Origin of the sequence: Geodermatophilus sp. CPCC 205506, from assembly GCF_051383635.1 — a bacterium.
Taxonomy (GTDB): Bacteria; Actinomycetota; Actinomycetes; order Mycobacteriales; family Geodermatophilaceae; genus Geodermatophilus.
The window spans coordinates 1-57671 of the sequence record NZ_JALPKP010000008.1 but is presented as its reverse complement, the minus strand read 5'-3'; the positions used below and the strand labels follow the sequence as shown (position 1 = coordinate 57671).

The following is a 57671-nucleotide window of genomic DNA, read 5'->3' as shown; positions in this document are numbered from 1 at the left end:
GACGCGTCACCGCATACCAGGAGGTCTTGTAGTCACTGCGGGGCACACGTATCGCGGTCCCCCGAGGCCGGCCCGCAAGCGTGCAGGGGCCGCCCTTGAGGCCTAGACGCGACGTCCCGTACAAGTTGGGCAGGCGCGCTTTCCTCACACTGGCGCCCAATGCCACCGGCCCGGCCCCGTGCGGGGACCGGGCCGGTAAGCAGGCCGATCACGTGAGGAAATGTCCGGTTGGCCAAGTCCGGGACATTGCTGTCCGAACTCAGGACATTGCTGTCCAGGCCAACGCGGACATTTCCTGGCCGACTACATCAGCTGCACCCGCTGGTCGAGCCGCAGCCCTCGCAGACGTAGCAGCTGCCGGCCGGACGCATCTTCGTGCCGCAGGTCATGCAGAGCGGCGCGTCGGTCGCCGTGCCGGTGACCAGCTCGAGGAGCTCGGCCGAGGAGTGCGCCTCCTTGAGCGGCTTCTCGGCCTTGACCGCCGGCTTGGTCGGGGCCTCCGTCGGCGCCGAGCCGCGCAGCGCCTCGAGGTCGACCTCCTCCTCCTCGGCCACCGTGGCGGTCGACGCGGAGGTGCCGTACCCGGAGACCTGCGCGGCGCGCTCCTCGGCGCTGAAGATGCCGAGGTTGGCGCGCTTGTCCACCGACAGGTGGTCCAGCGCGAGGCGACGGAAGATGTAGTCCATCACCGACTGGGCGATCCGGATGTCCGGGTCGTCGGTCATGCCGGCCGGCTCGAAGCGCATGTTGGTGAACTTCTGGATGTAGGTCTCCAGCGGCACACCGTGCTGCAGCGCGATCGACAGCGAGATGGAGAAGGCGTCCATGACACCGGCGAGGGTCGAGCCCTGCTTGCCCAGCTTGAGGAACACCTCACCCAGGCTGCCGTCCTCGTACATGCCCGCGGTCATGTAGCCCTCGGCACCGGCAACGCTGAACGACGTCGTCACGCTGGTCCGCTTCTTCGGCAGCCGCTTGCGCACCGGATGCGAGAGCGCGGCCGGAGCCGCGGCCTCGACGGGCGCCTCGGCCTTGGTGCCGTCGTTCTTGCCCTTGCCGTCGGAGAGCGGCTGCCCGACCTTGCAGTTGTCGCGGTAGATCGCCAGCGCCTTGAGGCCGAGCTTCCAGCCCTCGAAGTAGATCTTCTCGACCTCTTCGACGGTCGCCGACTCCGGCATGTTGACCGTCTTGCTGATGGCGCCGGAGATGAACGGCTGCACTGCGGCCATCATGCGGACGTGGCCCATGGGGGAGATGGCCCGCTCACCCATGGCGCAGTCGAACACCTCGTAGTGCTCGGGACGCAGGGTGGGCGCGTTGACCACGTGGCCGTGCTCGGCGATGTACTCGACGATCGCCTCGACCTGCTCCTCCTGGTATCCCAGGCTCTTGAGCGCGCGCGGCACCGTCTGGTTGACGATCTGCATGGAGCCGCCGCCGACCAGCTTCTTGAACTTGACCAGCGAGAAGTCCGGCTCGATGCCGGTCGTGTCGCAGTCCATCATGAAGCCGATGGTGCCGGTGGGGGCCAGCACGGAGGCCTGCGCGTTGCGCCAGCCGAAGTCCCCACCGATCTCCAGGCACTCCTGCCACTGCGCGGTGGCGGCCCGCAGCACGTCGGCGTCGTCGGCGCCGACCGGGCGGATCGCGTCGTTGGCCGCGGCGTGCTTGCGCATGACGCGGGCGTGCGCGTCGGCGTTGCGGGCGTAGCCCTCGTAGGCGCCGACGATGCCGGCCAACTCGGCCGAGCGACGGTAGGCCGTACCGGTCATCAGCGAGGTGATGGCCGCCGCCAGGGTCTGGCCGCCGCGCGAGTCGTAGGCGTGACCGGTGGCCATGAGCAGCGCGCCGAGGTTGGCGTACCCGATGCCCAGCTGCCGGTAGGCGCGGGTGGTCTCCGCGATCGGCTCGGTCGGGAAGTCGGCGAAGCAGATGGAGATGTCCATCGCCGTGATCACCAGCTCGACGGCCTTCACGAAGCTCTTGGAGTCGAAGGTGCCGTCGTCCTTCAGGAACTTCATGAGGTTCAGCGACGCCAGGTTGCACGAGCTGTTGTCCAGGCTCATGTACTCCGAGCACGGGTTGGACGCGTTGATGCGGCCGGTCTCGGGGTTGGTGTGCCAGTCGTTGATCGTGTCGTCGTACTGGATGCCCGGGTCGGCGCACTCCCACGCGGCACGGGTGACCTTGCGGAACAGCGTCTTGGCGTCGACGGTCTCGATGACGGCGCCGTCCAGGCGCGCGCGGAGACCGAAGTCGGTGCCGTCCTCGACGGCGCGCATGAACTCGTCCGAGACGCGGACCGAGTTGTTCGCGTTCTGGTACTGGACGCTGGTGATGTCCTTGCCGCCGAGGTCCATGTCGTACCCGGCGTCGCGCAGCGCGCGGATCTTGTCCTCCTCGCGCGCCTTGGTCTCGATGAACTCCTCGATGTCGGGGTGGTCGATGTCGAGGACGACCATCTTGGCCGCGCGGCGGGTGGCACCACCGGACTTGATGGTGCCGGCCGAGGCGTCGGCGCCGCGCATGAAGCTGACCGGGCCGGAGGCGGTGCCGCCGGAGGAGAGCAGCTCCTTGGACGAGCGGATGCGGGAGAGGTTGAGGCCGGCACCGGAGCCGCCCTTGAAGATGAGCCCCTCCTCGCGGTACCAGTTCAGGATCGAGTCCATCTCGTCGTCGACGGCGAGGATGAAGCAGGCACTGACCTGCTGCGGGGCGCTGGTGCCGACGTTGAACCACACGGGGCTGTTGAAGCTGAAGTACTGGTGCAGCAGCATCCAGGTCAGCTCGTGCTCGAAGATCTCCGCGTCGCCCTCGGTGGCGAAGTACCCGTGCTCCCGGCCCGCCTGGCCGTAGGTGAGCACCACGCGGTCGATGAGCTGACGGAGGCTGCTCTCCCGTTGCGGGGTGCCGACGGCACCGCGGAAGTACTTCGTCGTGACGATGTTGGTGGCGTTGATGCTCCACTCGGCGGGGAACTCCACACCGCGCTGCTCGAAGTTGATCGAACCATCCCGCCAGTTCGTCATGACGACGTCACGACGCTCCCAGGTCACCTCGTCGTACGGGTGCACCCCGGCGGTGGTGAAGACCCGCTTGATCTTCAGGCCCTTCCCCCGGGTCGGCGCCTTGGCGGCGCGACGCGTGCGGCCCGACAGGCGGTCCTCGGTCTCGGTCACGGAGCTCTCCCTCATCTGGTGGTCCGGCGGCTGGGGAAGAGCCGCAGTCCGGTGCTGCTGATTGGTGTGTAGCGGGTGGTGCTGACAGTTCTCACGTTCCGGCGACGCTGCCGTCGGAGGCGGCCTGGGTCCGCCCCCCACCCCGCCGGCGCACGACCGGCGGGTCGTTCTGCATCCCAGGGAGCGGCAGGGTCCCGGCGGCGATGTGCCGGGCCCGCAGCTCGGTGATCTCCTTCTCGAAGTCCTCGAGCGAGGTGAACGCGCGGTAGACGCTGGCGAAGCGGAGGTAGGCCACCTCGTCCAGCTCACGCAGCGGTCGCAGGATGGCCAGCCCGACCTCGTGGCTGGGCACCTCGGCCGCGCCGGTGGCCCGGATCGCATCCTCGACCTGCTGGGCCAGCTTCTGCAGCTGGTCCTCGTCGACCGGCCGGCCCTGGCAGGCCCGCCGCACGCCGGCGACGACCTTCGTGCGGTTGAACGGCTCGCTGACGCCGCTGCGCTTCACCACGGCGAGGACGGCCTCCTCGACGGTGGTGAACCGCCGCCCGCACGCGGGGCACGAGCGCCGACGGCGGGTCGTGGCCCCCTCGTCTGCCTCGCGCGAGTCGATGACGCGGCTGTCGGGGTTGTGGCAGAAGGGGCAGCGCACGGCGTCTCCCCTCCCCTCGTGGAGTGTGCGGCGGCGTCCGCCCGGCCAGAGGTCACGGCCGGTGGTCGACCGGACCCCTGGAGGCCGGTCTGTGGACCCTCCTGGGGACATCCGGTGGACGTTCCGGGGAGAACCTGGGGACTGGCCTGTGGACGGGCTTACAGCGGTGCAACTACTAGATGTAGGGGAACCCTAGGGCGGCCTCTACTAGATGTGCAAGCCGGGACACGCCGCCACTGTTCCGTCGAGACACTGCCGTGACCAACTGCGCGCAGCTCTCCCACCCGTCACGGCGACACGCGGCCGGAGGGTCGCGAAGGGCGACTCGGGGGTGTAGTGCGTGTCCGCCGCGCAGCGCGGGCGGCGCCTCCGGGGCGCCGCCCCAGGGGGTCCGTCGTGTTCGTCGACCTCAGGCCGCGGTGTGCGATCAGGGGCGAGCGGCGCCCGGCCGCGGGAGCCGGGGACGGGACACCCGGTCGGTCAACCGCATCGGCCGGGTCAGGCAGTCGGCGTCCGGCCGCGGCCGGGGCGCGACGGCGGCCGGAGAGGCGACGTCGTCGTCGGCGGCGCGGTGACGACCGGCCGGCGACGGCGCCCGGTGGCGGCCGGCGAGCAGGCCGCCCCGGATCGCGGGGAACTCGGCCGTGACGTCACCGCCGTGACGCCGACGGGGGGCGCCGGGCTCCACCGCGGGGAACTCGGGCGAGGTCAGCACGTCGGCCACGAGTTGCCTGCGGGCCGCTGCTGCGTCGACGGTGACCATGGGCGTCGCTCCGAGCGGCAGCCTCAGCAGAGTCGTCGCCGGAGCGGGGTCCGCAGTTGCCGGCTCGGCACCGGCAGCCCCGGGCAGCTCCGGCTCGGGCAGCCGCAGGTCACCCAGGTCGACCCAGCTCTCGCGCTCACGGCCGGCCACGACCGCACGCACCGACACCTCGCAGGCGCCACGCTGGTCGTGTCGCCACCCCAGGATCGCGCCGGGCCACCACGCGCCGTCCGAGTACACCTCGACATCCGGGGAGTGCTGGGTGAAGGCGGCCGAGCGCGGCTCCGAGGTGACTGACACCCGTCGACCGTAAGTCGCCGGACCGCCACTCACGGTTAGCAACTCGGTACGGACAGTTGACGAACATGGGAACCCGGCCTTGTGGCCAGTCGCCGGGTCGACGTGTCTCCGTGTCGACGACTCAGGGAAGCCGCAGCGCCTGACCGGGGACGACGACGGCGCGGTCGAGGTCGTTGAGCGCCTCGATCGCGTCGACGACGGCGCGGACGTCCTGCTCCGGCCCGGCGACCTCCGCCGCGATCGACCACACGGTGTCCCCCGCCTGGACGACGACCGTGCTCTCACCCACCAGCTGGAGGTCGCCGGGACCGCCGGTCACCAGCGGCCCGAGCCATGAGCCCAGGGCCACCCCCACGCCGAGCGCCAGGACCGCGGACAGCCGGCGCGCTCGCCGGGTCAGCCGCAGCCCCGACGTGGCCCGGCGCCCCGGCCGGCCACACCCGCCGCGCACGGTGCGGTCCACGGACGGCACGGCCGTCACGGGCCGCGCGGGCCCTGCTCCCGGCCGCGCGCCCGGCACACCCGGACGCGCACCGCGCGCCGCACCCGGACGGGCCGGACCGGTCGGCACGGGCGGTCGGGCGGCGCCGACGCGCGCCTCACCCGACCGTGTCACCGCAGGACGCGGGGCGTGCTCGCGGGGTGACCCGTCCGCCGCCGGGACCACCCGGAGACGGGGCCGCCAGGGCACCTGCACCGCGTCGTCGAACTCCAACACCGCCTGCTGCACCTGTGCCACGACCACTCCTCCCGAGGGAACTGCCGGACCATCGAACGCTTGTTCGATTCGAACGTCTGTGCGATGTCTACCGGACGGGTCCGACGAAAGCCACAGCGCCCCACCCGGACTTCGAACATGTGTTTGATCCAGCGCGTCCGGCGCGCTACGGTCCATCCCGACGGACGAGACGCGCTGCGCAGAGCAGCCGGCGAGGAGGCGACGGTGGCGGAGAAGAGCGGGACGTCAGGGAATCGCCGGGGGGCGGCTGGCGCGCCGGCGACCACCGAGACGGCATCCGTGCGCACCTTCCCCGACCGCGGCGAGGCCGGGGACGGCCTCACCCAGCGTCAGCGACGGGTGCTGGAGGTCATCCGCGACTCCATCGAGCGGCGTGGCTACCCCCCGTCGGTGCGCGAGATCGGCGAGGCGGTCGGGCTGTCCTCCGCCTCCTCGGTGGCGCACCAGCTGACGGTGCTGCAGAAGAAGGGCTGGTTGCGCCGCGACCCGAACCGGCCCCGGGCGCTCGACGTCCGGCTGCCCGGTGACACCGCGAGCGAGACGGTGCAGCCGGCGCCCCTCCCGGCCGTCGCCGGCGAGCAGGTCCCGGCCCCCACGTACGTGCCGCTGGTCGGCCGGATCGCCGCCGGTGGTCCCGTGCTGGCCGAGCAGGCCGTGGAGGACGTCTTCCCGCTGCCCCGCGAGCTGGTCGGCGAGGGCACCCTGTTCATGCTCAAGGTCGCCGGCGACTCGATGGTGGAGGCGGCGATCTGCGACGGCGACTGGGTGGTCGTGCGCCAGCAGCCCAACGCCGAGAACGGCGAGATCGTCGCCGCGATGCTCGACGGCGAGGCGACGGTGAAGACCTACAAGCGGCGGGACGGCCATGTGTGGCTGATGCCGCACAACCCGGCGTACGAGCCCATCCCGGGCGACGAGGCGACGATCCTGGGCCGGGTCGTCACGGTGCTGCGCCGGGTCTGACGCGGCGCCGGCGCGCCCGTGCCGCCGCCGGAGGCACGGGCGAGGACCGCCGGCCTCGTCGGGCACCGGCGGCACGGGCGAGGACCGCCGCCCGTGCAGGTCACCGGCGGGACGAGGGAGGCCCGCAGCCGCGGGTCAGTCGCGGCGGCGCAGCCTCCCGCCGATCCAGACCACTGCCGCCGCGATCACGGCGGCGACCACCCCGGCGGCGATCGGCGACACGCCTCCGCCGACGAGTCCCTCCGAAGCGGCTGCCTCGTCGCCGGCCGGTGCCGGGCTGGGGGGCTCGGCCAACGGCACGACGGTGATGTCGCTCGGCAGGCCCTCGCTGGCCACCACCACGCCGCTGCCGTCGGCCGTGAAGCTGATCGCCTCCCCCTGCGGGGACTCGGGCAGTGCGATCCGGGTCGGCTCGGCAGCGAGCGCGCCCGCGACGTCGGACCCGGACAGCGGCCAGACGTAGGCGTCGGTGTAGGTCCGCAGGGCCAGGAGGCGCCCGTCCGCCGAGACCGCGCCACCGGTGACCATCAGCTGCCCGGCCCTCCCGACCGGGCCGCCGGGCGTGCCGGTCACGGTGAACTCCACCCCGGCGACCTCGGTCAGCCCGACGACGCCCGAGCCGACCAGCGCGGCCACGGGCCGGAACACCTTGCTGGCACCGAGGACCTCCTTGGACACGAGGAAGGGAGTGCCGTCCGGCGCGAGGAGCAGCGCCTCGACGTCCCGGGCTCCGTCGGGAAAGGCGAGCCGGTAGACCGCCGAGCCGCCGTCGGGCCGGAGCGCCAGCAGCGCCACCGTGTCGCGGACTCCGTTGTTGTCACCGGTGTCGGCCAGCCAGACGGTGCCGTCGGCGGCGACGGCGAGGTCCTCGGGGTCGTAGGGATCGATCGGCGCGGACTGCACGGTGAGCACCTGGCAGTTCCCGTCGAGCTCGTAGACGTCGACCTGGTCGCCGCCGTCGTTCATCGCCAGCATGCGGTCCCCGACGACGACCAGCCCCGAGACCTCCGGCAGCCGCGGATCGGTGATCTGGCAGCGGGTCACTGGGCCGGCAGGGGCCTCCGTCGACGCCGACGCGGGCAGGCCGGCACCGAGGACGACTGCCCCCGCCAGCGTGATCGCCGCGACCGGACGTCGCCCTCGGACGCCGCTACGCGGTCGGTCGGCCGGCTCGGGCACGAACCCAGCGTGACAGCACGACTGCATCCAGTGCGTGAACCACGCCCAACAGCAGGATGCCGACGGAGGCGCCGACGACGGCGTCGGTGACCCAGTGGAAGTCGAGGGAGACCATCGCCACGCCGGTCGCCACCGGGCCGACGATGCTCAGCAGCCGGAACGACCGCTGGACCGGGGGGACGAGACGGAACTCCACCGCCTGCCAGCGCGCGACGCCCCACATGAGCACGGCGTTGGCCACGTGCCCGGAGGGATAGGAGGCGCCGTCCCGGTAGAAGAACGACCCGGGGTAGGCCGGGGCGGTGCGGCCGGTCCCGTACTTGAAGCCGTAGACGACGACGGTGAGCAGCGCGAGCGCCACCATCACCCGGAGCAGGGGCACCACGCTGCGGCGTCGCCAGACCAGGTGCCCGACGAGCCCGGCGAGCACGATGAGGATGAACCCGCGACCGCCGAGCTGGGTCACCGCCCAGACCGGCCAGTAGGCGGCCGAGTCCTTGAGGTCCCAGGCGCTGACCGCCTCGGACACCCGCAGGTCCATCCGCTCCAGCGTGCCGCGGCTTAGCAGGTCGACGGTGGTGCCGACCGTGACCAGCAGGGCGACCACGAGCAGCCACCACGACGGACGACCACTGGAGACGACCCGCTCGTGACGGACGGGCACGACGGCGTCGTCCGGCGGCACCTGCTCGCCCGGACGCCGCCGCACCGCGCCGCTGGTCACCGCCTCACGGTACCGGCCGGGGCGTCGGTGCAGCCCCGGCCGGACCGGCCCCGCGGCCGGTACCGGTCAGGCAACCGGCGCGCTGAACTGCTCCAACGCCGCGGCGAGCCCGCCGTCGACACGCGCCGTGAGCCGCGTCCCTTCGGCCTCGTGGGCCTCGTTCAGCACCTCGCCGTCGCGGTGCACCCGGGCGACCAGGTCGCCCCGGTCGTAGGGGACGAGGACGTCGACGTCCACGTCCGGGTGCGGCAGCCGTCCGGCGACGATCTCCTGCAGCCGCTCGATCCCCTCACCGGTGCGGGCCGACACCCACACCGCGCCGGGCAGCGCCCGCCGCAGCGTGAGGACGTCGTCCTCGGTCATGGCGTCGACCTTGTTGACGACGATGAGCTCGGGCACCGCGGCCGCGTCGATCTCCCGGAGGACGATGCGGACGGCGTCGATCTGACCCAGCGGGTCGGGGTCGGAGCCGTCGACCACGTGCAGCAGCAGGTCGGCGGCGGCCACCTCCTCCAGCGTCGACCGGAAGGCGTCGACCAGCTGGTGCGGCAGGTGGCGGACGAAGCCGACGGTGTCGGTGAGCGTGTACTCGCGACCGTCCGGGGACTGCGCGCGGCGCACCGTCGGGTCGAGGGTGGCGAACAGGGCGTTCTCCACCAGCACGCCCGCGCCGGTCAGCCGGTTGAGCAGGCTGGACTTGCCCGCGTTGGTGTACCCGGCGATGGCCACGCTCGGGACGGCATTGCGCCCGCGACTGGCCCGCTGGGTGGCGCGCGCGGTGGCCATGCCGGCGATCTCCCGGCGCAGCTTGCTGACCCGCGCGCGGATCCGCCGCCGGTCGGTCTCGATCTTGGTCTCACCGGGACCGCGGGTACCGATGCCGCCACCGCCGGCGACGCGGCCACCGGCCTGACGGGACAGCGACTCACCCCAGCCGCGCAGCCGCGGCAGCATGTACTGCATCTGGGCGAGCTCGACCTGCGCCTTGCCCTCCCGGCTGCTCGCGTGCTGGGCGAAGATGTCCAGGATCAGCGCGGTCCGGTCGACCACCTTGACCTTGAGGATCTTCTCCAGCTGGTTGAGCTGGCCCGGCGTGAGCTCGCCGTCGCAGATCACCGTGTCGGCGCCGGTGGCCGCGACGATGTCGCGGATCTCGGCCGCCTTGCCCGATCCCACGTACGTGCCGGCGTCCGGCTTGTCGCGCCGCTGGCTGACCGCCTCGAGCACCTCCGAGCCGGCGGTCTCGGCCAGCGCGGCGAGCTCGGCGAGGGACCGGTCGGCGTCGGCCTGCGTCCCCTCGGTCCACACCCCGACCAGCACCACGCGCTCCAGGCGCAGCTGGCGGTACTCGACCTCGGTGACGTCGGCGAGCTCGGTGGACAGGCCGGCCACGCGACGGAGTGCGCCGCGCGCCTCGAGCTCGTAGGAGCCCGTGGTGTCGTCGGCCTCGTCCCACTGGCCGGCCGGCGCGGGGCGGGTCTCGTCGGGGGCCCGGTCCGCCGCCTCGTCGAACGCGGCGTCGTTCTGTGCTGTCGTCATCGTCTCCAGCGTTGCACGCCCCGCGAGAGGGGGCATCTGAGTTGTCATCGCCCGGTACAACACCGTGGTCCCCCGGGTCCATCCCGGTCAGGCGTGCCCGTGCGACAGCCGGGTAGGGGCGGACGACGACCGATCGCGAGGAGGCCACAGATGAGCGAGTCCGGCAGCAGCAGCCTGGGCGCGAACGAGGAGATCGACGACCCGGGCCGCGACCCGAAGGGGCTCAACCCGCCGCGCAACCCGCTGTCCGGCGGCCTGGGCAGCACGACCGGCGGGCCGGACCAGGACAGCGGCCGCGGCGAGCCCGAGGGCAGCCCGGGGACCGTCGGCGAGTCGATGGTGCCGGAGTCGCCGGAGGAGTCGGCGAACACCACGAACGGCGGCGCGCGGGACTGACCCTCGCCCCCGGGTCAGCTGCCGAGCCACTCCGGGGTGAGCTCGCCGGCGGCCACGACGACCGCCGGACCGGTGAGGACCGTCGTCCGCTCGTCCACGCGCACGGTGAGCCGGCCACCCGGGACGTCGACGACCACCGTCCCGCTGGCCGCGCCGGCGTCCTCGAGGGCGGCCCAGGCGGCGGCGCAGGCGCCGGTGCCGCAGGACCGCGTCTCCCCCACGCCGCGCTCGGACACCCGCAGCCGGATGTGCGCACCCGGGTCGAGCACGTTCACGAACTCGACGTTCACGCCGTCGGGGAACAGCTCCGCGTCCACCGACGGCGCCGTGGCGAGGTCGAGGCCGGCGACGTCGACGCCGGTCAGGCAGGCCAGGTGCGGGTTGCCCATGGAGACCGCGCGACCGGGGAACGCCGTCCCGCCCAGAGTGGCCTCACCGGTGCCGAAGGGCCGGGCCGGACCCATGTCGACCCAGTAGCCGCCGTCCGGCGCGGCGCCGACCCGGCGCGGCCCCCCGCGGGTGCCGATCCAGACGCCGTCGGCACAGGCGGCCCGGTCGAGCAGCCCCTCGGTGACGAGCACGTGCAGGAACAGCCGGATGCCGTTGCCGCACATCTCGGCGTGCGAGCCGTCGGCGTTGCGGTGGTCCATGAACCACTCGCAGTGGGCGAGCCCCTCCCCCAGGACGGCGGCGGCGTCGGGCACGTGCCTGCTGCGGACGACGCGGAGCACCCCGTCGCCGCCCAGCCCGGCACGCCGCTCGCACAGCCGTCGCACCATCGCCGCGTCCAGCCGGTCCTCGGGCCAGGACCGGCCGTCGGCGTCGGGCAGGACGACGAAGTCGTTCTCCGTGCCGTGGCCGACGAGGACCCGATCCGCGCTCACCGGACGATCGTAGGCGCGGGAATCAGCCCGGCCGCCGCGTCCACCAGGTCCGGCCGGGCGGCGTCGAGCCACGTCGTGGCGGCGTCGCGGCGGAACCAGGAGCGCTGCCGGCGGACGAACCGCCGGGTGGCCGTCACCGTGCGCTCCCGCGCCTCGTCCGCGGTCAGGTCGCCGTCCAGCTGGGCGAGCACCTGCGCGTAGCCGAGCGCCCGGGACGCGGTGGGGCCCTCCCGCAGCCCGTCGGCGGCCAGGGCGGCCACCTCCGCGACGAAGCCGGCCGCCCACATGCGCTGGACCCGCACCGCGACCCGCTCGTCGAGCTCGGCCGGGTCGCGGTCCAGCCCCACCACTACCGCGGGGTAGTGCGGGCGCGGCTCGGGCAGCGTCGCGCGGAACGGGCCGCCGGTGACCTCCACGACCTCGAGGGCCCGCACGATCCGCCGTCCGTTGCTGGGCAGCACCGCCGCGGCCGCGACCGGGTCGACGGCGGCCAGCCGGGCGTGCAGCTCGCCCGGCCCGACCTCGGCGAGCTCCGCCTCCAGCCGGGCCCGGACCGCGGGGTCGGTGCCGGGGAAGTCCAGCTCGTCGAGGACGGCGCGCACGTACAGCCCCGAGCCGCCGACGAGCAGCGGGACGAGGCCGGCCGCCCGCAGCCGGTCGATCTCGGTGCGCGCGAGCCGCCGGTACTCGGCCACCGACGCCGCCTCGCGCACGTGCCAGAGGTCGAGCAGGTGGTGCGGCACGCCGCCCCGCTCCTCGGGCGACGGCTTGGCGGTGCCGATGTCCATGCCGCGGTAGAGCTGCATCGAGTCAGCGTTGACCACCTCGCCGCCCAGCCGCTGCGCCAGGGCGACGCCCAGCGCGGTCTTGCCGGTGGCGGTTGGACCGACCAGGGCGACCACCGGAGGCGACGACCTCACGGGGCCAGCCAGTCGGCCACGAGGTAGCCGACACCGAAGGGCGCCTCGTCGGCGTGCAGCCGGGCGACGACCCGCCGGCCGCACAGCGCCGCCCCGACCGCCCGCCAGGTCGGCACGCCCGCGGCCAGGAGCCGCTCACCCTCCGCGGCGTCGAGCCCGGCCAGGGCTGCTGCATCCCCCGCCGCCAGCGCCGCGGCGACCGCGGCGTCGAACGGCGCCGCGGCCTCGTCCAGGTAGCCGGGGGCCTTGAGGGTGCGCCGCGCCGAGCCGTCACCGACGGCCAGCACCCCGACCGGTCCCGGGAGGGCGGTCAGCGCGCCGGCCAGGTCGCCGGGGACGACGCCGAGCCGGGCGCCGGTGTGCCCCGCCCGGTCCAGCAGCCAGGCCCCGACGGTGAGCGCGAGCGGGGTGCGCCGCCCGCCGGGCCGGACGGGGCCGCAGAACGGGACGTCGAGGTCGACCCCGAAGCCGCGCAGGTCGCCGCCGTCGCCGTCGCCGTACCACCCGGAGCCGCCCTCGCCCACGACGACGACCACGTCCGGGCCGACGCCGAGCATCGCGCCGACCGCCTCGGCGCAGGCGGCCCGAAGCGCCGCGGTGTCGGCCGCAGCCCGCCCCGCCACCTCGGGCAGCAGGAGCGGCGGGCCGGGACAGAAGGCGACCGACACCGGACGACCCGCGTCGGGGGCGGGGCGACTGGCGTGCGGGACGCGGTGGACGGGCGGAACTGGACTCACCGGAGCAGTGTCCCGGATGCGGCGTGGGACACTCCGGGACGTGTCGAGCACGGAGAACGCCGGAACCCCCTGGCAGCAGCAGCCCTCGTCGGAGACGGCAGGGTCCGAGGCGGTCACCCCCGAGGCCGGGACGGCCGCGGCGCCCACCCCCGGCGACGCCGCCCTCGCCGACCCGACGGTCGAGCCGTCGGCCGACCCGGCTCCGCCCGTTCCCGCGCCGGACGCCGCACCGCAGGACCCCACGGACACGGTGCGGCCGGAGGCCACCGCCCCCGAGGTCGTCGCCCCGGCAGGACCGACCACCCCGGCAGAGCCCACTGCCCCGGCAGAGCCCACCGCGCCGGCAGAGCTCACCGCGCCGGCCGAGGCCACCGACAGGACCGAGCCCGCCGCCCCGGCAGAGCCCACCGACAGGACCGAGCCCGCCGCCCCGGCAGAGCCCACCGACAGGACCGAGCCCGCCGCCCCGGCAGAGCCCACCGACAGGACCGAGCCCGCCGCCCCGGCAGAGCCCACCGACAGGACCGAGCCCGCCGCCCCGGCAGAGCCCACCGACAGGACCGAGCCCGCCGCCCCGGTCGAGCACAACGTGCCCGCACCGCCCCCGGGCGAGCACGCCGTCCCCACGCCCGCCGAGCCGTCGGTGCCGGCGTCCGACCCGGCCGAGTGGGGCCGGGTCGACGAGGAGGGCACCGTCTACGTCCGCACCGCCGAGGGGGAGCGGGTCGTGGGGTCCTGGCAGGCCGGTGACCCCGCCGCCGGGCTGGCCCACTACGCCCGCCGCTACGACGACCTCGCCACCGAGGTGTCGCTGCTGGAGGCGCGGCTGAAGGCGCACACCGGCAACCCGAGCGAGATCAAGGCCAAGGCGCAGGCCCTCGCCGACTCCATCCCGACCGCCACCGCGGTCGGCGACCTCGACGGCCTGGCCGCCCGTGCGCTGGCGATGGTCGACACCGCCGAATCGGCGGCCGCCGAGTCGCGGGCCGAGAAGGCCGCGGCGCGCGCCGCGCAGGTCGCCCGCAAGGAAGCGCTCGCCGCGGAGGCCGAGCAGATCGCCGCCGAGTCCACCTCCTGGAAGGCCGCCGGTGACCGGCTGAAGGCCATCGTCGAGGAGTGGAAGACCATCCGCGGCATCGACCGCAAGACCGACGAGGCGCTGTGGAGCCGGTTCGCCGCCGCCCGCGACGCCTTCGGCCGCCGCCGCGGCGCCCACTTCGCCGCGCTCGACCAGCAGCGCGGCGAGGCCCGGGCGGCCAAGCAGGAGCTCATCAAGGAGGCGGAGCGGCTGTCGAGCTCCACCGACTGGGGCGCCACCAGCGCGGCGATGCGGTCGTTGATGGACCGCTGGAAGGCCGTCCCCCGCACCGGCCGCGACGGTGACGACGACCTGTGGAAGCAGTTCCGCGCCGCCCAGGACGTCTTCTTCACCGCACGCTCGGAGTCGGACAAGCAGCGCACCAGCGAGCAGGTGGCCAACCAGCAGGCCAAGGAGGAGATCCTCGCCGAGGCCGAGAAGCTGGACGCCACGTCCGACCTGCGCGGGGCGCAGAACTCGCTGCGCAAACTGCAGGAGCGCTACGACGCGATCGGCCACGTGCCGCGCGGGGTCATGCGCCAGCTCGAGGACCGCATGCAAGCCGTGGAGCAGCGCATCCGCGGCGCCGTCGACTCCACGCGGGCCCGGGTGGCGCCGGAGAACCCGATGGTCACCTCGATGCGGCAGGCGGTCGCCAAGGCCGAGGAGCAGCTGGCCAAGGCCGAGGCGGCCGGCGACGCCCGGCGGATCGCCGACGCGCAGGCCAACCTCGCCACCCGCCGGGAGTGGCTGGCCGAGGCGGAGAAGGCCGCGTCCCGCCGCTGACCGGCCGACCGTGACGACCTACGTCCTCGTCCACGGCGCCTGGGGCGGGGCCCACGGGTTCCGCCACGTGCGCCGGCTGCTGTCCGCGGCGGGGCACGAGGTCTTCACCCCCGGCCTGACCGGGATCGGTGAGCGCTCGCACCTGGCCAGCCCGCAGGTGGACCTCACCACCCACGTCACCGACGTCGTGCACCAGTTCCTCTACGAGGACCTCGACGAGGTCGTCCTGCTCGGGTTCTCCTACGGCGGCATGGTGGTCACCGGCGCGCTCGACGCCGTCGGCGACCGGGTGCGGTCGCTGGTCTACCTCGACGCGTTCGTGCCGGGGGACGGCGACTCGCTGTACGGGCTGCTCGGTGTGCGCCCGGCCCCGGTCGGCCTGGCGACGGTCTGGCTGGTCGAGGGCCCCGAGCGCACCTACGAGGACCCCGCCGAGGCGGCGTTCTCCCGGCCCCGCCGCACGCTCCACCCGGTGGGCTGCTTCACCGAGCCGGTGCGGCTGTCCCGCCCGCTGCAGGAGTGGCCGTTCTCGCGCACCTACGTGCGGGCCACCGCCGACGAGCCAGGCGTGCCGCCGAACCCGGCGTTCGAGGCCGCCGCCGCCCGGGCGCGGGCGTCGGACGCCTGGGCCTACCGCGAGATCGCGACCACCCACCTGGTGCCGCAGAACCGGCCCCGGGAGCTCGCCGAGCTGCTGCTCGAGCTGGCGTAGCGCGGAGCCGGTCCCTCAGGCGGGGGCACCGATCCGGGGCATGCCCAGCAGGACGCCGGGGGTGGTCGGGCGGGTACCGGCCTCGGCGGCGTCCCCGGCCCGGGTGCGGCGGTGCGAGACCAGCGGGCCGTCGGCGACCAGATGGTGCGGCGCCGCGTGGGTGACCACCGTCTCGACCACGTCGCCGGACCGGACGCCGTCGGCCGCCGTGAAGTGCACCAGCCGCCCGTCGCGGGCCCGGCCGGACAGCCGGCCCGTGCGGGCGTCCTTGCTGCCCTCCCCCGCCGCGACCAGCAGCTCGACGGTCCGGCCGACCTGCGCCCGGTTCTCCGCCCAGCTGATCTCGTCCTGCAGCGCGGTCAGCCGCAGGTACCGCTCCTGGACGACGTCCTTCGGGACCTGCCCGTCCATGTCGGCGGCCGGTGTCCCGGGGCGCTTGGAGTACTGGAAGGTGAAGGCGCTGGCGAACCGGGCGGCGCGGACCACGTCGAGGGTCTGCGCGAAGTCGGCCTCGGTCTCGCCGGGGAAGCCCACGATGACGTCGGTGGTGATCGCGGCGTCGGGCATGGCGGCGCGGACCCGGTCGATGATCCCGAGGTAGCGCTCCTGCCGGTAGCCGCGGCGCATCCGGCGCAGGACCTCGTCCGACCCCGACTGCAGCGGCATGTGCAGCTGGTGGCAGACCGCCGGGGTCTCGGCCATGGCGGCGATGACGTCGTCGGTGAACTCGCGCGGGTGCGGGCTGGTGAACCGCACCCGCTCCAGGCCCTCGATCCGGCCGGTCGCACGCAGCAGGTCGGCGAAGGCCCCCCGGTCGCGGAACTCGACGCCGTAGGCGTTCACGTTCTGGCCGAGCAGCGTCACCTCGAGCACGCCCTGGTCCACCAGCGCCTGCACCTCGGCCAGGATCTCTCCCGGTCGGCGGTCCTTCTCCGTGCCCCGCAGCGCCGGGACGATGCAGAACGTGCAGGTGTTGTTGCACCCGACGCTGATCGAGACCCAGCCGGAGTAGGCGGAGTCCCGCTTGGCCGGCAGCGTGGAGGGGAAGACCTCGAGGGCCTCGGCGATCTCCACCTGGGCCTCGGCGTTGTGCCGGGCCCGCTCCAGCAGAGCCGGCAGCGAGCCGACGTTGTGCGTGCCGAAGACGACGTCCACCCACGGCGCGCGGCGGACGATCTCGCCGCGGTCCTTCTGTGCCAGGCACCCGCCCACGGCGATCTGCATGCCGGGGTGGGCGTCCTTCACCGGGCGCAGGTGCCCGAGGTTGCCGTAGAGCCGGTTGTCGGCGTTCTCCCGCACGGCGCAGGTGTTGAGGACGACGACGTCGGCGTCCACCCCCTCGGCGGCGGGGGCGTAGCCGGCGGCCTCCAGCAGCCCAGACAGGCGCTCGGAGTCGTGCACGTTCATCTGGCAGCCGTAGGTGCGGACCCGGTAGGTCCGCGCGGCAGCCTGCAGATCGGTTCCCATGACGACTGCGAGGGTACGGCCGCTCCACCGGGTGTTCCGCCGCTCACACCACCTGCGGCTTCGTTACGCCTTCGTGATCGCTCGGTTCGGCCGCCGTCGTCTCCCGGCCCTAGGGTCCCCTGCGTGACCAGCCTCGAGAAGGGCGACGCCCACACCACGGGAGGACCTCTCGTCCGCCTCTCCGGCGTCAACAAGTGGTTCGGCGAACTCCACGTGCTGCAGGACATCGACCTGTCCGTCGACCGCGGCGAGGTCGTCGTCGTGATCGGCCCGTCGGGCTCGGGGAAGTCGACGCTGTGCCGGACGATCAACCGCCTCGAGAAGATCGAGCAGGGCGAGATCAGCATCGACGGCGAGCGGCTGCCCGAGGAGGGCAAGCAGCTCGCGCGCCTGCGGAGCGACGTGGGCATGGTCTTCCAGAGCTTCAACCTGTTCGCCCACAAGACGATCCTGCAGAACGTCACGCTGGGCCCGACCAAGGTGCGCGGGAAGTCGAAGGCCGCGGCTGATGCGCGGGCGCGGGAGCTGCTCGAGCGGGTGGGCGTCAGCGCTCAGGCCGACAAGTACCCCGCTCAGCTCTCCGGCGGCCAGCAGCAGCGCGTGGCGATCGCGCGGGCGCTGGCGATGGACCCCAAGGTCATGCTCTTCGACGAGCCGACGTCCGCCCTGGACCCCGAGATGATCAACGAGGTCCTCGACGTCATGATCTCGCTCGCCCGCGACGGCATGACCATGGTCGTCGTCACCCACGAGATGGGCTTCGCCCGCCGCGCGGCCAACCGGGTCGTGTTCATGGACGGCGGCCGCATCGTCGAGTCCGCCGACCCCGAGACCTTCTTCACCAACCCCCAGTCGGACCGGGCCAGGGACTTCCTCTCGAAGATCCTCGAACACTGAGCCCGGCGGAAAGGAACACACATGCGCATCACCCGCTACGCCGCCGCCGTCGGGGCCCTCGGCCTCGTCCTCGCGGGCTGCTCCAGCGAGGCCGGACAGCAGGCCGAGGACGCCGCCGAGAACACCGCCGAGGTCGCCGAGGACGTCGACTTCGAGCCCGGCACCACGATGGCCGAGCTCAGCGAGGCCGGGGCGATCACCGTCGGCACGAAGTACGACCAGCCCGGCTTCGGCCTGCTCAACCCGCAGACCCAGGACCCGGAGGGCTTCGACGTCGAGATCGCCAAGATCGTCGCCGGCGAGCTGGGCATCGAGGCTGACGCCATCGAGTGGACCGAGACGGTCTCGGCCAACCGCGAGCCGTTCATCCAGAACGGTCAGGTCGACATCGTCGTGGCGACCTACACCATCAACGACACCCGCAAGCAGGTCGTCGACTTCGCCGGGCCCTACTACGTGGCCGGCCAGGACATCATGGTCGCCGCGGGCAACCCCGAGGGCATCCAGGGCCCCGAGGACCTCGTGGGCAAGACGGTCTGCTCGGTCGAGGGCTCGACCCCCGCGCAGAACATCCGCGACAACTACGCCGGGGCCAACCTGGTCACCTACGACGTCTACTCCAAGTGCGCCGACGACCTGGCCAACGGCAACGTGCAGGCGGTGACGACGGACAACGTCATCCTCACCGGACTGGTGGCCGGCAACCCCGAGGGCTTCGAGCTGGTCGGGAACCCGTTCACCGAGGAGCCGTACGGCATCGGGCTGGCGCTCGGTGACACCGAGTTCCGCGACTTCATCAACGACGTCCTCGAGGATGCCTACGAGGACGGCCGGTGGGCCGAGGCCTGGGACCGCACCGCTGGCGCCATCACCGGCGAGGAGGCCCCCGAGCCGCCGGCGGTCGACCGCTACTGAGTCCCCGCGGCGCCGCCGGGCGGATCCCGCCCGGCGGCGCCGCCTCGTCCCCGACGTGGAGAGGCCGCGGTGCAGTTCCTCAGCGACAACTTCGACCTGCTGTGGCGGGCGTTCCTGACGACGCTCTCCCTCTCGGTCGTCAGCGGCGTGTGCGCCCTCGTGCTCGGCACGGTGCTCGTCGGCATGCGGGTGAGCCCCGTGCCGCCGCTGCGCGGGCTGGCCACCTTCTACGTCGAGGTCTTCCGCAACACCCCGCTCACGGTGGTGTTCTTCTTCCTCTTCTTCGGCCTGGTCTACGTCGACCTGCAGTTCCCCACCCGCTTCATCACGGCGGTGGCCGCGTTGTCGCTGTACACCGCCGCGTTCGTGTGCGAGGCGCTGCGCTCCGGCATCAACTCCGTCCCCCCGGGACAGGCCGAGGCCGCCCGCGCTCTCGGCCTGGACTTCGGGCAGACCCTGCGGACCATCGTGCTGCCGCAGGCCTTCCGCACCGTCGTCCCGCCGCTGGGCAACGTGTGGATCGCCCTGGCCAAGAACACCTCGATCGCCGCCGGCTTCGCCGTCACCGAGCTCACCGCGGCGCTGCAGCGACTGGCCAACCTCAACGCCGACCAGCTGCTCGCCGTCTTCGCCGCGGTGGTGCTCGGCTACCTGGTCATCACGCTGCCCTCGGCCTGGGTGATCCGGACCATCGAGAAGCGGGTGGCGATCGTCCGATGAGCAGCACGAGCGTCCTGTTCGACCTGCCCGGCCCCAAGGCCCGGCGCCGGCAGCGCGTCGGCACCGTCATCGGGGCCTTGGTGGTCCTGGGCCTCATCGGCGTGGCCCTGTGGCGGCTGGGCACCAACGGCCAGCTGGACCCCGCTCGATGGGCGATCCTGTTCGACCCGGCGTCCGGTGTGCCGCAGGCGCTGTGGAACGGACTGGTCAACACCCTCGCGGTCGCCGCCGTGGGCATGGTGCTGGCCACCGTCCTCGGTGCGCTGCTCGCGGTCGGCCGGCTGTCCGACCACGCCTGGGTCCGGGCCCCCGTGGGCGTGGTGATCGAGTTCTTCCGCGCCGTTCCCCTGCTGATCCTGATCCTGTTCTGCCTGCTGTTCCTCCCCACCATCGGCGTCCCCATGACCGCGTTCCGCGCGCTGGTCCTCGGCCTGACGCTCTACAACATGGCGGTCCTGGCGGAGATCTTCCGGGCCGGGATCCTGTCGGTGGACCGCGGGCAGCAGGAGGCAGCCTTCGCCCTCGGCATGCGCAAGACGCAGGTGATGACGCTCGTGCTGCTGCCGCAGGCGGTGCGCCGGATGCTGCCGGTCCTGGTCGCGCAGCTGGTGGTGCTGCTCAAGGACTCGTCCCTGGGCTTCATCGTCGGTTACGTGGAGCTGCTGCGGACCGCGCGCAGCCTCGTGGAGTTCTTCAACTTCCAGTTCGGCAGCATGTACACCTTCCAGCTCTACGTGGCGGCCGGGGTGATCTACATCGTGGTCAACGTGCTGCTCTCCGCCCTGGCGCGGTACGTCGAGAGCCGGACGCGGCGCAGTGCCAAGGCGGCCGCCGTGGCCGAGCCGGAGCTGCCGGCCGACGTCCAGATGGGCGGGGGTGGCGGCGCCGTCCCGGTGTGACGTGACGCAGGTGGGACTCCTGTGCACCGGGCGGTCACGTCCGTCGCCCGGACTGCCGAGATCTACGACGTGGACACCGCTCTCCGACCCGCCGTGCCGCCGCTGCCCGCCGTGGTGCGCCTGACCGACGGTCGCACGGACGCCGCCCAGGAGTTCGTGGCCCGGATGCGCGCCGCCGCTCCCGACTTCGCCGCCGCCGCGGGCGCCGCCACCGCTGTGGTCCGCGAGGTCGTGCCGCCGGCCCGGCACCGCCGATCCCGGTGCCGCGTGGTGCTGCGCTTCGCCGGCGGGAACGAGTCGGACCTGACCTTCCTCGGCCCGGTCAGCCGCTCGGCGGCCTCCTCCGAGCGCGCCTTCGACCTGCAGATCCAGACGTGGCTCGCGCACGGACGTGGCACGGAGGGCAGCTGGCTGGTGCCCGACGACGAGGCGCCGGACGGCGTGGCCGTCGACGTGTCCGCCTGGTCGGCGGTCGCCCGCACCGCGGGCTGACCTGCGCACGGGCGGATCGGCTCAGCCGTTCCGTCCCGGCCCTCGATGGGCCACCATGGACGGTGCAGCGCCACCACCGGCGGAGCTCGTCAGCGTCCCGGGAGTCGGCATGACCGCACTCGCACCGCAGCCGATCGTCAGCCGCCCGAGTGACCTGCCCCCACCCAAGCGCGGATCCCGCCTGACCGCTCTGCTGCGGACGACTGACCACAAGGTCATCGGCCTGATGTACCTGGCGGCCTCGTTCGTGTTCTTCATCCTCGGCGGCCTGATGGCCATGCTGATGCGCGGGGAGCTGGCCCGGCCCGGACTGCAGTTCCTCTCCCCCGAGCAGTACAACCAGCTGTTCACCATGCACGGCACGGTGATGCTGCTGATGTTCGCGACGCCGCTGTTCTTCGCCTTCGGCAACCTGGTCATGCCGCTGCAGATCGGCGCTCCCGACGTCGCCTTCCCGCGGCTGAACGCGTTCTCCTTCTGGCTGTTCCTGTTCGGCAGCACGATCGTCGTCTCGGGCTTCCTCACCCCCGGCGGACCACCTGACTTCGGCTGGACCGCCTATGCCCCGTTGTCGACCGTCGAGCACTCGCCGGGCGTCGGCGGCAACCTCTGGATGGCCGGGCTGGCCGTGAGCGGCCTCGGCACGATCCTCGGGGGCGTCAACTTCATGGCGACGATCGTCTGCCTCCGGGCCCCCGGGATGACGATGTTCCGGCTGCCGATCTTCACCTGGAACGCGCTGGTCACCAGCATGCTCGTGCTGCTGGTCTTCCCGATCCTCACCGCCGCGCTGTTCGCGCTGCTGGCCGAGCGGAACCTCGGCGCGCTCGTCTACTCCGACGAGATGGCCGGGCCGATGCTGTGGCAGCACCTGTTCTGGTACTTCGGCCACCCCGAGGTCTACATCATCGCGCTGCCGTTCTTCGGCATCATCACCGAGGTCGTCCCGGTGTTCAGCCGCAAGCCGCTGTTCGGCTACAAGGGCATGGTCGGCGCGACCCTCGCCATCGGGTTCCTCTCCCTGGTGGTCTGGGCGCACCACATGTACGCCACCGGCGCGGTGCTGCTGCCCTTCTTCGCCTTCCTGACCTACCTGATCGCCGTGCCGACCGGGCTGAAGTTCTTCAACTGGATCGGCACGATGTGGCGGGGCCAGCTGACCTTCGAGACGCCGATGCTGTGGTCCATCGGCTTCATGGTGACCTTCCTGCTGGGCGGCCTGACCGGCGTGCTGCTGGCCAGTCCGCCGCTGGACTGGCACATGCACGACTCGTACTTCGTCGTCGCGCACTTCCACTACGTCGTCTTCGGCACCGTCGTCTTCGCCGCCAACGCCGGGATCGCCTTCTGGTTCCCCAAGATGTGCGGCCGGATGATGGACGAGCGGCTGGGCAAGCTGCAGTTCTGGATGACGTTCATCGGCTTCCACGGCACGTTCCTGATCCAGCACTGGCTGGGCAACGAGGGCATGCCGCGCCGGTACGTCAACTACCTGCCCAGTGACGGGTTCACCACGCTGAACACCGTCTCGACCATCTTCTCGTTCGTGCTCGGCGCCTCGATCATCCCGTTCCTCTACAACGTGGTGAGGTCCTGGCGGCACGGTGCGCTGGCGCTACGCGACGACCCGTGGGGCCACGGGAACTCGCTGGAGTGGGCGACCTCGTCACCGCCGCCGCGGCACAACTTTGTGGAGATCCCGAAGATCCGCTCCGAGCGGCCGGCGTTCGAGGCGCACTACCCGCAGCTGGTCGAGCGCCTGCAGATGGAGGCGCACGCCGGCAAGCGGCACGAGCCGTACGTCAGCGAGGTCGGCCTCACCGAGGGGCACCGCCAGGGCCCGAACGACCCCGATCCCACCTGACCTGCGCGGCGACGACGCAGGAGGCGCTCACGGAAGCCAGGCGTCGAGGCCGAGGTCGCTGTGCTGCGCCGGGGCGTCGTCGTCCTCCTCGGCCCCGTCCTGGTCGAGCGCCTCCCGCACCACCCAGGCGGCCAGCCCGGAGCCGTAGCCCTTGCGGGCCAGCATGCCGATCAACCGCCGCTCGGCGGTGGCGCGGTCGACCCGGCGGACACTGCCCAGGCGGCGCTCGACCAGCCGCCGCGCCGCCGCCCACTCGTCCTCGTCGTCCACCAGGGCGACCGCCTGCTCGGCGACCTCCCCGTCGACGCCCTTGGCCCGCAGTTCGGCCTTGAGCGCTCGCCGGGCCAGGCCGCGACCCGACTGCCGCGACGTCACCCAGGCGCGGGCGAACGCGGCGTCGTCGATGAGTCCGACCTCGCCGAAGCGGTCGAGGACCCGCTCGGCGGCGTCGTCGGGAACTCCCCGCTTGGCCAGGAGATCGGCCAGCTGCTGACGGGTCTTCGGCGCACCGGTGAGCGCCCGCAGGCAGATCGACCGAGCGACCTGCTCGGGATCGCCCGCCTCGTCCTCGTTCTCTGCACCGCCGTCCGGCGGGGCGACGTCCGGACCGTCCGGGTCAGGGGACGTTCCGGAGCGCCGCCCGCGTCGGCTGCCGGGAGCCTGACGCCGGCGCGCCTCGGGCCAACCGCTCACCGGCTCAGAAGTCGACGGGGTCGGTGGGGTCGGCGGCGGGCGCGTCGAGCTGCGCACCGATACCCAGCTTCTCCTTGACCTTCTTCTCGATCTCGTCGGCGAGGTCGGGGTTGTCCCGCAGGAAGGTGCGGACGTTCTCCTTGCCCTGGCCGAGCTGGTCGCCCTCGTACGTGTACCAGGCACCGGACTTGCGGATGAAGCCCTGCTCGACGCCGGCGTCGATCAGGCCACCCTCCCGGCTGAAGCCGAGGCCCCAGATGAGGTCGAGCTCGGCCTGCTTGAACGGCGCGGCCACCTTGTTCTTCACGACCTTGACCCGGACCCGGCTGCCGACGGCGTCGGTGCCCTGCTTGAGGGTCTCGATCCGCCGGACGTCGAGCCGGACCGACGAGTAGAACTTCAGGGCGCGGCCACCGGTGGTGACCTCCGGTGAGCCGTAGACCACGCCGACCTTCTCACGCAGCTGGTTGATGAAGATCGCCGTGGTGCCGGAGTTGTTCAGCGCGCCGGTGATCTTGCGCAGCGCCTGGCTCATCAGCCGGGCCTGCAGACCGACGTGGCTGTCGCCCATCTCGCCCTCGATCTCCGCCCGCGGCACGAGCGCGGCGACGGAGTCGATGACGATGACGTCGAGCGCGCCGGAGCGGATCAGCATGTCGGCGATCTCGAGCGCCTGCTCGCCGGTGTCGGGCTGGCTGACCAGCAGGGCGTCGGTGTCGACGCCGATGGCCCGGGCGTAGTCCGGGTCGAGCGCGTGCTCGGCGTCGATGAACGCCGCGATGCCGCCGGCCGCCTGGGCGTTGGCCACCGCGTGCAGGGCGACCGTCGTCTTGCCGGAGGCCTCGGGGCCGTACACCTCGATGACGCGGCCCCGGGGGAGGCCGCCGATGCCGAGGGCGATGTCGAGGGCGATCGAACCGGTCGGGATGACCTTGATCGCCTGCGCGGGGTTGTCGCCCAGCCGCATGACCGAGCCCTTGCCGAACTGCTTGTCGATCTGGGCGAGGGCCATGTCGAGGGCCTTGTCGCGGTCGAGCGTTGCCATGGTGTTCACCTTCGGATCACGGGGAAGCGGGTCGGTGTCGACGCTAGGGCGGAGGTCCGACACTTCCGGGGGAAGCGGTGGACCTGTGGAGGAACGCCCGGCCTGTGGACTGCGCCGTCCAATCTAGCCCGAACGTGTGTTCGACTGCCAGCGTGACACGCCCCGGTCTGCCGACTCACCGCTCCTTGCGTGGCACCTCGTACTCCTCGCAGATCGCCAGCCACACGCGTCGCACCGACAGGCCCGCCTCGATGGCCTCCACCGCGGTCCGGCCGCCCAGGGAGGCGAAGACGTGGTCCCGGGCGACGCTCTCGGCACGCATGGAGCCGAAGTGGTCGGCCAGTCGGGACCAGAACTCCTGCAGGCGCACGCCGTCGACGTTAACGCGCCCGCAGGGGACGCCGTCCGCTCCTACGCTGGCGGCGTGTTTCCCAGCACAGGGTCGTCGACGTGGGACCTCGTCCTCGAGATCGGCATCGTGCTGTGCCTGCTGGTCTCCCTCGTGCTCCTGTACCGCAACTACCGGGGTCGCTGAGCCGCCGCTGCGGTACCCGGCCGGGCCCACACCGCGACCAGCGGGGCGACCAGGGCGGCGGAGACGGCCGCGACCAGGCCGTAGCCCCCGAGCGCGAGCAGCGGTCCGCCGGCCACTCCGGCCAGCGCCGCGCCCAGTCCCATGAGCAGGTCGGTCGCTCCCTGCGCGGTGGGCCGCTGGTCCTCCGGCACCGCCTCGGTGACGAGCGTCGAGCCGGCGATAAGCCCACACGACCAGCCGAGGCCGAGCAGCAGCAGCCCCACCCCGAGCTGGACGGCGGCCCCCGGCGGGGCCGTTCCGGCGAGCGCGGCCGCGGCGAGCAGCAGGGCGGCGGCCACCGCGACCGTCGCCCGGCGCCCGGCGCGGTCGGCGAGCAGGCCCACCAGCGGCGAGAACAGGTACATCCCGGCGACGTGCACGCTGATGACCAGCCCGATGACGCGCAGCGTGGCGCCCTCCGTCCCGCCGCCGTGTCCCATGTGCACCGGTGTCATGACCATGACCCCGACCATCACGGAGTGGGCCACCACCACCGCGGTGAGGCCGAGTCGACCCCCGGGGTCGGCCCACACCGCCCGGACCGCCGCCGACGTGGCGCGCCGGGCCCGGACGCCCGACCCCGCACCCGCACCGCGCAACCGCCGGGCCAGCAGCAGCGGATCGGGGCGCAGCAGAACGAGGAAGCCGAGCGCCACGAGGGAGAAGACGGCGACCGAGATGGCGAACGCCCCGCCGAGTGGCGGCAGCCCCAGCGCCTCGCCGAGCACCTCCCCCGGGCCGGCGAGGTTGGGTCCCAGCACCGAGCCGACCGTGGTCGCCCACACCACGAGGGACAGCGCCCGTCCGCGGTGCTCCGGTTCGGCGAGGTCGGCGGCGGCGTACCGCGCCTGCAGCCCGCAGGCGGTGGATGCCCCGAAGGCGAACAGCCCGACCAGCAGCAGGGCCAGCGACGAGAGGACGGCGGCCACGACGGTGAGCACGGAGCCGAGGACGGCGACGGCGTACCCGGCGGCCAGCCCGGTGCGACGGCCGGCACGGTCGCTGATCCGGGCGAGCGGGACGGCGATGACGGCGGCACCCAGCACGCCCGCGGTCTGCCCGAGCCCGGCCGCGGTGTCGGTGCCGGCGACGTCCCGCGCGAGGAGACCGCCCACGGTGATGCCGACGGTCACGCCGAGGCCTCCGAGCGCCACTCCGCCGCCCAGCACGCCGAGGGTCCGGCGCTGGACCCGCACCGGGTCGAGGACGGTCGCCGCCCCGGTCCTCACCGCGGGACCCCGCCTACAGGCCCATGGAGCGGCCGATGATCTCCCGCATGATCTCGTTCGTCCCGCCGTAGATCGGCTGGATGCGGGCGTCGCGCCAGGCCTTGGAGACGAAGTACTCGTCCATGTAGCCGTACCCGCCGTGCAGCTGCAGGCAGCGGTCGGCGACCTTGTTCTGCAGGTCGGTGGTCCAGTACTTCGCCATCGCGGCGTCGACCGGTGTGAGCTCGCCGGCGTTGAGCAGGCGCAGGCACTCGTCGACGAACGTCCTCGCGATCGTGACCTCGGTCTGCAGCTCGGCCAGCACGAACCGGGTGTTCTGGAAGCTGCTCACCGGCTTGCCGAACGCCGTCCGGCTGGTGACGTAGTCGACGGTGTGCGTGAGCACCGCCTCGGCCGAGGCCACCGCGCCGACGGCGATGGACAGCCGCTCCTGCGGCAGGTTCTCCATCAGGTGGTAGAAGCCGCGGTTCTCCGTGCCGAGCAGGTTCTCCGCCGGCACCCGCACGCCGTCGAAGAACAGCTCGGCGGTGTCCTGGGCCTTGAGCCCCACCTTCTCCAGGTTGCGACCGCGGGTGAAGCCGGGCATGTCCCGCTCCACGACCAGCAGGCTGATCCCCTTGGAGCCGGGCGCATCGGGGTCCGTGCGGGCCACCACGATGACCAGGTCGGCGTTGATGCCGTTGGTGATGAACGTCTTCGAGCCGTTGAGCACCCACGCGTCGCCGTCCCGGCGGGCCGTCGTCCGGATGCCCTGCAGGTCGCTGCCGGCCGCCGGCTCGGTCATGGCGATCGCGGTGATCAGCTCGCCGCTGCAGAAGCCGGGCAGCCAGCGCCGCCGCTGCTCCTCGGTGCCGAGGTCCCGCAGGTACGGCCCGGCGACGTCGTTGTGCAGCGCGAACCCGACGCCGGTCGCGCCGATGCGCATCAGCTCCTCGTCGATGACCGCCTGGTAGCGGAAGTCCCGGACCCCGCCGCCGCCGTACTCCTCGTCCATGTCGATGCCGAGCAGGCCCTGTGCACCCGCGGAGGTCCACACCACCCGGGGCACGATGCCGTCCTTCTCCCACTGGGCGTGGAACGGGACGATCGTCTTCTCGGCCCAGGCCCGGACCATCTCCCGGAAGTCCTGGTGCTCGGCCTCGTACAGCGAACGGCGCATGGTCGTCAGTGTGCCCGACGCGACCGTCCTCACCCGAGCGCCCGGTCCTCGCACCCGCCGGGGTGCGGTCCCCGGCGGAAGCCGGGCGGCGGGGAACTGCCGGGCCTCGTGGTCCTCGCACGCCAGCGGACTGTCGTACCCCTGTGGAGACTGGGTCCGTGACCGCACTCGACCGGTTCTCGGAGCCCACCCGGGCGTGGTTCACCGGCGCCTTCGCCGAGCCCACTGCCGCGCAGGAGGGTGCGTGGGAGGCGATCAGCAGTGGCGGGCACGCGCTGGTGGTGGCGCCGACGGGGTCCGGCAAGACCCTGGCCGCGTTCCTCTGGTCCCTCGACCGGCTGGCCCGCACGCCGGTCCCGGCCGACGAACGGGCCCGCTGCCGCGTGCTCTACGTCTCCCCGCTCAAGGCCCTGGCGGTGGACGTCGAACGCAACCTGCGGGCGCCGCTGGCCGGCATCGGTCAAGCCGCCGCGCGGCTGGGCCTGCCCCGCCCCGAGATCCAGGTCGCCATCCGCTCCGGTGACACCCCCGCCGACGAGCGACGTGCGTTCGCCCGCCGCCCCACCGACATCCTCATCACCACTCCCGAGTCGCTCTTCCTGCTGCTCACCAGCGCGGCCCGGGAGGCGTTGCGCGGTGTCGACACGGTGATCGTCGACGAGGTGCACGCCGTCGCCGACACCAAGCGGGGCGCGCACATGGCGGTGACCCTCGACCGGCTGGACGAGCTGCTGGAGCGCCCCGCCCAGCGGATCGGGCTCTCGGCGACCGTTCGTCCCATCGAGGAGGTGGCCACCTTCCTGGCCGGCGGCCGTCCGGTGCAGGTGGTGGCACCGGGATCGGTCAAGCAGTGGGACCTGTCGGTCGTCGTCCCGGTCGAGGACATGAGCACGCTGGGCCAGCCGACCGGTGAGCTGGACGGCTCCGCGGCGGGCAACCAGCCCCGGACATCGATCTGGCCGGCGGTCGAGGAACGTGTGCTCGACCTCGTCCAGGCGCACCGCAGCACCATCGTCTTCGCCAACTCGCGGCGGCTGGCCGAACGGCTGACCAGCCGGCTCAACGAGCTGGCCTACGAGCGGGCGACCGGGGAGACGGTCCCACCGGGCACGAACGCCGCCGCCCTGATGGCACAGGCGGGCTCCGGGGGCGGCGTGCCCGAGGGCGTGCAGCCGGTGGCCGCGGCGCACCACGGGTCGGTGTCCCGGGAGCAGCGGGCCGTCGTCGAGGAGGCGCTGAAGTCGGGACGGCTGCCCGCGGTGGTCGCCACCTCCAGCCTCGAGCTGGGCATCGACATGGGCGCCGTCGACCTGGTCGTCCAGGTTGAGGCGCCGCCGACGGTGGCCTCGGGGCTGCAACGAGTCGGCCGGGCCGGCCACCAGGTGGGCGCGGTCAGCCGTGGCGTGCTGTTCCCCAAGTACCGGGGTGACCTGGTGCAGTGCGCGCTGGTCGCGGAACGGATGAAGGCCGGCGCGATCGAGTCGATCCGCTACCTGCGCAACCCGCTCGACGTGCTCGCCCAGCAGGTGGTCGCGATCGTCTCCGAACGGCCGCGCACGGTCGACGAGGTGGCCGACCTGGTGCGCCGGTCGGCAGCGTTCGCCTCCCTGCCGGACTCCGCGCTCCAGGCCGTCCTCGACATGCTGGCCGGCCGCTACCCCTCCGATGCCTTCGCCGAGCTGCGGCCGCGGTTGACGTGGGACCGCGTCACCGACACCCTCACCGCCCGCAGCGGCGCCCAACGGCTGGCGGTCACCAGTGGCGGCACCATCCCCGACCGCGGCCTGTTCGGCGTCTTCCTCGTCGGCGGCGAGGGCACCGGCGGGCGCCGGGTCGGAGAGCTGGACGAGGAGATGGTCTACGAGTCCCGGACCGGCGACGTCTTCCTGCTCGGCTCGTCCTCGTGGCGGATCGAGGAGATCACCCACGACCGCGTCCTGGTCAGCCCCGCCCCCGGGCAGCCGGGCAAGATGCCGTTCTGGCACGGCGATGCCCCCGGCCGCCCGCTGGAGCTGGGCCGGGCACTGGGCGCCTTCCTCCGCGAGGTCGGCGCGGCCGCACCGGAGGCCGGCCTCGACCGCGCACGGGCCGCCGGGCTCGACGAGTGGGGAGCGGCGAACCTGCTGGCCTACCTCGCCGAGCAGAAGCAGGCGACCGGCCACCTCCCCGACGACCGGACGCTCCTCGTGGAACGCTTCCGCGACGAGCTGGGGGACTGGCGTCTGGTCGTCCACTCCCCCTTCGGCGCCCAGGTCAACGCCCCCTGGGCGCTGGTGCTGGCCGCCCGGCTGCGGGAGCGCTACGGCGTGGACGTCGCGTCCATGCACTCCGACGACGGCATCGTGCTCCGCCTCCCCGACACGACCGGGGAGCCACCCGAGGCCGATCTGGCCGTCCTCGACCCGGACGACGTGGAGCGCGAGGTGACCGCCGAGGTCGGCAGCTCCGCCCTGTTCGCCAGCCGGTTCCGCGAGTGCGCCGCCCGCGCGCTCCTGCTCCCCCGCCGCGACCCGCGCCGCCGCACCCCGCTGTGGCAGCAACGGCAGCGGGCCGCCCAGCTGCTCTCGGTGGCGAGCGAGTTCTCCAGCTTCCCGATCACGCTGGAGGCAGCCCGCGAGGTGCTGCAGGACGTCTACGACGTGCCCGGGCTGGAGGAGCTCATGCGGGACGTCCGCTCCCGGCGGGTGCGGGTCGTGGACGTGCAGACGCAGTCGGCCTCCCCCTTCGCCCAGTCGCTGCTGTTCGGCTACGTCGGCCAGTTCCTCTACGAGGGCGACGCGCCGCTGGCCGAGCGCCGGGCCCAGGCGCTCGCGCTCGACACCGGGCTGCTCGCCGAGCTGCTCGGCCGGTCCGAGCTGCGGGAGCTGCTGGACGCCGAGGCGCTGGCCGAGGTCGAGGCCGAGCTGCAGCGGTTGCCGGCCGCGCGCCACCCCCGGGACCTCGACGGCGCGGGCGACCTGCTGCGCCTGGTCGGCGACCTCACCGCGGCCGAGGCCGCCGCCCGCGGCGTGTCCGGGGAGTGGCTGGCGGAGCTGGTCGCGGCCCGGCGCGCGCTGGTCGTGCGGATCGCGGGCGAGGAGCGCCACGTCGCCATCGAGGACGCCGGCCGGCTGCGCGACGCCCTGGGCACCGCGCTGCCGGTCGGTGTGCCCGAGGTCTTCACCGAGCCGGTGCCCGACCCGCTCGGCGACCTCGTCGGCCGCTACGCCCGCACCCACGGCCCGTTCCAGCCCGGCGAGGTGGCCCAGCGGCTCGGGCTGGGGGTCGCCGTCGTCACCGCGACCGTGCAGCGGCTGGTCGGCACCGGCCGGCTGGTCACGGGCGAGTTCCGCCCCGGCGGCACCGGCCAGGAGTGGTGCGACGCCGACGTGCTGCGGTCGATCCGCCGGCGCAGCCTGGCCCGGTTGCGCCAGGAGGTGGAGCCGGTGCCGATCGACACCCTCGCCCGGTTCACCCCGTCCTGGCAGTCGGTCGGCAGCCGGATGCGGGGCCCGGACGGCGTGCTGGCCGTGGTCGAGCAGCTGGCCGGGGCCCTGGTGCCCGCGAGCGCCCTGGAGTCGCTGGTGCTACCCGCGCGGGTCCGCGACTACTCCCCGGCGATGCTCGACGAGCTGACCAGCGCCGGGGAGGTGCTGTGGGCCGGGGCCGGGGGCCTGCCCGGCGGGGACGGGTGGATCACCCTGGTGCCGGCCGACGTGGCGCCGTTGCTGCTCCCCGACCCGCTGGAGCTGCCCGTGGAGGGCGGCGCCGGGGCCGCCGTGCTCGAGCGGCTGGCCGGCGGCCAGGCGGTGTTCTTCCGCGGGCTGTCCGACCTCGTGGGTGCCACCGACGACGCCGCGCTGGCCGACGTCGTGTGGGACCTCGTCTGGGCCGGCGTGCTCACCAACGACACCCTCGCCCCGCTCCGCACCCGGCTGACCGGCGGCGGCACCCACAAGCGGCAGCCGGCACCGCCGCGCGCCAGGATGGACCGCACGCGGTACGGGCGCACCCGGCTGGGCCGGCCGGCGATGCCGACCCGCACCGGTCCGCCGACGGTGGCCGGCCGCTGGTCACGGCTGCCCGATCGCGACGCCAACCCCACGAAGCGGACGACCGCCCGCGCCGAGGCCCTGCTGGAACGGCACGGGGTGCTCACCCGCGGCGCGGTGATGGCCGAGCAGGTCCCCGGTGGCTTCTCCGCCGTCTACCCGGTGCTGCGGGCGTTCGAGGAGAACGGCCGGGCCCGGCGCGGCTACTTCGTCGAGACCCTCGGCGCCGCGCAGTTCGGCACGCCGGGGTCGGTCGACCGGCTGCGCAGCTTCGCCACACCGGACCGGGTACCCGGCGGTGCGATCGTGCTGGCCGCGACGGATCCGGCCAACGTGTACGGGGCGGCCCTGCCGTGGCCCGAGCGCACGGCCGGGACGGAGGACGCCGTCGACGTCGGCGAGGGCAGCGGCGGCGGACGGCGAGCCGCGGGCCACCGCGCCGGGCGCAAGGCCGGGGCGCTGGTCGTGCTGGTCGACGGCGACCTGGTGCTCTACGTGGAGCGGGGCGGCAAGACGCTGCTCTCCTGGACCGAGGACGAGACGCTGCTCAAGGAGGCCGCGACGGCGCTCTCCGGTGCGGCCTCCGCGGGTGCGCTCGGCCGGATGGTCGTGCAGAAGGCCGACGGCGCGTCGGTGCACGAGACGACACCCCTGTCCTCGGCGCTCCAGGCCGCCGGCTTCGCGGCCACCCCCCGCGGGCTGCGCCTGCGCGCCTGATCCGAGGCCGGCAGATGCGGCCCGGAGCAGCGGTCAGTCGCGCGCGGGGTGCAGCCAGCGTGCGAAGACGCGGGTCAGCGTCGGCATCACGACGTAGCCGAGCAGCACGACCACGAGGCACGCCGACAGCAGCAGCCGGGCCGGCCACGGCCAGGCGCCGAGGTGCGGCATCAAGAGCAGCTGCAGCGTCGAGGTGATGAGGAAGACCGCGGCGATCGTGAGCACCGTCGACCGCCAGCGCGGGCCGGGTGCGGCCGGCCGGGTGAAGAAGCTGTCCAGCCCGGCGACCCGCGCGTACCGCTCCTCGTCGACCATCTCCTGCATCCGCTCGAGGGCGGTCCGGCGCTCCTCGGAACGCTCCCACGCGGCCAGGCAGGCGTCGTCGGTGAACCGGTACACCAGGTGGTACTCCGAGCTGCCCGGCCCGGGCTTGAGCAGCGTGCCGCCGAGGTTGCCGGGAAAGGTCGCGGCCAGCGCGAGGACGTCGGCGGCCCACCGCTCGAAGGCCTGCCGCCGGTGCGGGCGGACGACGCGGGCGACGGTGACGGTCACCGGCTCGGGAGTCCGGCCCGCGACCTCCTGGCGGGACAGGCGGGAGCGGAGCAGGGTTGTCACGGCCACGGACACCTCAGCGCTGAGAGACCCGCCGGTCATCCCGGCTGTCGGCGGTGTCACAGCAGCTCACCGGCCCGGAGGGGACACTGGCGGCGTGCCCGAGGGAGACACCGTCTGGCTGGCGGCGAAGCGGATGAACACCGCCCTCGCCGGCTCGACGCTGCGCCGCGGCGAGCTGCGCGTGCCCCAGCTGGCCGCGACCGACCTCGCCGGCTCGACCGTCACCGAGGTCGTGCCCCGCGGAAAGCACCTGCTGGTCCGCTTCGCCGACGGCTGGACGCTGCGCACCCACTTCCGGATGGACGGCAGCTGGCACATCTACCGGCCCGGCGCGAAGTGGCGCGGCGGCCCCGCGTTCGCCGTCCGGGCGGTGCTCGCCACCGACGAGTGGGAGTGCGTCGGCTACCGGCTGCACGACATCGCCATGGTCCGCACCGCCCACGAGGACCAGCTGGTCGGTCACCTCGGCCCCGACGTCCTGGCTCCCGACTGGGATCTCCAGGAGGCGCTGCGGCGGCTCCTGGCCCACCCCGACGAGCAGATCGGGGTCGCCCTCCTCGACCAGCGCAACCTGGCCGGCATCGGGAACCTCTACAAGGTCGAGTCGCTGTTCCTCTGCGGCGTCCACCCGTGGGCGCGGGTGGCCGACGTCGCCGACCTCGGCGGACTGGTCGAGCGCGCCCGCACGCTGATGCTGGCCAATCGCGAGCACCCCGAGCAGAGCACCACGGGCGACCTGCGTCGCGGCCGGCACCACTGGGTCTACGGCCACAAGGACCGCCCGTGCCGCCGCTGCGGCACGGCGATCCTGCGCGGCGACCAGGGCCCGGACCTGCAGGAACGCGTCACCTACTGGTGCCCGCGCTGCCAGGCCGCACGCTCGCCGATCGACCCGTCCGCGCGCACCGGCGAGCCCGGCCGGCCACCACCGCTGCCCAGCGCGCCCTGAGGCGGCCCCTCCAGCCCCCCGAGCGTGCGAGGGGTGGGTAGGAGGGGGTCCTCTACTGCTGCTCCGGGCGTTCGGCGGGCTGGGCCACCGGCTGCGATGCCGGGGTCTCGACCGTCGGCGACCCCTTCTCCAGCGCCGGCCCGACAGATCCGCCGGTGACCGCGGCCGGCCCCGAGGGCTGGCCCATGGAGGCCCGGATCTGGTCGAGGCGGGAGGCCCCGGCGACGTCGAGCGTGGCCTTCTGCACCTCGAGCATCCGGCCCTCGACCGAGGTCTGCGCGAGCTCGGCCTGCCCCAGGGCGTTGGCGTACCGCGCCTCGATCTTGTCGCGGACCTCCGACAGGCTGGGCGTGTTCCCCGGTGCCGACAGCTCGTTGACCTGCTTGAGCGACGCGGCGACGTGCTCCTGCATCTTGGCCTGCTCGAGCTGGCTCATCAGCTTGGTGCGCTCGGCCAGCGTCGTCTGCAGGCGCATGCGGCTCTGCTCGACCGCACCGCGGGCCTGCTCGGCGGCCTGCAGCGCCTCGTCGTGGCTGCGCTTGAGGTCCTCCATCGCCTGCTCGGCGGCCACCAGCTGGGTGGCGAAGGCCTGCGCGGCGTTCTCGTACTCCGCGGCCTTGCCCCCGTTCCCCGCGGCGCGGGTCTGGTCGGCCAGCACCAGCGCCTGGCGGGCCGAGGCCTGCAGCTTCTCCACCTCACCGAGCTGCCGGTTGAGCCGCATCTCCAGCTGCCGCTGGTTGCCCAGGACGGCGGCCGCCTGGTTGGCCAGCGCCTGGTGCCGCTGCTGCTCGGCCTCGATCGCCTGGGCGATCTGGATCTTCGGATCGGCCTTCTCGTCGATCTTGGCGTTGGCGGAGGCCGTGAGGTACTTCCACATCTTCACGAACGGGTTGGGCATCGGTCCTCCTGATCGGCGCGGATCGTCCACCGGTCATCCCCCGGCCGGCGGGCCGCAGCGATGGTCGTCCCCGTCATCGTCCCAGGTCTGCCGGGCCGTGAGCCACCAGGGACGTCCCCGGCCCTCCCCCGTTAGGGTCTCGGGGTGTCCACCGAGAGCCCGGTGTTGAGCGTCCTGGGTGAACTGGTCGTCGATCTGCTGCCCGATCCCACGGCGGACGCCGGGCCGGAGGGCACCGCGCCGCGGTACGTGGCACGACCCGGCGGCAACGCGCTCAACGTCGCGGTGGCGGCCGGGCGGCTCGGGGTGGCGGTGCGGCTGCTGGCCCGGCTCGGCACCGGCCCCCTCGCCCCGGCGCTGCGCCGGCACGCGGAGCTGTCCGGGGTCGACCCGGGCGGGTTCGTGGCCGCCGACGAGCCGGTCAGCCTGGCCGTCGTGGGCCTGGGCGCGGACGGCTCACCCGACTACGGCTTCCACGTCCTCGGCGCGGCCGACTGGCAGTGGACCGACGAGGAGCTGGCCGCCGTCCTCCCCGAGGAGACGGCCATCCTGCACGTCGGCTCCATCTCCAGCTGGACCCCGCCCGGCTGCGACGCGATCGCCCGGCTCGTCGAGCGGGTCGCCGCCGAGGACCGCGCGCTGATCAGCGTCGACCCCAACGTCCGCCCGATGCTCGCCGACGGGCCGGTCGGGACCGCGCTGGGCAACAGCCGCGCCGAGGTCCGTGCCCGCCTGGACCGGCTGCTCGCCCGGGCCGACGTGGTCAAGGTGAGCGCCGAGGACCTGCACTGGCTCGAGCCCGACGCCGGCGATGACCTGGACGCGACCGCGCTGCGCTGGGCCGACCGTGGAGCGGCGCTGGTGGTGCTCACCGACGGCGGCGCACCGTTGCGGATCGCCCGGCCGGGCCGCGCGCTGCTGCACCGCGAGCCGCCTCCGGTGGACGTCGTCGACACCGTGGGCGCCGGCGACTCGCTGGCCGCCGGGCTGTTCGCCGGGCTCCTGGCCGCCGGCGTCACGACCCGGACCGCGCTGCAGGAACTCCCCGACGAGCGGCTGCTGCCCATCGTCGACGACGCCGCGCTGGTGGCGGCGCTCAACTGCACCCGTGTGGGCGCCGACCCACCGACCCGCGACGAGCTGGCGGCAGCCCGCAGGTGACCGCCGCCGACGAGGTGGCCCTCGTCGGGTTCGCCGAGCTCTCGGCGACCGTCGTCCGGGCCCGGCTGCTCGCCGCCCACGAGCACTTCTGGGACACCGACACCCGGGCCCTGCACGACCCGGTGTGGTTCGACCAGTTCGGCGGTTTCGGCGTGCTCGCCCGCAGCGCCGAGGGAACCGACGCGGGCTACCTGCTCGGCGTGGTCACCGTCGACCGGCTGGCCTACCTCCACCTGCTCGCGGTGCGGTCCGACCGGAGGTGGACCGGCCTGGGCCGCCGCCTGGTGGGCTGGTTCGACCGGCTGGCGGGAGAGACCGGGGCGCGCGTCGTCCAGGCCACGGCGCGTCCGGACGACGTCGCCGCGGTCGGGTTCGCCACCGCGCTGGGCGCGAGCGCGCACCTGTCGCGCGACCGCGCCGGGCCGGGGCAGGACCGCCTGGTGCTGACCCGCTCCCTCCGCGGCTAGCCGGTCACGAGCCAGGCCGCGGTGTCCGGTGGCAGGGCGTCGCCGTCGTCCCCGCTGCGGAGGACCGGACGTCCGAGGCCGGCCAGCGGGAGGGGGCGGGCCGACATGTTCACCACGCACCGGAACGCCGGTCCGCGGTCGAAGGCCACGACGTCGGGTCCGACCTCGTGCCAGGTCAGGGGTGCGTCGTCCGCGAGACCGTGCAGTGACCGGCGCAGCCGCAGCGCATCGCGGTACAGCGAGAGCGTGGACGACGGGTCCTCCCGCTGCGCGGCGACGGTGAGCCCGCGCCACGACTCCGGCTGGGGCAGCCACGGCTGGACGCCGTCGGCCGAGAACCCGAACGGCGGCCGGTCCCCCGACCAGGGCAGCGGCACCCGGCAGCCGTCCCGGCCGCGGGCCGTGCGACCCGAGCGCTCCCAGGTGGGGTCCTGCAGGACCTCCTCGGGGAGGTCCTCCACCTCCGGCAGCCCGAGCTCCTCGCCCTGGTACAGGTAGGCCCCACCCGGCAGCGCCAGCGTCAGGAGCGCGGCGGCCCGGGCCCGGCGCAGCCCCAGTTCCAGGTCGGCGGGCGCCGACGCGTCGAAGCCCATCGTGGCGGCGCCGCTGCTGACGCGGCCGAAGCGGGTGACGTGCCGGGTCTCGTCGTGGCTCGACAGCACCCAGGTGGCCGGGGCGCCGACCGGCGCCAGCGCGGCGAGCGTCCCCTCGATGACCGCACGGATGCTGCCGGCGTCCCAGGGTGCCTTCAGGTAGTCGAAGTTGAAGGTGGTGTGCAGCTCGTCCGGCCGCACGTACCGGCTGAGCCGCTCGGGGCCGTTCACCACGGCCTCGGAGACGAAGAGACGGTCGCCGTCGTAGGTGTCCCCGATCCGGCGCCAGCGGCGGAAGATCTCGTGCACCTCGTCGACGTCCCAGTGCGGGTTGTCGACCCAGGCGCTCGACTCGAACAGCGCGCCGGGCCGGTGACCGGCGTCCGGCAGGCCCGGCAGCTTCGCCATCGCCGGCGCGGCGTCGACCCGGATGCCGTCGACGCCGCGGTCCAGCCAGAACCGGAGGATGTCGTCGAACTCCTCCTGGACCGTGATGTCGTCCCAGTCGAGGTCCGGCTGTTCCGGGGCGAACAGGTGCAGGTACCACTGCCCGGGACGGCCGTCGGGCTCCGTCACGCGGGTCCAGGCCCGGCCGCCGAACGCGCTGATCCAGTCGTTGGGCGGTTCGGCGCCCCCCGCCCGACCGTCGCGGAAGAAGTAGCGGGCCCGCTCCGGCGCACCGGGGCCGCCGGCCACGGCCGCCGCGAACCACGGGTGCTCGGCGGAGGTGTGGTTGGCCACCAGGTCGATGACGACCCGCAGACCCGCGGCGTGCGCCTCGGCGAGCAGCGCGTCCACGTCGGCCAGGGTGCCGACGCGGGGGTCGATGTCCCGGTAGTCGCTGACGTCGTAGCCGCCGTCGGCCATGGGCGACGGGTACCAGGGGGTGATCCAGACGGCGTCGACGCCGAGGTCGACCAGGTGCGCCAGGCGGCCGCGCAGGCCGTTCACGTCACCGAGGCCGTTCCCGTCGGAGTCGGCGAAGCTGCGCAGGTAGACCTCGTAGACGACGGCGGTCCGCCACCACGGGCGGCGTCCCTCCCCGGCGGTGGCGGGCATCGTGCTCCAGGCGTGCTCGACCCCCGGCCCGGCGGACGCCGGACCGGGGGGACGTGTGGGGTTCTCGGTGGAAGTGGAGCAGCGTCGCCGGCGGCCCGGTCGGCCGCCGGCGACGCTGCTCCCGGGTCAGGCCGCGCCGGCGCGGTGCGAGCCGCCGACCGTCTGCCCCGACGCCTGCGCGTCCTGCACCTGCTCCACCCGGTCCTCCGTCGCCATCTGGGTCAGCCGGGCGCCGGCCTCGGCGTCGCGGGTGAGGTTCTCCCCCGACTGCGGGTCGAAGACGTGCACCTTGCGGCTGTCGAGCCAGAACTCCGCCTCCCGCCCCTCACGGATGCGGCTGGTGGCGTCGATCGACACGATCGCCTGGGTGCGCAGCTCCTCCGAGTCCAGCTCGCGGGACAGGTCCCGCAGCTGGTTGCGGATGACCTCCGGCGCCTCGTAGGGGATGTAGGCGTACTGCGAGTCACCCAGCCACTCGGTCACGTCGACCCGCGCCCGGAAGAGCGAGCCCACCGGCCGCTTGGCCTCGTCGACCAGCGAGGCGTCCTCGAAGTACTCCGGCCGGATGCCGACCAGGAGCAGGTCGCGGCCCTTGACCGCACTGGCACGACGCTCGTCCAGCTGCACGTGGCCGAACGGCGTCTGCAGGCGGTCGCCCTCGAGGGTGGCCGGCAGGAAGTTCATCGGCGGCGAGCCGATGAACCCGGCGACGAAGAGGTTCACCGGCTGCTCGTAGAGCTCGCGAGGAGACGCGACCTGCTGGATCTTGCCCTTGCGCAGGACGCAGACCCGGTCGCCGAGCGTCATCGCCTCGGTCTGGTCGTGGGTGACGTAGACGGTGGTGATGCCGAGCCGCCGCTGCAGCCGGGAGATCTCCGTGCGCATCTGGCCGCGCAGCTTGGCGTCGAGGTTCGACAGCGGCTCGTCGAAGAGGAACGCCTCGGCCTGCCGCACGATGGCGCGTCCCATCGCGACCCGCTGCCGCTGACCGCCGGAGAGGTTGGCCGGCTTGCGCTCCAGGTGCTCCTTGAGCTCGAGCACGTCCGAGGCCTCGGTGACCCGGCGGCGGACCTCGTCGTCCGGGGTCTTGGACAGCCGGAGCGGGAAGGCGATGTTCTCGTACACCGTCATGTGCGGGTAGAGCGCGTAGTTCTGGAAGACCATCGACAGGTTGCGGTCGCGCGGCGCGAGGTCGTTGACCCGCTTCCCGCCGATGATCATGTCGCCGCTGGTGATGTCCTCGAGGCCCACGATCATCCGCAGCAGGGTGGACTTCCCGCACCCGGACGGGCCGACCAGGATCATGAACTCCCCGTCGGCGATGTCCAGGCTGACGTCGTTCACGGCGGGGAAACCGTCGCCGTACTGCTTGACGATGTTGCGCATCTCGATGGAGGCCATGGGTCTCGCCCTTCGATGAGTCGATCCACCTTCGGTGGGTCGGTCGGTGCAGAGTCTGGGAACGCTCAGCCCTTGACAGCGCCGTTGGTCAGGCCGGCGACGATGCGCCGCTGGAACAGGAGCACCAGCACGACGACCGGGATGGTCACGACGACCGCGGCCGCGGCGATCACGGTGGTGGGATCCTCGAACTGCGACGCGCCCGAGAACAGGCCGAGCGCCGCCGGAACCGGGCGCGACGCGTCGGTCGACGTCAGCGAGATGCCGTAGGCGAAGTCGTTCCACGCGATGAAGAACGCGATGATCGCCGTCGTGAAGACGCCGGGGGCGGCCAGCGGCACGATGACGCGGCGGAAGGCCTGCCACGTCGTGGCGCCGTCGACCTGCGCGGCCTGCTCCATCTCCCACGGGATCTCGCGGAAGAAGGCCGACATGGTCCAGATGGAGATGGGCAGCGTCAGGGACAGGTACGGGATGATCAGGCCCAGCCACGTGTCGTAGAGACCGATCTGCCGCCAGACGTTGAACAGCGGCGTGACGATCGAGATCACCGGGAAGATCGCCACGGCGAGGGCGGTGGACAGGATCAGCTTCTTGCCCGGGAAGTCCAGCCGTGCGATGGCGTAGGCCGCGAACATCGACAGCAGGCAGGAGACCGCCGTCGCGATGAGGCAGATGCCGAACGAGTTGCGCAGCGCCGGCAGGAACAGGTCCGCCGCCGACCCGGTGAAGATCTCCTGGTAGTTGCTCCAGGACGCATCCGTGGGGAGGAACGACGCGTTGGAGACGTCGGCGGGCGCCTTGAACGACAGCGAGATGATCCAGGCGATCGGGAACAGGCAGTAGATGATGATCAGCGCCCCGCCGAGCCACCACCACACCTTCGACCTGGTGGACATCAGCGCTCTCCCCTCGTCTGGGCCAGATCGACTTTGAACCCCTTGATGAACCCGAACGCGATGAGCACGACGGCGAGGAACAGGAGCACCGAGACCGCCGACCCCAGCCCGATCTCGACACGGGTGATGGTCTGCCGATAGGCGAGGAAGGACACCGATTCCGTCCCGTTCGCACCGGCGGTCATGATGAAGATGCTGTCGAAGATCCGGAACGCGTCGAGGGTGCGGAACAGCAGCGCCACCATGATGGCGGCCTTCATGTTCGGGATGGTGACCCGCCAGAGACGTTGCCACGCGGTGGCGCCGTCGACCTTGGCCGCCTCCTGGAGGACCTCCGGCACCTGCGCGAGGCCGGCGAGCAGCAGGAGCGAGATGAACGGTGTGGTCTTCCAGATCTCGGCCAGGCAGATCACCAGCAGCGAGGTCCACCGTTCGCCGAACCAGTCGGTGTCCGCAGCGACGCCGGGCAGCCAGGCGAACCAGCTGTTGACGAATCCCGTGTTGACGTCGAACGCGAACTGCCAGGCGTAGGCGGACACGACCGTGATGACCGCGTACGGGATGAGGATCGCCGCACGCAGCACCGGCCGCAGGGACCGGAGCGCCTTCGCCATGACGAAGGCCAGCGCAAAGCCCAGGACGAGTTCCACGAGGACGGTGACCACGGTGATGAACACCGTCACCCAGATCGCCTGCCACCACAGCCCGTCGCTCAGCACGACCCAGTAGTTCTGCAGGCCGTTGAACGACCGGTTCTCCGGGTCGGTGAGCCGGTAGGAGAACAGCGAGTCGTAGACCGCCTGCATGATCGGGTAGGCGGTCACGAGGAGCATCACGATGAAGGCCGGCCCGGCCAGCAACCAGCCGAGCTTGCGTTCGGCGCGTGACCTGTCGGAGAGCCCGTGCGGGGGCGCCGACACCGGTTGCGTCTTCTCCCGCGGCGGGAGCGTCGTCGAGCTCACAGCAACTCCTCCCCAGCGAGAACCGCAGTGATCAGGTCAGTGGCCTGCTCGGGTGTCTGCTCCGGGTCGACCGAGTCCGGCGGGTGGTACTCGCGCTGGATCGACCCGGAGACCTCGCTGTAGTACGGCGTCAGCGGTCGGGGGGCCGCGAGCTCGAGCGACTCCCGGATCACCGGCGCCTGCGGGAACACCTCGATGACCTCGGGGTCGTCGTACACCGAGGCCTTGGCCGCGGGGTTGCCGTTGGTCGTGAAGTAGTAGGCCTGGTTCTCCTCGGAGACGATGCACTCGGCCGCCTCGAAGGCGAAGTCGACGTTCTCCGCGAAGGCGCCGATCCCGAGGTTGATGCCGCCGTACGGTGGCGCGCTGGGCTGGTCCGCGTCGACGCGTGGGTAGAGGGCCCAGCCGTAGTCGTCGGGGACGTCGGGCTCCATCGTGCCGGCCTCGACGGCGCTGAGGGCGCGGGGCCAGACGAACGGCCAGTTGACCATGAAGCCGCCGCTCTCGCCCTCGAACTGGGTGGCGTTGGAGTCCTCGTTGGCGGTGGAGAAGGCCGCGCCGGTGGTCCCGGACTCGGCTACGCTGCGCATGACCTCTGCGGCGCGCGTCCCCGCATCGGAGACGAGACCGAACTCGTAGTCCTCGGGAGCGTCGGCCTGCTCCTCGATGATCGAGCCGCCGGCCGACTCGGTGAGCGCGTTCACCCACACCGTGAGGGACTCTGAGCGGATGCCCTGGGCGCTGACGGTCGTCCCCGTCGACCTGGCCGCCTCGACGATCTGATCCCACGTGACGGGCTGCTCCATGTCGAGGCCGGCGGCCTCGACGACCGACTTGCGGTACCAGAGCAGCTGCGTGTTGGCCCAGAACGGGATCGCGACGAGCTCCTCGTTCCACGTCGAGCCCTCGATGGCGCTCTGCACGACGTCCTCGGTGACCCGCTCGGCGACGTCGTCCGGCACCGGGGCCAGGAACCCGGCCTGAGCGAACTCCGGGATGTAGGGCGGGTCCAGGCTCATGATGTCGATGGAGCTGTCCTCGGCGGCGAGACGCCGGACGAGCTGCTCCCGCTGCGAGGGCGAGTCGCGCGGCAGCTGCGAGACCTCGATCGTGTACCGGCCATCCGCCTGCTCCGTGCAGCGCGAGGCGATCTCGGCCTGGCCACCGGAATCCGGGTTGATGTACCAGGTCAGCGCGGAGGCGCCGCCGCCGCTACCGCCGCAGGCCGCCAGAGTGCCGCTGGCCACGAGCGCCGCGGCGGTGCCGGCGAGGCCGCGCCGCCGGCTGCTCCCTCGTCCGTGTCGTGGCCGGCTACCGGGATGGACGGGCACGGTCATCGCCTCCGTTGGCTTCGGACGCCGGTCGGTCACCCAGCGACTTGGAGCGTGGTGCAGGTCACGGGGGGTGTCAATTCGAAGCGGTGCGGATCCGGCTGATCGCGACCTGACCGAGACGTCCTGGCGTGTCGCGTCGGCATGTCGGCGCCCGGGACGGTGCTCAGCCGTCCTTGCCCAGGCCCGCGATCACCGACGGTGTGGTCATCTCCTTGGGGGTCCGGGGCAGCACGGTGTCGACGTAGGAGCGCGCCGCGGCCGTCGTCCCGACGTCGCGGCCGGCCTTCTCGGACAGGAACCACCGGTGCTCGAGCACCTCGTGGAACACCTGGGCCGGCGCGAGCCGGCCGGCCAGCTCGGGCGGGATGGCGTCGACCACCGGCTGGTACACCTCGGCCAGCCAGCGGTAGCCGGCGACGGTCTCGGCGACCGGGCCGCCGGCCTTCTGCTCCAGGTAGGCGCGGAAGGCACGCAGGTCGTTGAGCAGCCGCCGGGCCTGGTTCTCCTGCACCTCCAGCCCGGTCAACCGGAACAGCTCCCGGCGGTGCTGCCCCGGCTCGGCCACGCGGGTCTCCACCCGCAGCTTCACCCCGCCGTCGGGCAGCGTGATCAGCTCGACCTCGCCGACGTCGAACCCCAGGTCGTTGAGCCGGCGCAACCGCTCGGCCACCCGGTAGCGCTGCTCGTCCCGCCGGAAGACCTCCTCGCGGGTCACCTCGTCCCAGAGCGCCTCGTACCGCGGGGGCAGGCTGTCGGCGAGCTCGATCGGGTCGCAGCCCGCGGGGAGGAGCTCGCCGAACTGCAGGTCGAGCAGCTCGGCACCCACCCGCTCCCGGGCGAGGTCGACGTCGTAGGCCCGCTGGCCGCGGGACAGCTGCGGGTGGCGTTCGGCGGTCTCGGCGTCCACCAGGTAGGCCGCGAGCGTGCCGGCGTCGAGCCGGAAGAGGGTGTTGGACAGCGAGCAGTCGCCCCAGAACACCCCCGCGAGGTGCAGCCGGACGAGCAGCACGACCATCGTGTCCAGCAGCTGGTCGGCGGAGTGCTCGCCGTGCGGCCGGGAGAACAGGTACCGGTAGGACATCGAGTACTCGAGGTACCGGGTGACCAGGATGGCGTCCTGCCCGTGCGGCCGGTCGACGCAGATGCCGAGGACCGAGACCGACGGCAGGCCCTCCTCCTCGAACTCACCGAGGAGGGCGTACTCGTGCCGCGCCAGCGACTCGGCGATCTCCTTGAGTGCGAAGACCTGGCCCTGCTCGGCGACGAAGCGCACGACGTGCCGGGAGATGCCGCGTTGCGGCACCTCGAGCAGCAGCTCCGGGTCCCACTCCTCGAGCGGTTCGTTCCACGGCAGGGTGAGCAACCCGTGGCCGTCGGTGCCGGGCGGGCGGAACAGGTACCGCATGGCGACCTCCGTCGGCGGCCGGCAGCCGGTCGCCGCTGGGGGACAGCGGCGTCGGACTGTCACGATGCCATGCCGCTCCGCGCGCCGCGCGCCGCCGTCGGGGGGTCAGGACGGGGGTGCGGCCGCGTCCACCAGCACGGCGAGGCGGTCCGCCGCGGCGGCCCTCGCGGCGGGCTCGCCCGGCTGGAGGACGACCCCCACCAGCCAGTGCGCGATCAGGTCGGCGGTGGCCGGGTCGGTCCCCAGCGCGCCTGCGATCCGCCCGACGACGTCGCTCCAGCGGGCCGGTCCGGCGGCGAGCAGGGCGGTCAGGACCTCCGGCTCGTCGGCGGCCAGCCGGCGCAGCACCGGGTGCCCGGCCAGCTCGTCGGCGAGGGCGCCCAGCGCGGCAGCCGGGGGCAGGCCGGCGACGAGTGCGGTCAGCCGGTCCAGCTCCGCGGCGAGCAGGGCGCGGGCGACCTCGTCCTTGGTGCGGAAGTGGTTGTACAGCGTCGCCTTGGCCACCCCGGCCGCGCCGGCGACGGATTGCATGGTGCTGCGGCGCAGGCCCCGACCGGCGAACGCGTGCGCCGCCCCGTCGAGCAGGCCGGCGCGGGTCCGGTTCATGGCGTTGCCGGCGCGGGTGTGCGCACCGGGCCGGTGCGCCGGGCCGGGCGGTGCCCAGTCCGGGGGCAGCGCGGGATCCGGGGAGAGCGGGCCGACCGTCGCCATGGGTCCCTGTCTGGCACCGGGGCGGCGGCGAGTCAAGGAGGCCGGCACCGGGGCCGGCCGTGTCGGGGCGTGCCTAGGCGGCCAGCGAGACCGCCTCGCCCGGGCGCGCGCCGGGGCGGGCCGGTGCACCGACGAGGGCCAGGGCCGGCTCGGCGGCCGCCTGCTCCGCGGACTGCGCGGGCACCTGCTGCTCGTCCGGCGACCCCCCGGTCGCGGGGACCAGCGGGCGGACCCGGACGTCGTCCCCGCGCAGGCCGAGGCTGACCTCGGCCAACAGGTCGGCGAGCTCGACGTCGAGGGCGTCGCAGATGGAGGCCAGCAGTTCGGAGGAGGCCTCCTTCTGCCCGCGTTCCACCTCGGAGAGGTAGCCCAGGCTCACCCGGGCGGCTCCGGAGACGTCGCGCAGCGTCCGACGCTGACGCAGCCGGTGGCCGCGCAGGGTCGTCCCGAGCTGGGTGCGCAGCAGCGTCATGGCCGTCTCCTGTCCTGCCTGTGCGGAAGCGGCGGCTCCCGGAGGGTGCCGTGCGCTCACGGTACGCGGCGCCACCGACAGGCACCGCGCCATCCCCGGCGCGTCCGCTCTGGGCGTAACGCCGTGCTCGGAGGCTGTCTTCCGGGGCGCCCCCCTCCCGGGTCCCGCCCTCAGCCCGCGGAGGGTCGACGGACCCGTCCCGGGCCCCGCCGCGAGCCTGCGAACGGTGGGGAGGACGGGGTCCTCCTCGGGGTCCTCTCTCAGGCGGCGGCGTCGCTGCGCGAGCCGCCGGTCGGGCCCGCGGCGCGGCGCGCGGCGGCGGCGCGCATGGCCCGGGCGCTGGTCCGGCGCAGCGTCAGCGCGCGGTAGACGTAGTCCAGCCCGGTCACCACGGTGAGCACCAGCGCCACCGCCATGACCCACCACCGGACACTGGCCAGCACGCCCTCCAGCGGCAGGATGTAGAGCCCGATCGCCAGCGCCTGGACGACGGTCTTGGCCTTGCCGCCCCGGCTGGCCGCGATCACACCGTGCCGGATCACCCAGAACCGCAGCAGGGTGACCCCGACCTCGCGGACGACGATCACCAGCGTCACCCACCAGGTCACCAGCGACAGGGCCGACAGCGCGATGAGCGCGGTGCCGGTCAGCGCCTTGTCCGCGATCGGGTCGGCCAGCTTGCCGAACTCGGTGACCTGGCCGGTGCGGCGGGCGATCATCCCGTCGTAGCGGTCGGTGATGATGGCCAGCGCGAAGAACAGCGTGGCCCAGTACCGCTGCGACTCGTCGGTACCGCCGTCGGTGAGCAGCAGGACGGCGAAGACCGGCACCACGGCCAGCCGCAGCACGGTCAGCGCGTTCGGCAGGTTGAGCACCCGCACCGACTGCGGCGGGGTGGCGGCCGGGTCCGCCGGTGCGCTCATACGGCCTCCTCGGTGGCGCTCGTCGCCCGCGTCCGCGGCGCTGCGGTGCCCGTCAGCGGGGTCGCGGGCGCGCTCACCGGGCCACCGCGGGCACCAGCGCGGTGGCGACCAGGTCCACGCCGTCGGTGCCGACGACCTCGGCGGCGACCAGTCCACCGGCGACCGCACCGGCGGGCACCCCGGTCACCGTCGTCGTCCCGTCGGCGTCGGGGTCCTGGTGGGCGGCGTGGCCCAGCCACGTGCCCTCCCCCTCCTCGGCCGCGAGGTCGTCGGTGAGCAGCACCTCGACCCGCTCACCGACCCGGTCCTCGGCCCGCTGGGCGGTGAGCTCCTCCACCAGGTCGGTGATCCGACGGACCCGGGCGTCGATCTCGGTCTGGTCGAGCTTGCCGGGCAGGGTCACCGCCTCGGTGCCCTCCTCGTCGGAGTATCCGAAGACGCCGACCGCGTCCAGCCGGCCGGCCACCAGGAACCGCTCGAGCTCGGCGACGTCGTCCTCGGTCTCCCCCGGGAAGCCGAGGATGACGTTGGTGCGGAAGCCGGCGGTGGGCGCCATCGCCCGGGCCCGCTCGATCAGCGCGAGGAAGTCCTCGGTGCCGCCGAACCGGCGCATCCGGCGCAGCAGCGACGGCGAGGAGTGCTGGAAGGACAGGTCGAAGTAGGGCGCGATGCGCTCGGTCGACGCGATGGCCTCCAGCAGCCCCGGCCGCAGTTCCGCCGGCTGGAGGTAGGCGACCCGCACCCGGGCGAGGCCCTCGACCGCGGCCAGCTGCGGCAGCAGCTGCTCGAGGAGGCGCAGGTTCCCGAGGTCCTTGCCGTAGGAGGTGGAGTTCTCGCTGACCAGCACCAGCTCGGTGACGCCCTGGCTCGCCAGCCACTGCGCCTCGCCGAGCACCTCGGCGGGCGGGCGGGAGACGAAGGAGCCGCGAAAGGTGGGGATGGCGCAGAAGGCGCAGCGCCGGTCGCACCCGCTGGCCAGCTTCAGCGCGGCGGACGGGCCGCTCGCCAGCCGGCGACGCTGCAGCCAGCCGTGGCCGGGGATCGCCGGGGCGTCGTCGGCGCCGACGGCGGTGGCGCGGGCGGCGGTGGCGCGGGCGGCGGGGCTGATCGGCAGCAGGGTGCGCCGGTCCCGGGGGTCGTGCGGTACCAGCGGGCGCCCGGTGAGGACGTCGTCGAGCCGGTCCCCGATCGCGGTGTAGTCGTCGAAGCCGAGGACCGTCGCCTCGGGCAGCGCGCCGGCGAGCTCCGAGCCGTACCGCTCGGCCATGCACCCGACCGCGATCACCTCGGCCCCGGAGTCGGTGGCGGCGAGGATCGCGTCGACGGAGTCCTTCTTGGCCGACTCGATGAAGCCGCAGGTGTTCACCAGGACGGCGTCGGCGTCGTCGGCGTCCGCGACCAGCTCGTAGCCGTCGGCGGCCAGGCGGCCCGCCAGCTCCTCGGAGTCGACCTCGTTGCGGGCGCACCCGAGGGTCACCACCGCCACTCTGCGGGCAGGGTCGGGCGGAGGTGTCACCGGCCCATCGTAGTCGGCGGGCGGGGTGCACCCGGCGGAAGCGGAGCGGCCCCGCTGCAGGGACCCGTCGCGGGGCGGGCGAGCGGCGGGAGTCCTGCTACTCGCCGCCGCGCAGGGTGAACATCACCGACTCCAGCTCGTCCGGCTTCACCAGCACGTCGCGCGCCTTGGAGCCCTCCGACGGGCCGACGATGCCGCGGCTCTCCATGAGGTCCATGAGCCGGCCGGCCTTGGCGAAGCCGACCCGCAGCTTGCGCTGCAGCATCGACGTCGAGCCGAACTGGCTGGTGACCACGAGCTCGACGGCCTGCACCAGCAGCTCGAGGTCCCCGCCGATGTCCTCGTCGATCTCCTTCTTCTCGCCGGCGGCGGCGGTGAAGACCTCCTCCCGGTACTCGGGCTCGGCCTGCCGCTTGGTGAACTCGACGACCGCCTCGATCTCGGCGTCGGAGACGTAGGCGCCCTGGACGCGCATCGGCTTGCCCGCGCCGATGGGCAGGAAGAGGGCGTCACCCATGCCGATGAGCTTCTCCGCGCCCGGCTGGTCGAGGATGACCCGGCTGTCGGTGAGGCTGGAGGTGGAGAACGCCAGCCGCGACGGCACGTTGGCCTTGATCAGGCCGGTGACGACGTCCACCGAGGGCCGCTGCGTGGCGAGCACGAGGTGGATGCCGGCCGCACGGGCCTTCTGGGTGATCCGGACGATCGACTCCTCGACGTCGCGCGGGGCGACCATCATGAGGTCGGCCAGCTCGTCGACGATGGCGAGGATGTACGGGTAGGGGCGGTAGACCCGCTCGCTGCCCGGCGGGGCGGTGATCTCGCCGCGCTCGACCTTGCGGTTGAAGTCGTCGATGTGCCGGACCCCGGTGGAGCGCATGTCCTGGTAGCGCTGCTCCATCTCCTCGACCAGCCAGGCCAGCGCGGTGGCCGCCTTCTTGGGGTCGGTGATGATCGGCGTGATCAGGTGCGGGATGCCGTCGTAGGGCGTCAGCTCGACCATCTTCGGGTCGATGAGGATCATCCGCAGCTGCTCCGGGGTCGCCCGCAGCAGCAGCGAGGTCAGCAGCGAGTTGACGCAGCTGGACTTACCGGCACCGGTGGCGCCGGCGACCAGCAGGTGCGGCATCTTCGCCAGGTTCGCGCAGACGAACCCGCCCTCGATGTCCTTGCCCAGCCCGACCAGCATCGGGTGCGGGTCCTGCTTGGCCACCTGGGAGCGCAGCACGTCGCCCAGGCTCACCATCTCGCGGTCGACGTTGGGGACCTCGACGCCGACCGCGGACTTGCCGGGGATCGGCGCGAGGATCCGGATGTTGTCGTTGGCCACGGCGTAGGCCATGTTCTTGGTCAGCGCGGTGATCTTCTCGACCTTGACCGCCGGGCCGAGCTCGATCTCGTAGCGGGTGACGGTCGGGCCGCGGGTGAAGCTGGTGACGGCCGCGTCGACGTTGAACTGCTCGAGGACGCCGGTGATCGCCGCGATCGCCGCCTCGTTGGCCTTCGACCCCTTCTTCGGCGGGTCGCCGGGGCGCAGCACGCTGACCGAGGGCAGCGTGTACGCGCCCTCCACCGGCTCGATGCGCAGCTGCTCGGGCTCGGTGATCGGCTCGAGCGTCTCCGGCGGAGCGGTGCGGTCGACCACCGGCGGACGCGGCGCGGGCGGCCCGGACGGCGGCTCCCGGCGCACCGCCTCGGGCGCCTCGTCGAAGGCGGCGTGGTCGATGGCGGGGACGGTGTCCACCGGACCGGTGTCGGTCAGGTCGTCCATCAGCGTCCGACGCCGCGACCGGGGACTCGGTGCCTCGAGCGACTCGTCGTCGCCCTCGTCGTCCCAGTCCTCGTCGTACTCGTCGTCGTGCGACTGGCCCAGCAGGCGGTCGCCGAGCTCGCGGAGGCGCTCGGGGATCTGGTGCACCGGCGTCGCGGTGAGCACCAGCAGCCCGAAGAACGCCATGAGGACGAGGAGGACGACGGTGACGACGCTGCCCACACCGGCGATCAGCGGCGTGCCGGCCGCCCAGCCGATCAGGCCACCGGTACCTGGGCGCCCCGCGGCCGGGGAGCCGGGCTCACCGACGACGTGCGCGATGCCGAGCACCGACACGACGACGCACAGCCAGCCGATGGTCAGCCGGCCGCGGGCCTCCGGGCGTGGGCCGCGGCGCAGCAGGCGCAGGGCGGCGAAGAACAGCACGACCGGCAGCACGAGCACCAGGGAGCCGACGACCCAGCGCACCCCGTCGGCGAGCGCGGCGCCGACCGGTCCGATGCCGTTGGTCCAGGCCGCCGCGCCGAGCACGACGGCCAGGCCGAGCACGGCCAGGCCGACGCCGTCGCGGCGGTGCTCGGGCGCGAGCGGCTCGGCCTCCTCGGGGCGGGCCACCGACCGGGCCAGGCCGCCGGCGCCGCGGGCGAGCAGCGACCAGCCGCCGCTGACGACGCCCCACAGGCCGGGGCCGGACTTCCTCGGGGCCGGCTTGCGGGCGGCGGGCTTGCGCCCTCCGGCCGCCGACCGCTTCGCGGGCGGTCGCTTCTTGGACGCGGTCGACCCGGATCCGGAGCGGCCGCGCGCAGGCGACCGACCCGACGAGCGGGTCGTCGTCGTGCGAGCAGGCATGCGTCAGACGGTAAGGGCCACGGAGCCCTGACGACGGCAGGCGGACCATCGTGTCCGCCACCGACGGTCGGGGCCCGGTCACTCCCTCGACGTCGCCGGACGCCATCTGGCCGACCCCGATCACCTCGGAACCCGTCGTGCCGACCGCCGCGCGCCTCGGCGAGGTCGTCGTTGATCCACGCCCGGGTGTGGGGCTTCGACCTGCCCGCCGACGCGGACGTCACGCCGATCGAGCCGAGGGAGGACGGAGGCGGGTCCTCCGTCACACCTCGAGGACGGTGGGGATGATCATCGGACGACGGCGGTGCGTGTCGGAGACCCACTTGCCGATCGTCCGGCGGATCACCTGGGAGAGCCGGTGCGGATCGGTCTCGCCGTCGGCCAGGGTGCGCCGCAGCACGTCCTCGACCAGCTCCAGCGCCGGGTCGAACACGGCCGGGTCGTCGGCGAAACCGCGGGCGGACAGGTGGACCGGCCGCACGATGGTGCCGGTCGAGGGCTCGATGACGACGGTGAGCGCGACGAACCCCTCGTCGCCGAGGATGCGCCGCTCCTGCAGCGACTCCTCCCCCACGTCGCCGACGTTGAGGCCGTCGACGTACACGTCGCCCACCGGCACGCTGCCCACGATCGAGGCCTTGCCGTCGACGAGGTCGACGACCACGCCGTTCTCGGCCAGCAGCACCCGGTCGGCCGCCATGCCGGTCTGCTCGGCCAGCGCGGCGTGGGCGCGCAGGTGCCGCCACTCCCCGTGCACCGGCATGAGGTGCCGGGGCTGGGCCACGTTGAGCAGCGTGCGCAGCTCGCCGGCCGGCGCGTGCCCGGAGACGTGCACCATCGCCGTCTCCTTGTGGACGACGGTCGCGCCGAGCCGGGCCAGGCCGTTGATCACCTTGTAGACGGCGGTCTCGTTGCCCGGCACCAGGGAGGAGGCGAGCACGATGGTGTCGCCGGCCTCGATCGTGACCTGGTGGTGCTCGCCGCGGGCCATGCGGCCCAGCGCCGACAGCGGCTCCCCCTGCGATCCGGTGCTGATCAGCACGACCTGCTCGGGCGGCATCGACGTCGCCTCGTCGAGGGAGACCATGAGCCCGGGCGCCACCCGCAGCACGCCGAGGTCGCGGGCCACCCCCATGTTGCGGACCATCGACCGGCCGACGAGGGCGACCTTGCGGCCGTGCATCTCCGCGGCGTCGAGGACCTGCTGGATGCGGTGCACGTGGCTGGCGAAGCTGGAGACGATCAGCCGCTGCGTCGCGCGGCGGAAGACGTCCTCGAGGACCGGGCCGATCGCCCGCTCGGAGGTGACGAAGCCGGGCACCTCGGCGTTGGTCGAGTCGGCCAGCAGCAGGTCGATGCCCTCGAGCCCGAGCCGGGCGAAGGCGCCGAGGTCGGTGAGGACGCCGTCGAGCGGCAGCTGGTCCATCTTGAAGTCGCCGGTGTGCACCAGGACGCCGGCCGGCGTGTGGACGGCGACGGCCAGCGCGTCGGGGATCGAGTGGTTGACGCTGATGAACTCGCAGTGGAAGGGCCCGGCCAGGTGGTCGTCCCCGGCGGCCACCTCCACCAGCACCGGGTCGAGCCGGTGTTCCCGCAGCTTGGCCTTGACCAGCGCCAGCGTGAACCGCGAGCCGACCAGCGGGAGGTCCTCGCGCATGCGCAGCAGGTACGGGATGGCGCCGATGTGGTCCTCGTGCCCGTGGGTGAGCACCACGGCGACGACGTCGTCCAGCCGGTGCTCGATCACGCCGAAGTCCGGGAGGATCAGGTCGACGCCGGGCTGCTCGGGCTCCGGGAAGAGGACGCCGCAGTCGATGACCAGCAGCTTGCCCTCGAACTCCAGGACGGCCATGTTGCGGCCGATCTCGCCGAGCCCGCCCAGCGCCATCACCCGCAGGCCGCCGGTCGGCAGCGCGGGCGGGGCCTGCAGGTCCAGGTGCGGCTGGGTGGCGCCCGCCGTCACAGGGCCACCCCGCCCGCGGCGAGATCCGCGCGGAGCGTGGCGACCTGTTCGGGCGTGGCGTCGACCAGCGGCGGCCGGACCGGTCCGGACGGCAGGCCGAGCTCGCGCAGGGCGGCCTTGACCAGGATGACGCCCTGGGTGCGGAAGACCCCGGTGTACACCGGCAGGAGGCTCTCGTTGACCGCCCGGGCCTTCACCAGGTCGCCGGACTCGACCGCGGCGATCAGCTCGGCCAGCCGGGGCCCGACCAGGTGCCCGACGACGCTCACCACGCCGACCGCGCCGAGGGCCAGCAGCGGGAGGTTGAGCATGTCCTCGCCGCTGTAGTACGCGAGGTCGGTCCGGGCAAGGGTCCAGGCGACCGCGCCGAGGTCGCCCTTGGCGTCCTTGACCGCGACGATCCGCGGGTGCTCCGCGGCCCGGACCAGGGTCTCCACCTCGATGGGGACGACGGTCCGCGGCGGGATGTCGTAGAGCATCACCGGCAGGTCGGTCGAGTCGGCGACGGCCGTGAAGTGCCGCAGCAGGCCGGCCTGCGGGGGCTTGTTGTAGTACGGCGTCACGACCATGAGGCCGTGGGCGCCGAGCCGTTCGGCGTCCCGCGCCTTGTCGATCGAGTGGGCGGTGTCGTTGGTGCCGACCCCGGCGACGACCGTGGCGCGGTCGCCGACCGCGTCGAGCACCGCCTCGAGGACGGCGCGCTGCTCGGCGTCGCTGAGGGTCGGCGACTCCCCCGTCGTCCCGGCGATGACGAGGCCGTCGTGGCCACCCCGGTCGACCAGGTGGGCGGCCAGTTCCTGGGCCCCGGCCAGGTCGATCGAGCCGTCGTCGGCCAACGGGGTGACCATCGCCGTCAGAACGCGCCCGAAGGGCCGGGCGGGGTCGCTGGTCATGGGGAGAATCTACCGACCCGCTCCGGACGGCACGCCGCCGTCGGCGTCCCGTCGGGCGTACTCCGACACCGCGTACCGCAGCCCCGTGGTCGACGTCGACCACCCGTCCCGCGGCTCCCGGGACACCCGCCGCCACTCCGGACCGAGTTCCGGCGCCCACGTGTCACCGTCCACGTGGGTGTCGACGTCGGTGACGACGAGCCGGTCGGCGTGCGGCAGGAACGCGGCGTACACGCGGCCGCCGCCGATCACCCACAGGGGGCCGTCGTGCTCGGCGAGCACCTGCGCCACCGACCCCGCCGGGTACGCGCCGTCGGCCGCCCACGACGGATCGGAGGTCAGGACGACGTTCCGCCGCCCGGGCAGCGGTCGGAACCGCTCGGGCAGGGACTCCCAGGTGCGCCGGCCCATGACGACGGTGCCGCCCGTGGTGAGCTCGCGGAACAGCCGGAGGTCCTCGGGCAGGTGCCAGGGCAGGCCGCCGTCGGCGCCGATCACACCGCCGCGCGCCTGGGCCCAGACCAGCCCGATGGTCACACCGCGACCGCGGCGCGGATGGCCGGGTGGTGCCGGTAGTCCTTCAGCGTGAAGTGCTCGTAGGTGTAGTCGAACAGCGACGGCGCCGGGGCGAGCTCCAGGGCCGGGAACGGCAGCACCTCGCGGGACAGCTGCTCGGTGACCTGCTCGACGTGGTTGCTGTAGACGTGGCAGTCGCCGCCGACCCAGATGAAGTCACCGGGGGCGAGGCCGACCTGGTCGGCGACCATGCGGGTGAGCAGCGCGTAGCTGGCGATGTTGAACGGCACGCCCAGGAAGAGGTCGGCGCTGCGCTGGTAGAGCTGGCAGGACAGCCGGCCGTCGGCCACGTAGAACTGGAACAGGGCGTGACAGGGGGCCAGGGCCATGTCCGGCAGGGCGGCGACGTTCCACGCCGAGACCAGCATCCGCCGGGAGTCCGGGTCGCTGCGCAGCGTCTCCAGGACGGCGCCGATCTGGTCGATGTGCTCGCCCCCCGGCGCCGGCCACGAACGCCACTGCACGCCGTAGACGGGGCCCAGCTCGCCCTCCGGGGAGGCCCACTCGTCCCAGATGGTCACGCCCTTGTCGCGCAACCAGCCGACGTTGGAGTCGCCGCGGAGGAACCACAGGAGCTCGTAGGCGACCGACTTGAAGTGGACGCGCTTGGTGGTGACGAGCGGGAACCGCTCGGAGAGGTCGTAGCGCAGCCGCTCCCCGAACAGGCTCACCGTGCCGGTGCCGGTGCGGTCCTCCTTGGGGGTGCCGTGCTCGAGCACCCGGCGCAGCAGGTCCTCGTACTGGGTGTCGATCGGCCCGTCGGTTGCGCTTGCCACGCGCCCGAGACTACGGCCGGACACCGACACCGGGCCGCGACCCGGGTCACCGCGGGGTCGCTCCAGCCCCACCGGTCAGACTCGTCACCGTGGTGTGGTGGGAGGTGCCCGTGGCGGCCGCCGGAGGCCTGCTCCTGGTGTGGGGCGGTCTCCTCCTCGTGCTCTGGCGGACCCGGCCGCCGGACCTGACCGTGCACGAGGCGCTGCGCCTGCTGCCCGACCTGGTCCGGCTGGTGCGGCGGCTCGCGGCCGACCGCAGCCTGCCGCGCAGGGTCCGGTGGCGGCTCTGGGCGCTGCTGGCCTACCTGCTGTCGCCGGTCGACCTGGTGCCGGACGTCGTCCCGGTGCTCGGCTACGCCGACGACGTGGTCGTGGTGGCGCTGGCGCTGCGCTCGGTGGTGCGCAGCGCCGGCGCCGACCGGCTCCGACGGGCGTGGCCGGGAAGCCCGGCCGGGCTGGCGGTCGTGCTGCGGCTCGCCGGGCTGCCCGCGGGCTGAGTGGGTCCCTCACGCCACGGCGGCGGCGAGATCGGCGGCGAGGTCGCCCCGCTCGGCGACGGCGACCGCCTCGAGCTCCAGCCAGCCGGCCAGCAGCGCCAGTTCCTCGGCGAGCGCGGCGGCGACCTCGGCCCGGTCGACGCCCGCCTCGGCGAACGCCGACTGCACGCGCAGCACGCCCGCCTGCCGGTCGGCCTTGAGGTCGACGCGGGCGACCAGCCGGTCACCGAGCAGGAACGGGAGCACGTAGTAACCGTGCACCCGCTTGGCCGCCGGCGTGTAGATCTCCAGCCGGTAGCGGAACCCGAAGATGCGCTCGACCCGCGGCCGCTCCCACACGAGCGAGTCGAAGGGGCTCAGCAGCGCCCGGGCCCGCACCCAGCGGGGACGTCGCGCGTCCGGGTGCACCCAGGCGGGCGCTCCCCAGCCGGCGACGTCCACCGGCAGCAGCTCCCCGGCCTCGGTCAGTTCGGCGATGGCGGCGCGAGCGGCGGCCGGCCGCAGGCGGAAGTAGTCGCGGAGGTCGCGCTCGGTGGCCACGCCGAGCGCGCGGGCCGCCGTCCGGACGAGTTCCCGCACCGCCTCCGCCGGCTCGGGGGTCGGCGCCTGCACCACCGCCGTCGGCAGCACCCGCTCGGTGAGGTCGTAGACGCGCTCGAACCCGGCCGTCCGGCCGCGGGTGGTGAGGACGCCGGTGTAGAAGAGCCACTCGAGCGCGACCTTGCCGGCATGCCAGTTCCACATGCTCCCGGGCCGGTCCGGCCGGGGTTCGGCGAGGTCGCCGGCCTTGAGCGGACCGCCCTCCCGCACCCGGTCCAGCACCTCGGCCACGTAGCCCGGCCGCTCCCGCTGGATCCGCACCATCGACCCCCACGCGTGCTCCTCCGCCGCCGCCATGCGCCAGCGCAGGTACGGGTGCAGCCGGACGGGCAGGAACGACGCCTCGTGCGCCCAGTACTCGAAGACCTCCCGACGGCGGCCGGCGAGGTCGTCGAGGGCCGCCCGCCGGTAGGGGCCCAACCGGCTGAACGCCGGCAGGTAGTGCGACCGGGACAGCACGTTCACCGAGTCGATCTGCACGACGGCGAGGCGGCCGACCGTCCGCCGCAGGTGCCGGCCGTCGACGACGGCGGTGGGGCGCGGCTCGGCGAAGCCCTGCGCCGCGAGGGCCATGCGCCGGGCGAGCGCGGCCGGGAGCCGGTCGACGGCGGGGGCGGTCACGGACGCAGATCCTGCCGGGTGGGTCCGACAGATCGGGACGGCCCCTACGCTGCCCCGCGTGGACCCGACCTCGCCGTTCCCGCGGCTGACCGGCAGCGCGGACGTGGCGGTGCGCCCGGCCCGGCCCGAGGACGCCGCGGCGATCGCGCGGGTGCAGGCGGTCACCTGGCGGACGGCGTACCGCGCCGTCCTCCCGGCCGAGGTCCTGGACACGTGGGACGACGACGCCGTCACGACCTCGTGGCGCGCCGCGGTGACCGCCCCGCCCACACCCGCCCACGGCGTGCTGGTCGCCCTGGAGCAGGACAGCGTGGTGGGGTTCGCCGCCTACGGCCCGCCGGAACTGGGTGCCGGCGAGGCACCGCACCCGGCCGGTCCCACCACCGAGGTCGCCGCGCTGCTCGTCGAGCCCCGGTGGGGACGCCGCGGCCACGGCAGCCGGCTCCTGGCGGCGGTCGCGGACCTCGCGCGGGGCACCGGTGCGGCCCGGCTGCAGACGTGGCTGCTGGAGGAGGACCGCGCGTCGGCGGACTTCTTCGAGTCGGCCGGCTGGGGGCGGGACGGCTGGGTGCGGACGCTGGACACGGGGTCCGCGCCGCTGCGCGAGGTGCGCTGGCACGCGTTGTTGGAGGGGGCGGACGAGTGAGCTTCGAGGGGTTCCCGGACGAGGGCCTGGTCTTCTACGAGGGGCTGGAGGCCGACAACAGCAAGACCTACTGGACCCGCCACCGCGACGCCTACGACACCTGCGTGAAGGCGCCCCTGCAGGCCCTGGTCGACGAACTGGCCGGCGAGTTCGGTCCGGCGAAGCTGTTCCGCCCGTACCGCGACGTCCGCTTCAGCCATGACAAGACGCCGTACAAGACCCACCAGGGTGCCGTGGTGCACCCGGAGGGGCGCGGCACCGGCGCCTGGTACGTGCAGCTCTCGGCCGAGGGCCTGATGATCGCCGGCGGGGCCTGGCGACTGGAGTCCGACCAGGTGGCCCGCTACCGCCGCGCCGTGGCCGACGACGTCCAGGGCGGTCGCCTGAGCACCGAGGTGGAGCGGCTGAAGGGCGCCGGCTGGGAGATCGGTGGTGAGCGGCTCACCCGCGTTCCCTCCGGCTTCCCGTCGGACGGCGACCGCTCGGACCTCCTCCGCCACAAGTCGCTGCACGCGGGCCGGCGCTGGGACCCGGCCGACTGGCTGCACGACCGCCGCGCCCTCGACGAGGTGAGGGCCGGCTGGCGGGACCTCACCGCGCTCAACACCTGGCTGGCCGACAACGTGGGAGCGACCACCAAGGAGCCCCGTCCCCGCCGCTGACCCCGCCCCAACCCGTCGTTTTCCGCGGAAACCGCCGGAACAGACCGGACATCCGGTGCGGAAAGCCGCGAACGACGGCCGCGGAGCGCGCCCCCCCCTGGCCCGGCGCCCGCGCCCGGCGCCCGCCCTGTCGGCGGTTTCCGCGGAGATCGCCGGGGGGCGGGAGGTTCGGTGCGGACGGGCCCGGCCCCGGCATGGCCGG

General features: G+C 73.5%; 52 protein-coding genes. 18 read left to right on the top strand and 34 right to left on the bottom strand.

Going from position 1 to position 57671, the window contains the following annotated elements; genetic code table 11:
- Positions 1-308 precede the first annotated feature (308 nt).
- The 4 genes from MY520_RS06565 to MY520_RS06550 all read right to left on the bottom strand — a co-directional run bounded on the left by MY520_RS06565 (position 309) and on the right by MY520_RS06550 (position 5354).
- Entirely contained in the window at positions 309-3179 is a 2871-nt protein-coding gene (locus tag MY520_RS06565; RefSeq protein WP_436691275.1) for a vitamin B12-dependent ribonucleotide reductase, read from the bottom strand.
- A gap of 91 nt (positions 3180-3270) precedes the next feature.
- A complete protein-coding gene (gene nrdR, locus MY520_RS06560; RefSeq protein WP_436691274.1) occupies positions 3271-3828 on the bottom strand; it encodes a transcriptional regulator NrdR in 558 nt (185 codons plus the stop codon).
- A gap of 427 nt (positions 3829-4255) precedes the next feature.
- Positions 4256-4891 carry a hypothetical protein gene (locus MY520_RS06555; RefSeq protein ID WP_436691273.1) on the bottom strand — a complete coding sequence of 212 codons (636 nt, stop codon included), beginning with the start codon at positions 4889-4891 and terminating at the stop codon, positions 4256-4258.
- A 121-nt stretch (positions 4892-5012) separates the two neighbouring features.
- Positions 5013-5354 carry a LysM peptidoglycan-binding domain-containing protein gene (locus tag MY520_RS06550; protein ID WP_436691272.1) on the bottom strand — a complete coding sequence of 114 codons (342 nt, stop codon included), beginning with the start codon at positions 5352-5354 and terminating at the stop codon, positions 5013-5015.
- Between the two features lie 555 nt (positions 5355-5909).
- On the opposite strand from MY520_RS06550, the gene lexA reads away from it, so the two are divergent.
- The gene (lexA, locus tag MY520_RS06545; RefSeq protein WP_436691271.1) at positions 5910-6593 is read left to right on the top strand and encodes a transcriptional repressor LexA; all 684 of its coding nucleotides are present in this window, start codon (positions 5910-5912) and stop codon (positions 6591-6593) included.
- Positions 6594-6728: 135 nt separating this feature from the next.
- Here lexA and MY520_RS06540 read toward each other — a convergent pair whose 3' ends face one another.
- From MY520_RS06540 to hflX, 3 genes are all read right to left on the bottom strand, one after another.
- The gene (locus MY520_RS06540; RefSeq protein ID WP_436691270.1) at positions 6729-7772 is read right to left on the bottom strand and encodes a hypothetical protein; all 1044 of its coding nucleotides are present in this window, start codon (positions 7770-7772) and stop codon (positions 6729-6731) included.
- Positions 7744-8496 carry a phosphatase PAP2 family protein gene (locus MY520_RS06535; protein ID WP_436691269.1) on the bottom strand — a complete coding sequence of 251 codons (753 nt, stop codon included), beginning with the start codon at positions 8494-8496 and terminating at the stop codon, positions 7744-7746. Before MY520_RS06535 ends, MY520_RS06540 begins: the two co-directional genes overlap by 29 nt.
- A 66-nt stretch (positions 8497-8562) precedes the next feature.
- Positions 8563-10035: a GTPase HflX gene (gene hflX, locus MY520_RS06530; RefSeq protein WP_436691268.1), complete on the bottom strand. Its 1473-nt coding sequence runs from the start codon at positions 10033-10035 to the stop codon at positions 8563-8565.
- Between the two features lie 150 nt (positions 10036-10185).
- On the opposite strand from hflX, the gene MY520_RS06525 reads away from it, so the two are divergent.
- The gene (locus MY520_RS06525) at positions 10186-10431 is read left to right on the top strand and encodes a hypothetical protein (RefSeq protein WP_436691267.1); all 246 of its coding nucleotides are present in this window, start codon (positions 10186-10188) and stop codon (positions 10429-10431) included.
- Between the two features lie 14 nt (positions 10432-10445).
- Here MY520_RS06525 and dapF read toward each other — a convergent pair whose 3' ends face one another.
- Genes dapF through MY520_RS06510 form a run of 3 tightly spaced genes read right to left on the bottom strand, consistent with a single transcriptional unit; the run spans position 10446 to position 12972 of the window.
- The gene (dapF, locus tag MY520_RS06520) at positions 10446-11315 is read right to left on the bottom strand and encodes a diaminopimelate epimerase (protein ID WP_436691266.1); all 870 of its coding nucleotides are present in this window, start codon (positions 11313-11315) and stop codon (positions 10446-10448) included.
- Positions 11312-12235, bottom strand: a complete 924-nt coding sequence (gene miaA, locus MY520_RS06515) for a tRNA (adenosine(37)-N6)-dimethylallyltransferase MiaA (protein ID WP_436691265.1) — start codon at positions 12233-12235, stop codon at positions 11312-11314. The genes dapF and miaA overlap by 4 nt, the downstream gene beginning before the upstream one ends.
- The gene (locus MY520_RS06510) at positions 12232-12972 is read right to left on the bottom strand and encodes a hypothetical protein (RefSeq protein ID WP_436691264.1); all 741 of its coding nucleotides are present in this window, start codon (positions 12970-12972) and stop codon (positions 12232-12234) included. Before MY520_RS06510 ends, miaA begins: the two co-directional genes overlap by 4 nt.
- Before the next feature lie 40 nt (positions 12973-13012).
- Between MY520_RS06510 and MY520_RS06505 the strand changes: the two genes are divergently transcribed.
- Together MY520_RS06505 and MY520_RS06500 are read left to right on the top strand one after the other, a co-directional pair.
- On the top strand, positions 13013-14836 hold the full coding sequence (locus MY520_RS06505) for a DUF349 domain-containing protein (RefSeq protein ID WP_436691263.1): 1824 nt from the start codon (positions 13013-13015) through the stop codon (positions 14834-14836).
- A gap of 10 nt (positions 14837-14846) precedes the next feature.
- Complete coding sequence (locus MY520_RS06500; RefSeq protein ID WP_436691262.1) at positions 14847-15548, top strand: alpha/beta fold hydrolase; 702 nt, start codon at positions 14847-14849, stop codon at positions 15546-15548.
- Positions 15549-15563: 15 nt separating this feature from the next.
- Here the strand turns inward: MY520_RS06500 and miaB are convergent, their stop codons facing one another.
- Entirely contained in the window at positions 15564-17015 is a 1452-nt protein-coding gene (miaB, locus tag MY520_RS06495) for a tRNA (N6-isopentenyl adenosine(37)-C2)-methylthiotransferase MiaB (protein WP_436691261.1), read from the bottom strand.
- A 123-nt stretch (positions 17016-17138) separates the two neighbouring features.
- Between miaB and MY520_RS06490 the strand changes: the two genes are divergently transcribed.
- The 6 genes from MY520_RS06490 to ctaD all read left to right on the top strand — a co-directional run bounded on the left by MY520_RS06490 (position 17139) and on the right by ctaD (position 22802).
- Positions 17139-17912, top strand: a complete 774-nt coding sequence (locus MY520_RS06490; RefSeq protein WP_436691260.1) for an amino acid ABC transporter ATP-binding protein — start codon at positions 17139-17141, stop codon at positions 17910-17912.
- Positions 17913-17933: 21 nt separating this feature from the next.
- Complete coding sequence (locus MY520_RS06485; RefSeq protein WP_436691259.1) at positions 17934-18827, top strand: glutamate ABC transporter substrate-binding protein; 894 nt, start codon at positions 17934-17936, stop codon at positions 18825-18827.
- A gap of 69 nt (positions 18828-18896) precedes the next feature.
- The gene (locus MY520_RS06480) at positions 18897-19547 is read left to right on the top strand and encodes an amino acid ABC transporter permease (RefSeq protein WP_436691258.1); all 651 of its coding nucleotides are present in this window, start codon (positions 18897-18899) and stop codon (positions 19545-19547) included.
- Positions 19544-20446: an amino acid ABC transporter permease gene (locus MY520_RS06475; RefSeq protein WP_436691257.1), complete on the top strand. Its 903-nt coding sequence runs from the start codon at positions 19544-19546 to the stop codon at positions 20444-20446. The genes MY520_RS06480 and MY520_RS06475 overlap by 4 nt, the downstream gene beginning before the upstream one ends.
- Before the next feature lie 21 nt (positions 20447-20467).
- A complete protein-coding gene (locus MY520_RS06470; protein ID WP_436691256.1) occupies positions 20468-20938 on the top strand; it encodes a hypothetical protein in 471 nt (156 codons plus the stop codon).
- 109 nt (positions 20939-21047) lie between these two features.
- Positions 21048-22802, top strand: coding sequence for an aa3-type cytochrome oxidase subunit I (gene ctaD, locus MY520_RS06465; protein WP_436691255.1), 1755 nt, complete (start codon positions 21048-21050; stop codon positions 22800-22802).
- 27 nt (positions 22803-22829) lie between these two features.
- Here the strand turns inward: ctaD and MY520_RS06460 are convergent, their stop codons facing one another.
- From MY520_RS06460 to MY520_RS06450, 3 genes are all read right to left on the bottom strand, one after another.
- Entirely contained in the window at positions 22830-23495 is a 666-nt protein-coding gene (locus MY520_RS06460; protein WP_436691254.1) for a regulatory protein RecX, read from the bottom strand.
- 4 nt (positions 23496-23499) lie between these two features.
- Positions 23500-24540 (bottom strand): recombinase RecA, encoded by a 1041-nt coding sequence (gene recA / locus MY520_RS06455; RefSeq protein WP_436691253.1) that lies wholly within the window; start codon positions 24538-24540, stop codon positions 23500-23502.
- A 175-nt stretch (positions 24541-24715) separates the two neighbouring features.
- The gene (locus tag MY520_RS06450; protein ID WP_436691252.1) at positions 24716-24910 is read right to left on the bottom strand and encodes a DUF3046 domain-containing protein; all 195 of its coding nucleotides are present in this window, start codon (positions 24908-24910) and stop codon (positions 24716-24718) included.
- Positions 24911-24964: 54 nt separating this feature from the next.
- On the opposite strand from MY520_RS06450, the gene MY520_RS06445 reads away from it, so the two are divergent.
- The gene (locus tag MY520_RS06445; protein WP_436691251.1) at positions 24965-25075 is read left to right on the top strand and encodes an LPXTG cell wall anchor domain-containing protein; all 111 of its coding nucleotides are present in this window, start codon (positions 24965-24967) and stop codon (positions 25073-25075) included.
- On the opposite strand, the gene MY520_RS06440 is transcribed toward MY520_RS06445, so the two are convergent.
- Entirely contained in the window at positions 25060-26343 is a 1284-nt protein-coding gene (locus tag MY520_RS06440; protein ID WP_436691250.1) for an MFS transporter, read from the bottom strand. The two genes, MY520_RS06445 and MY520_RS06440, sit on opposite strands and share 16 nt — an antisense overlap.
- 13 nt (positions 26344-26356) lie before the next feature.
- Positions 26357-27502, bottom strand: coding sequence for an acyl-CoA dehydrogenase family protein (locus tag MY520_RS06435; protein ID WP_436691249.1), 1146 nt, complete (start codon positions 27500-27502; stop codon positions 26357-26359).
- A 158-nt stretch (positions 27503-27660) separates the two neighbouring features.
- Here MY520_RS06435 and MY520_RS06430 point away from each other — a divergent pair, with 158 nt between their 5' ends.
- Positions 27661-32250: an ATP-dependent helicase gene (locus tag MY520_RS06430; protein WP_436691248.1), complete on the top strand. Its 4590-nt coding sequence runs from the start codon at positions 27661-27663 to the stop codon at positions 32248-32250.
- Between the two features lie 33 nt (positions 32251-32283).
- On the opposite strand, the gene MY520_RS06425 is transcribed toward MY520_RS06430, so the two are convergent.
- The gene (locus MY520_RS06425; RefSeq protein WP_436691247.1) at positions 32284-32865 is read right to left on the bottom strand and encodes an antibiotic biosynthesis monooxygenase; all 582 of its coding nucleotides are present in this window, start codon (positions 32863-32865) and stop codon (positions 32284-32286) included.
- Positions 32866-32959: 94 nt separating this feature from the next.
- On the opposite strand from MY520_RS06425, the gene MY520_RS06420 reads away from it, so the two are divergent.
- Entirely contained in the window at positions 32960-33814 is an 855-nt protein-coding gene (locus tag MY520_RS06420) for a DNA-formamidopyrimidine glycosylase family protein (RefSeq protein ID WP_436691245.1), read from the top strand.
- A 52-nt stretch (positions 33815-33866) separates the two neighbouring features.
- Here MY520_RS06420 and MY520_RS06415 read toward each other — a convergent pair whose 3' ends face one another.
- Positions 33867-34712 carry a PspA/IM30 family protein gene (locus MY520_RS06415; RefSeq protein WP_436691243.1) on the bottom strand — a complete coding sequence of 282 codons (846 nt, stop codon included), beginning with the start codon at positions 34710-34712 and terminating at the stop codon, positions 33867-33869.
- A gap of 144 nt (positions 34713-34856) precedes the next feature.
- Here MY520_RS06415 and MY520_RS06410 point away from each other — a divergent pair, with 144 nt between their 5' ends.
- A complete protein-coding gene (locus tag MY520_RS06410; protein ID WP_436691241.1) occupies positions 34857-35873 on the top strand; it encodes a carbohydrate kinase family protein in 1017 nt (338 codons plus the stop codon).
- Entirely contained in the window at positions 35870-36340 is a 471-nt protein-coding gene (locus MY520_RS06405; RefSeq protein ID WP_436691239.1) for a GNAT family N-acetyltransferase, read from the top strand. The genes MY520_RS06410 and MY520_RS06405 overlap by 4 nt, the downstream gene beginning before the upstream one ends.
- Here MY520_RS06405 and MY520_RS06400 read toward each other — a convergent pair.
- From MY520_RS06400 to MY520_RS06330, 15 genes are all read right to left on the bottom strand, one after another.
- On the bottom strand, positions 36337-37992 hold the full coding sequence (locus tag MY520_RS06400; RefSeq protein WP_436691237.1) for a glycoside hydrolase family 13 protein: 1656 nt from the start codon (positions 37990-37992) through the stop codon (positions 36337-36339). The genes MY520_RS06405 and MY520_RS06400 overlap by 4 nt on opposite strands.
- 126 nt (positions 37993-38118) lie before the next feature.
- On the bottom strand, positions 38119-39393 hold the full coding sequence (locus MY520_RS06395; protein ID WP_436691235.1) for an ABC transporter ATP-binding protein: 1275 nt from the start codon (positions 39391-39393) through the stop codon (positions 38119-38121).
- A gap of 65 nt (positions 39394-39458) precedes the next feature.
- Positions 39459-40292 carry a carbohydrate ABC transporter permease gene (locus MY520_RS06390; protein ID WP_436691233.1) on the bottom strand — a complete coding sequence of 278 codons (834 nt, stop codon included), beginning with the start codon at positions 40290-40292 and terminating at the stop codon, positions 39459-39461.
- Positions 40292-41254: a carbohydrate ABC transporter permease gene (locus tag MY520_RS06385; RefSeq protein ID WP_436691231.1), complete on the bottom strand. Its 963-nt coding sequence runs from the start codon at positions 41252-41254 to the stop codon at positions 40292-40294. The genes MY520_RS06390 and MY520_RS06385 overlap by 1 nt, the downstream gene beginning before the upstream one ends.
- Entirely contained in the window at positions 41251-42501 is a 1251-nt protein-coding gene (locus MY520_RS06380) for an extracellular solute-binding protein (RefSeq protein WP_436691229.1), read from the bottom strand. Before MY520_RS06380 ends, MY520_RS06385 begins: the two co-directional genes overlap by 4 nt.
- Positions 42502-42751: 250 nt before the next feature.
- Positions 42752-43993, bottom strand: coding sequence for a DUF4032 domain-containing protein (locus MY520_RS06375; RefSeq protein ID WP_436691227.1), 1242 nt, complete (start codon positions 43991-43993; stop codon positions 42752-42754).
- Between the two features lie 105 nt (positions 43994-44098).
- Complete coding sequence (locus tag MY520_RS06370; protein WP_436691225.1) at positions 44099-44704, bottom strand: TetR/AcrR family transcriptional regulator; 606 nt, start codon at positions 44702-44704, stop codon at positions 44099-44101.
- A gap of 73 nt (positions 44705-44777) precedes the next feature.
- Entirely contained in the window at positions 44778-45176 is a 399-nt protein-coding gene (locus tag MY520_RS06365; protein WP_436691223.1) for a helix-turn-helix domain-containing protein, read from the bottom strand.
- A gap of 260 nt (positions 45177-45436) precedes the next feature.
- Positions 45437-46099, bottom strand: coding sequence for a CDP-diacylglycerol--glycerol-3-phosphate 3-phosphatidyltransferase (gene pgsA / locus MY520_RS06360; RefSeq protein WP_436691221.1), 663 nt, complete (start codon positions 46097-46099; stop codon positions 45437-45439).
- A gap of 73 nt (positions 46100-46172) precedes the next feature.
- Entirely contained in the window at positions 46173-47615 is a 1443-nt protein-coding gene (gene rimO / locus MY520_RS06355) for a 30S ribosomal protein S12 methylthiotransferase RimO (protein WP_436691219.1), read from the bottom strand.
- A gap of 97 nt (positions 47616-47712) precedes the next feature.
- Complete coding sequence (locus MY520_RS06350; protein ID WP_436691217.1) at positions 47713-50235, bottom strand: DNA translocase FtsK 4TM domain-containing protein; 2523 nt, start codon at positions 50233-50235, stop codon at positions 47713-47715.
- 262 nt (positions 50236-50497) lie between these two features.
- Positions 50498-52198 carry a ribonuclease J gene (locus MY520_RS06345; RefSeq protein ID WP_436691215.1) on the bottom strand — a complete coding sequence of 567 codons (1701 nt, stop codon included), beginning with the start codon at positions 52196-52198 and terminating at the stop codon, positions 50498-50500.
- Positions 52195-53091, bottom strand: a complete 897-nt coding sequence (gene dapA, locus MY520_RS06340) for a 4-hydroxy-tetrahydrodipicolinate synthase (protein WP_436691213.1) — start codon at positions 53089-53091, stop codon at positions 52195-52197. Before dapA ends, MY520_RS06345 begins: the two co-directional genes overlap by 4 nt.
- Positions 53092-53100: 9 nt before the next feature.
- On the bottom strand, positions 53101-53628 hold the full coding sequence (locus MY520_RS06335) for a dihydrofolate reductase (RefSeq protein ID WP_436691211.1): 528 nt from the start codon (positions 53626-53628) through the stop codon (positions 53101-53103).
- Positions 53625-54443 (bottom strand): thymidylate synthase, encoded by an 819-nt coding sequence (locus MY520_RS06330; RefSeq protein ID WP_436691209.1) that lies wholly within the window; start codon positions 54441-54443, stop codon positions 53625-53627. The genes MY520_RS06335 and MY520_RS06330 overlap by 4 nt, the downstream gene beginning before the upstream one ends.
- Positions 54444-54553: 110 nt before the next feature.
- On the opposite strand from MY520_RS06330, the gene MY520_RS06325 reads away from it, so the two are divergent.
- Positions 54554-54940, top strand: a complete 387-nt coding sequence (locus MY520_RS06325) for a YkvA family protein (RefSeq protein WP_436691207.1) — start codon at positions 54554-54556, stop codon at positions 54938-54940.
- 9 nt (positions 54941-54949) lie between these two features.
- Here the strand turns inward: MY520_RS06325 and MY520_RS06320 are convergent, their stop codons facing one another.
- Entirely contained in the window at positions 54950-56161 is a 1212-nt protein-coding gene (locus MY520_RS06320) for a winged helix-turn-helix domain-containing protein (protein WP_436691205.1), read from the bottom strand.
- Positions 56162-56219: 58 nt separating this feature from the next.
- Here MY520_RS06320 and MY520_RS06315 point away from each other — a divergent pair, with 58 nt between their 5' ends.
- Both MY520_RS06315 and MY520_RS06310 read left to right on the top strand, forming a co-directional pair.
- Positions 56220-56807: an N-acetyltransferase family protein gene (locus MY520_RS06315; RefSeq protein ID WP_436691203.1), complete on the top strand. Its 588-nt coding sequence runs from the start codon at positions 56220-56222 to the stop codon at positions 56805-56807.
- Positions 56804-57469 carry a DUF2461 domain-containing protein gene (locus tag MY520_RS06310; protein ID WP_436691201.1) on the top strand — a complete coding sequence of 222 codons (666 nt, stop codon included), beginning with the start codon at positions 56804-56806 and terminating at the stop codon, positions 57467-57469. Before MY520_RS06315 ends, MY520_RS06310 begins: the two co-directional genes overlap by 4 nt.
- Positions 57470-57671: the final 202 nt, after the last annotated feature.

What these genes read in the sequence shown, in the direction of transcription:
- hflX (WP_436691268.1), bottom strand. Translation starts at nt 10,035, where the DNA reads ATGACGACAGCACAGAACGACGCCGCGTTCGACGAGGCGGCGGACCGG.
- MY520_RS06525 (WP_436691267.1), top strand. Translation starts at nt 10,186, where the DNA reads ATGAGCGAGTCCGGCAGCAGCAGCCTGGGCGCGAACGAGGAGATCGAC.
- miaB (WP_436691261.1), bottom strand. Translation starts at nt 17,015, where the DNA reads ATGGGAACCGATCTGCAGGCTGCCGCGCGGACCTACCGGGTCCGCACC.
- MY520_RS06485 (WP_436691259.1), top strand. Translation starts at nt 17,934, where the DNA reads ATGCGCATCACCCGCTACGCCGCCGCCGTCGGGGCCCTCGGCCTCGTC.
- MY520_RS06475 (WP_436691257.1), top strand. Translation starts at nt 19,544, where the DNA reads ATGAGCAGCACGAGCGTCCTGTTCGACCTGCCCGGCCCCAAGGCCCGG.
- ctaD (WP_436691255.1), top strand. Translation starts at nt 21,048, where the DNA reads ATGACCGCACTCGCACCGCAGCCGATCGTCAGCCGCCCGAGTGACCTG.
- recA (WP_436691253.1), bottom strand. Translation starts at nt 24,540, where the DNA reads ATGGCAACGCTCGACCGCGACAAGGCCCTCGACATGGCCCTCGCCCAG.
- MY520_RS06435 (WP_436691249.1), bottom strand. Translation starts at nt 27,502, where the DNA reads ATGCGCCGTTCGCTGTACGAGGCCGAGCACCAGGACTTCCGGGAGATG.
- MY520_RS06415 (WP_436691243.1), bottom strand. Translation starts at nt 34,712, where the DNA reads ATGCCCAACCCGTTCGTGAAGATGTGGAAGTACCTCACGGCCTCCGCC.
- MY520_RS06400 (WP_436691237.1), bottom strand. Translation starts at nt 37,992, where the DNA reads ATGCCCGCCACCGCCGGGGAGGGACGCCGCCCGTGGTGGCGGACCGCC.
- MY520_RS06395 (WP_436691235.1), bottom strand. Translation starts at nt 39,393, where the DNA reads ATGGCCTCCATCGAGATGCGCAACATCGTCAAGCAGTACGGCGACGGT.
- MY520_RS06390 (WP_436691233.1), bottom strand. Translation starts at nt 40,292, where the DNA reads ATGTCCACCAGGTCGAAGGTGTGGTGGTGGCTCGGCGGGGCGCTGATC.
- MY520_RS06375 (WP_436691227.1), bottom strand. Translation starts at nt 43,993, where the DNA reads ATGCGGTACCTGTTCCGCCCGCCCGGCACCGACGGCCACGGGTTGCTC.
- MY520_RS06370 (WP_436691225.1), bottom strand. Translation starts at nt 44,704, where the DNA reads ATGGCGACGGTCGGCCCGCTCTCCCCGGATCCCGCGCTGCCCCCGGAC.
- MY520_RS06365 (WP_436691223.1), bottom strand. Translation starts at nt 45,176, where the DNA reads ATGACGCTGCTGCGCACCCAGCTCGGGACGACCCTGCGCGGCCACCGG.
- pgsA (WP_436691221.1), bottom strand. Translation starts at nt 46,099, where the DNA reads ATGAGCGCACCGGCGGACCCGGCCGCCACCCCGCCGCAGTCGGTGCGG.
- MY520_RS06350 (WP_436691217.1), bottom strand. Translation starts at nt 50,235, where the DNA reads ATGCCTGCTCGCACGACGACGACCCGCTCGTCGGGTCGGTCGCCTGCG.
- dapA (WP_436691213.1), bottom strand. Translation starts at nt 53,091, where the DNA reads ATGACCAGCGACCCCGCCCGGCCCTTCGGGCGCGTTCTGACGGCGATG.